The sequence below is a fragment of the Chryseobacterium sp. CS3K3.1 genome, assembly GCF_059515165.1.
Map to the genome: position 1 here is coordinate 57,672 of NZ_JCAKRV010000009.1, position 57,671 is coordinate 115,342.

At 36.3% G+C, this 57,671-nt stretch carries 57 protein-coding genes (2 of these 57 cut by a window edge); 26 read left to right on the forward strand and 31 right to left on the reverse strand.

Features of this window, described 5'->3' with window-relative positions:
* The 3 genes from AC5YGI_RS10330 to AC5YGI_RS10340 form a co-directional block, all read right to left on the reverse strand.
* Window positions 1-562: the beginning of a reprolysin-like metallopeptidase gene (locus tag AC5YGI_RS10330; RefSeq protein WP_330746625.1), read on the reverse strand. 2,399 nt of this gene lie to the left of the window's left edge; only the first 562 of its 2,961 coding nucleotides appear in the window; the start codon lies at window positions 560-562; the stop codon falls past the left edge of the window.
* 227 nt (window positions 563-789) lie between these two features.
* Entirely contained in the window at window positions 790-1,617 is an 828-nt protein-coding gene (tatC, locus tag AC5YGI_RS10335; RefSeq protein WP_330746624.1) for a twin-arginine translocase subunit TatC, read from the reverse strand.
* Between the two features lie 130 nt (window positions 1,618-1,747).
* Window positions 1,748-2,707, reverse strand: a complete 960-nt coding sequence (locus AC5YGI_RS10340; protein WP_330746623.1) for a KpsF/GutQ family sugar-phosphate isomerase — start codon at window positions 2,705-2,707, stop codon at window positions 1,748-1,750.
* A gap of 158 nt (window positions 2,708-2,865) precedes the next feature.
* Between AC5YGI_RS10340 and recQ the strand changes: the two genes are divergently transcribed.
* From recQ to lpdA, 6 genes are all read left to right on the forward strand, one after another.
* The gene (recQ, locus tag AC5YGI_RS10345) at window positions 2,866-5,070 is read left to right on the forward strand and encodes a DNA helicase RecQ (protein WP_496168234.1); all 2,205 of its coding nucleotides are present in this window, start codon (window positions 2,866-2,868) and stop codon (window positions 5,068-5,070) included.
* A 1-nt stretch (window position 5,071) separates the two neighbouring features.
* Complete coding sequence (locus tag AC5YGI_RS10350) at window positions 5,072-5,626, forward strand: hypothetical protein (RefSeq protein ID WP_330746622.1); 555 nt, start codon at window positions 5,072-5,074, stop codon at window positions 5,624-5,626.
* A 10-nt stretch (window positions 5,627-5,636) separates the two neighbouring features.
* Complete coding sequence (locus AC5YGI_RS10355; RefSeq protein WP_330746621.1) at window positions 5,637-6,719, forward strand: glycosyltransferase; 1,083 nt, start codon at window positions 5,637-5,639, stop codon at window positions 6,717-6,719.
* Between the two features lie 76 nt (window positions 6,720-6,795).
* On the forward strand, window positions 6,796-7,143 hold the full coding sequence (locus AC5YGI_RS10360) for a hypothetical protein (RefSeq protein ID WP_496168237.1): 348 nt from the start codon (window positions 6,796-6,798) through the stop codon (window positions 7,141-7,143).
* 64 nt (window positions 7,144-7,207) lie between these two features.
* Entirely contained in the window at window positions 7,208-7,534 is a 327-nt protein-coding gene (locus AC5YGI_RS10365; RefSeq protein ID WP_330746619.1) for a hypothetical protein, read from the forward strand.
* 121 nt (window positions 7,535-7,655) lie between these two features.
* On the forward strand, window positions 7,656-9,059 hold the full coding sequence (gene lpdA, locus AC5YGI_RS10370; protein ID WP_047429636.1) for a dihydrolipoyl dehydrogenase: 1,404 nt from the start codon (window positions 7,656-7,658) through the stop codon (window positions 9,057-9,059).
* Window positions 9,060-9,198: 139 nt separating this feature from the next.
* Here lpdA and AC5YGI_RS10375 read toward each other — a convergent pair whose 3' ends face one another.
* Window positions 9,199-9,645 (reverse strand): hypothetical protein, encoded by a 447-nt coding sequence (locus AC5YGI_RS10375; protein ID WP_330746618.1) that lies wholly within the window; start codon window positions 9,643-9,645, stop codon window positions 9,199-9,201.
* Between the two features lie 134 nt (window positions 9,646-9,779).
* Between AC5YGI_RS10375 and AC5YGI_RS10380 the strand changes: the two genes are divergently transcribed.
* Complete coding sequence (locus tag AC5YGI_RS10380) at window positions 9,780-10,604, forward strand: CvfB family protein (RefSeq protein ID WP_202838803.1); 825 nt, start codon at window positions 9,780-9,782, stop codon at window positions 10,602-10,604.
* A 32-nt stretch (window positions 10,605-10,636) separates the two neighbouring features.
* On the opposite strand, the gene AC5YGI_RS10385 is transcribed toward AC5YGI_RS10380, so the two are convergent.
* Window positions 10,637-11,029, reverse strand: a complete 393-nt coding sequence (locus AC5YGI_RS10385) for a helix-turn-helix domain-containing protein (protein ID WP_330746617.1) — start codon at window positions 11,027-11,029, stop codon at window positions 10,637-10,639.
* A gap of 145 nt (window positions 11,030-11,174) precedes the next feature.
* Here AC5YGI_RS10385 and AC5YGI_RS10390 point away from each other — a divergent pair, with 145 nt between their 5' ends.
* From AC5YGI_RS10390 to AC5YGI_RS10420, 7 genes are all read left to right on the forward strand, one after another.
* On the forward strand, window positions 11,175-11,459 hold the full coding sequence (locus AC5YGI_RS10390) for a hypothetical protein (RefSeq protein WP_330746616.1): 285 nt from the start codon (window positions 11,175-11,177) through the stop codon (window positions 11,457-11,459).
* Window positions 11,460-11,525: 66 nt separating this feature from the next.
* The gene (locus AC5YGI_RS10395) at window positions 11,526-12,254 is read left to right on the forward strand and encodes a GLPGLI family protein (RefSeq protein ID WP_330746615.1); all 729 of its coding nucleotides are present in this window, start codon (window positions 11,526-11,528) and stop codon (window positions 12,252-12,254) included.
* Window positions 12,255-12,277: 23 nt separating this feature from the next.
* Window positions 12,278-14,845, forward strand: a complete 2,568-nt coding sequence (locus AC5YGI_RS10400) for a hypothetical protein (protein ID WP_496168241.1) — start codon at window positions 12,278-12,280, stop codon at window positions 14,843-14,845.
* 367 nt (window positions 14,846-15,212) lie between these two features.
* Window positions 15,213-15,806: a TetR/AcrR family transcriptional regulator gene (locus AC5YGI_RS10405; protein ID WP_227943757.1), complete on the forward strand. Its 594-nt coding sequence runs from the start codon at window positions 15,213-15,215 to the stop codon at window positions 15,804-15,806.
* A gap of 89 nt (window positions 15,807-15,895) precedes the next feature.
* Window positions 15,896-17,248: a TolC family protein gene (locus tag AC5YGI_RS10410; RefSeq protein ID WP_137905618.1), complete on the forward strand. Its 1,353-nt coding sequence runs from the start codon at window positions 15,896-15,898 to the stop codon at window positions 17,246-17,248.
* Window positions 17,249-17,257: 9 nt separating this feature from the next.
* Window positions 17,258-18,319, forward strand: a complete 1,062-nt coding sequence (locus AC5YGI_RS10415) for an efflux RND transporter periplasmic adaptor subunit (protein WP_496168244.1) — start codon at window positions 17,258-17,260, stop codon at window positions 18,317-18,319.
* 7 nt (window positions 18,320-18,326) lie between these two features.
* Window positions 18,327-21,515, forward strand: a complete 3,189-nt coding sequence (locus AC5YGI_RS10420; RefSeq protein WP_496168246.1) for an efflux RND transporter permease subunit — start codon at window positions 18,327-18,329, stop codon at window positions 21,513-21,515.
* A gap of 300 nt (window positions 21,516-21,815) precedes the next feature.
* On the opposite strand, the gene AC5YGI_RS10425 is transcribed toward AC5YGI_RS10420, so the two are convergent.
* The 10 genes from AC5YGI_RS10425 to AC5YGI_RS10470 all read right to left on the reverse strand — a co-directional run bounded on the left by AC5YGI_RS10425 (window position 21,816) and on the right by AC5YGI_RS10470 (window position 28,973).
* Complete coding sequence (locus AC5YGI_RS10425; protein ID WP_089692357.1) at window positions 21,816-22,262, reverse strand: KTSC domain-containing protein; 447 nt, start codon at window positions 22,260-22,262, stop codon at window positions 21,816-21,818.
* A 250-nt stretch (window positions 22,263-22,512) separates the two neighbouring features.
* Window positions 22,513-23,277 (reverse strand): hypothetical protein, encoded by a 765-nt coding sequence (locus AC5YGI_RS10430; RefSeq protein ID WP_330746609.1) that lies wholly within the window; start codon window positions 23,275-23,277, stop codon window positions 22,513-22,515.
* A 549-nt stretch (window positions 23,278-23,826) separates the two neighbouring features.
* Window positions 23,827-24,510 carry a DUF2306 domain-containing protein gene (locus AC5YGI_RS10435; RefSeq protein ID WP_496168248.1) on the reverse strand — a complete coding sequence of 228 codons (684 nt, stop codon included), beginning with the start codon at window positions 24,508-24,510 and terminating at the stop codon, window positions 23,827-23,829.
* Between the two features lie 104 nt (window positions 24,511-24,614).
* Window positions 24,615-25,196 (reverse strand): GDP-mannose pyrophosphatase NudK, encoded by a 582-nt coding sequence (gene nudK, locus AC5YGI_RS10440; protein ID WP_496168249.1) that lies wholly within the window; start codon window positions 25,194-25,196, stop codon window positions 24,615-24,617.
* Entirely contained in the window at window positions 25,183-25,542 is a 360-nt protein-coding gene (locus AC5YGI_RS10445) for a DUF4406 domain-containing protein (RefSeq protein WP_202840771.1), read from the reverse strand. The genes nudK and AC5YGI_RS10445 overlap by 14 nt, the downstream gene beginning before the upstream one ends.
* A 52-nt stretch (window positions 25,543-25,594) precedes the next feature.
* Window positions 25,595-26,185, reverse strand: coding sequence for a Crp/Fnr family transcriptional regulator (locus tag AC5YGI_RS10450; RefSeq protein ID WP_330746606.1), 591 nt, complete (start codon window positions 26,183-26,185; stop codon window positions 25,595-25,597).
* Between the two features lie 4 nt (window positions 26,186-26,189).
* Window positions 26,190-27,098 (reverse strand): TIGR01777 family oxidoreductase, encoded by a 909-nt coding sequence (locus tag AC5YGI_RS10455; RefSeq protein ID WP_446105684.1) that lies wholly within the window; start codon window positions 27,096-27,098, stop codon window positions 26,190-26,192.
* A 25-nt stretch (window positions 27,099-27,123) separates the two neighbouring features.
* Window positions 27,124-27,468, reverse strand: a complete 345-nt coding sequence (locus tag AC5YGI_RS10460; RefSeq protein ID WP_110010942.1) for a hypothetical protein — start codon at window positions 27,466-27,468, stop codon at window positions 27,124-27,126.
* A 5-nt stretch (window positions 27,469-27,473) separates the two neighbouring features.
* Window positions 27,474-28,067 carry an HPP family protein gene (locus AC5YGI_RS10465; RefSeq protein WP_446105685.1) on the reverse strand — a complete coding sequence of 198 codons (594 nt, stop codon included), beginning with the start codon at window positions 28,065-28,067 and terminating at the stop codon, window positions 27,474-27,476.
* The gene (locus AC5YGI_RS10470; RefSeq protein ID WP_496168250.1) at window positions 28,068-28,973 is read right to left on the reverse strand and encodes an arginase family protein; all 906 of its coding nucleotides are present in this window, start codon (window positions 28,971-28,973) and stop codon (window positions 28,068-28,070) included.
* Between the two features lie 377 nt (window positions 28,974-29,350).
* Here AC5YGI_RS10470 and AC5YGI_RS10475 point away from each other — a divergent pair, with 377 nt between their 5' ends.
* Window positions 29,351-30,142 (forward strand): phage tail-like protein, encoded by a 792-nt coding sequence (locus AC5YGI_RS10475; protein ID WP_496168251.1) that lies wholly within the window; start codon window positions 29,351-29,353, stop codon window positions 30,140-30,142.
* A 106-nt stretch (window positions 30,143-30,248) separates the two neighbouring features.
* Complete coding sequence (locus tag AC5YGI_RS10480; RefSeq protein WP_496168252.1) at window positions 30,249-31,274, forward strand: methyltransferase; 1,026 nt, start codon at window positions 30,249-30,251, stop codon at window positions 31,272-31,274.
* Between the two features lie 184 nt (window positions 31,275-31,458).
* Here the strand turns inward: AC5YGI_RS10480 and AC5YGI_RS10485 are convergent, their stop codons facing one another.
* On the reverse strand, window positions 31,459-31,833 hold the full coding sequence (locus tag AC5YGI_RS10485; protein ID WP_454510413.1) for a helix-turn-helix domain-containing protein: 375 nt from the start codon (window positions 31,831-31,833) through the stop codon (window positions 31,459-31,461).
* Between the two features lie 351 nt (window positions 31,834-32,184).
* Between AC5YGI_RS10485 and AC5YGI_RS10490 the strand changes: the two genes are divergently transcribed.
* The 7 genes from AC5YGI_RS10490 to AC5YGI_RS10520 all read left to right on the forward strand — a co-directional run bounded on the left by AC5YGI_RS10490 (window position 32,185) and on the right by AC5YGI_RS10520 (window position 37,548).
* Window positions 32,185-32,517, forward strand: a complete 333-nt coding sequence (locus AC5YGI_RS10490) for a single-stranded DNA-binding protein (protein ID WP_047429680.1) — start codon at window positions 32,185-32,187, stop codon at window positions 32,515-32,517.
* A gap of 14 nt (window positions 32,518-32,531) precedes the next feature.
* Entirely contained in the window at window positions 32,532-32,987 is a 456-nt protein-coding gene (locus tag AC5YGI_RS10495; RefSeq protein WP_496168254.1) for an HRDC domain-containing protein, read from the forward strand.
* A 123-nt stretch (window positions 32,988-33,110) separates the two neighbouring features.
* Window positions 33,111-34,481, forward strand: a complete 1,371-nt coding sequence (gene hisS / locus AC5YGI_RS10500) for a histidine--tRNA ligase (RefSeq protein WP_330746599.1) — start codon at window positions 33,111-33,113, stop codon at window positions 34,479-34,481.
* 143 nt (window positions 34,482-34,624) lie between these two features.
* Window positions 34,625-35,431: a PH domain-containing protein gene (locus AC5YGI_RS10505; RefSeq protein ID WP_496168256.1), complete on the forward strand. Its 807-nt coding sequence runs from the start codon at window positions 34,625-34,627 to the stop codon at window positions 35,429-35,431.
* A gap of 17 nt (window positions 35,432-35,448) precedes the next feature.
* Complete coding sequence (locus AC5YGI_RS10510) at window positions 35,449-36,096, forward strand: GNAT family N-acetyltransferase (protein WP_496168258.1); 648 nt, start codon at window positions 35,449-35,451, stop codon at window positions 36,094-36,096.
* Window positions 36,097-36,160: 64 nt separating this feature from the next.
* Entirely contained in the window at window positions 36,161-36,697 is a 537-nt protein-coding gene (locus AC5YGI_RS10515) for a PH domain-containing protein (protein WP_454510418.1), read from the forward strand.
* 59 nt (window positions 36,698-36,756) lie between these two features.
* Window positions 36,757-37,548 (forward strand): class I SAM-dependent methyltransferase, encoded by a 792-nt coding sequence (locus tag AC5YGI_RS10520; protein WP_496168260.1) that lies wholly within the window; start codon window positions 36,757-36,759, stop codon window positions 37,546-37,548.
* A gap of 92 nt (window positions 37,549-37,640) precedes the next feature.
* Here AC5YGI_RS10520 and AC5YGI_RS10525 read toward each other — a convergent pair whose 3' ends face one another.
* The 3 genes from AC5YGI_RS10525 to AC5YGI_RS10535 form a co-directional block, all read right to left on the reverse strand.
* Window positions 37,641-37,877: a YtxH domain-containing protein gene (locus tag AC5YGI_RS10525; protein WP_110010931.1), complete on the reverse strand. Its 237-nt coding sequence runs from the start codon at window positions 37,875-37,877 to the stop codon at window positions 37,641-37,643.
* Window positions 37,878-37,976: 99 nt separating this feature from the next.
* A complete protein-coding gene (locus AC5YGI_RS10530; RefSeq protein ID WP_496168262.1) occupies window positions 37,977-38,819 on the reverse strand; it encodes an isoaspartyl peptidase/L-asparaginase in 843 nt (280 codons plus the stop codon).
* A 303-nt stretch (window positions 38,820-39,122) separates the two neighbouring features.
* Window positions 39,123-40,010 carry a cyanophycinase gene (locus AC5YGI_RS10535; protein WP_002979057.1) on the reverse strand — a complete coding sequence of 296 codons (888 nt, stop codon included), beginning with the start codon at window positions 40,008-40,010 and terminating at the stop codon, window positions 39,123-39,125.
* 201 nt (window positions 40,011-40,211) lie between these two features.
* Between AC5YGI_RS10535 and cphA the strand changes: the two genes are divergently transcribed.
* Entirely contained in the window at window positions 40,212-42,842 is a 2,631-nt protein-coding gene (cphA, locus tag AC5YGI_RS10540; protein ID WP_496168263.1) for a cyanophycin synthetase, read from the forward strand.
* Between the two features lie 62 nt (window positions 42,843-42,904).
* Here cphA and AC5YGI_RS10545 read toward each other — a convergent pair whose 3' ends face one another.
* Genes AC5YGI_RS10545 through AC5YGI_RS10555 form a run of 3 tightly spaced genes read right to left on the reverse strand, consistent with a single transcriptional unit; the run spans window position 42,905 to window position 44,759 of the window.
* The gene (locus AC5YGI_RS10545; protein WP_496168265.1) at window positions 42,905-43,357 is read right to left on the reverse strand and encodes a hypothetical protein; all 453 of its coding nucleotides are present in this window, start codon (window positions 43,355-43,357) and stop codon (window positions 42,905-42,907) included.
* 3 nt (window positions 43,358-43,360) lie between these two features.
* On the reverse strand, window positions 43,361-44,299 hold the full coding sequence (locus AC5YGI_RS10550; RefSeq protein WP_330746591.1) for a 4Fe-4S dicluster domain-containing protein: 939 nt from the start codon (window positions 44,297-44,299) through the stop codon (window positions 43,361-43,363).
* Between the two features lies 1 nt (window position 44,300).
* Complete coding sequence (locus tag AC5YGI_RS10555) at window positions 44,301-44,759, reverse strand: hypothetical protein (RefSeq protein WP_330746590.1); 459 nt, start codon at window positions 44,757-44,759, stop codon at window positions 44,301-44,303.
* Between the two features lie 573 nt (window positions 44,760-45,332).
* Between AC5YGI_RS10555 and AC5YGI_RS10560 the strand changes: the two genes are divergently transcribed.
* Entirely contained in the window at window positions 45,333-45,743 is a 411-nt protein-coding gene (locus AC5YGI_RS10560; RefSeq protein ID WP_330746589.1) for an N-acetylmuramoyl-L-alanine amidase, read from the forward strand.
* A 240-nt stretch (window positions 45,744-45,983) separates the two neighbouring features.
* Here AC5YGI_RS10560 and AC5YGI_RS10565 read toward each other — a convergent pair whose 3' ends face one another.
* From AC5YGI_RS10565 to AC5YGI_RS10605, 9 genes are all read right to left on the reverse strand, one after another.
* On the reverse strand, window positions 45,984-46,442 hold the full coding sequence (locus AC5YGI_RS10565; RefSeq protein ID WP_330746588.1) for a hypothetical protein: 459 nt from the start codon (window positions 46,440-46,442) through the stop codon (window positions 45,984-45,986).
* 23 nt (window positions 46,443-46,465) lie between these two features.
* A complete protein-coding gene (locus tag AC5YGI_RS10570; RefSeq protein ID WP_446105699.1) occupies window positions 46,466-47,644 on the reverse strand; it encodes a hypothetical protein in 1,179 nt (392 codons plus the stop codon).
* Between the two features lie 225 nt (window positions 47,645-47,869).
* Window positions 47,870-48,703: a type 1 glutamine amidotransferase gene (locus AC5YGI_RS10575; RefSeq protein WP_496168266.1), complete on the reverse strand. Its 834-nt coding sequence runs from the start codon at window positions 48,701-48,703 to the stop codon at window positions 47,870-47,872.
* 33 nt (window positions 48,704-48,736) lie between these two features.
* Window positions 48,737-49,858: a carboxylate-amine ligase gene (locus AC5YGI_RS10580; protein WP_202840733.1), complete on the reverse strand. Its 1,122-nt coding sequence runs from the start codon at window positions 49,856-49,858 to the stop codon at window positions 48,737-48,739.
* Window positions 49,859-49,889: 31 nt separating this feature from the next.
* Window positions 49,890-50,843: an ATP-grasp domain-containing protein gene (locus AC5YGI_RS10585; RefSeq protein WP_496168267.1), complete on the reverse strand. Its 954-nt coding sequence runs from the start codon at window positions 50,841-50,843 to the stop codon at window positions 49,890-49,892.
* A 52-nt stretch (window positions 50,844-50,895) separates the two neighbouring features.
* The gene (locus tag AC5YGI_RS10590) at window positions 50,896-51,609 is read right to left on the reverse strand and encodes an alpha/beta hydrolase-fold protein (protein ID WP_110010303.1); all 714 of its coding nucleotides are present in this window, start codon (window positions 51,607-51,609) and stop codon (window positions 50,896-50,898) included.
* A 111-nt stretch (window positions 51,610-51,720) separates the two neighbouring features.
* Window positions 51,721-52,935, reverse strand: coding sequence for an ATP-grasp domain-containing protein (locus tag AC5YGI_RS10595; RefSeq protein WP_496168268.1), 1,215 nt, complete (start codon window positions 52,933-52,935; stop codon window positions 51,721-51,723).
* A 141-nt stretch (window positions 52,936-53,076) separates the two neighbouring features.
* Window positions 53,077-54,492 carry a M17 family metallopeptidase gene (locus AC5YGI_RS10600; protein ID WP_330746583.1) on the reverse strand — a complete coding sequence of 472 codons (1,416 nt, stop codon included), beginning with the start codon at window positions 54,490-54,492 and terminating at the stop codon, window positions 53,077-53,079.
* 90 nt (window positions 54,493-54,582) lie between these two features.
* Window positions 54,583-55,704: an alpha/beta hydrolase gene (locus AC5YGI_RS10605; protein WP_496168300.1), complete on the reverse strand. Its 1,122-nt coding sequence runs from the start codon at window positions 55,702-55,704 to the stop codon at window positions 54,583-54,585.
* A 199-nt stretch (window positions 55,705-55,903) separates the two neighbouring features.
* On the opposite strand from AC5YGI_RS10605, the gene glgB reads away from it, so the two are divergent.
* Window positions 55,904-57,671 carry the 5' portion of a 1,4-alpha-glucan branching protein GlgB gene (glgB, locus tag AC5YGI_RS10610; protein ID WP_496168269.1) on the forward strand. The gene runs 179 nt beyond the window's last position, so 1,768 of the gene's 1,947 nt are visible here — the first part of the coding sequence; the start codon lies at window positions 55,904-55,906; its stop codon lies beyond the right edge, outside the window.

The window sequence follows — 57,671 nt, forward strand, 5'->3', positions numbered from 1 at the left end:
CCTTTAAAACGTTTTTTGTTTTAAGCAGCTTATTCATTTCTTTCTTTGCCTTCTCAGGCTCAGCAGTTCTGCATTCGAAAGGGTCTTCATGGGATTTGTTGGATTTGAAAAAGACTCCGTATACATCCTTTTCTTTATTAATAGGTTCTATGAATTCGTATTTTCCTGAATCAGTATCGAATGTCATAGATTGGAAATCATTAGGTGCTGTACTGAACCGGATTTGTTTATGTGGATTATCTAACCCGATACCGGCATATGCTCCCAATTCGTATCGGTCTGCCATAGATTTTTCAACTACGGGTGAACTGTAAACCGAAAACCTTTCAATTCTTCCATCTGCTGTAGGGATAGAAACGATTACAGCGTTTCCACCTTTTCCTGCTTCAGGAGCATCCTTTAGTTGATTTCTTAATGCAGAAAGGTCAAATTTGTAGGCATATTCTACCTTTACTTCCTTTCTTATCGGGGTAATTTTTTCCGAGACAGGTTCCCAGCGTTGTGCCTGCAAACCGCCCAGACTTAAAGCCAGTGCACAGACGAAAATAATTTTCTTTTTCATATTTTTATTGATTGTTGTTAAAGTTTTTAAAGATAGCGTATTTTTTTAAAAGAAATGTTGATATAACTGTGTTAATTATTCCAAACTTTATATTGTTGGTTGAATTTTATTGTTGTTTTTAATTAAATTAAGAATAAATCTAATTAAGATTAATATTTTTATCTAAAATAAGCGCTACTATTCAACTGAATAGTAGCGCTTATGCTTTTATGAGTAAAAAACACTGTTTATTTCTGTACTGCAGGAAGATTTGCGTTGTTTTTCTGTACTTTTTTATAAGTGAACGTACACATCATGATGCTGAATTCATATAAAATCAACAGCGGGAATGCAGCCATCAGCATACTTAAAACGTCTGCCGGAGTAATGATTGCAGCTACTACCATAATTAAAACAATAGCGTGGCGACGGTAAGTTTTCATGAACGTAGGCGTAAGAATTCCGATGCTGGTAAGGAAATAGATCAGAATCGGGAAAAGGAAAATAACACCCATACCCAAAACCACCTGTAAAAATAATGTGGTATAATCACTTAAATCATAAAGGGGAACAATAATATCTGAGATTTTAAAAATAACCCCGAAATTGACTGCAAACGGAAGGATTAAAAAATAACCGCATAAAACTCCGGTCATAAAAAGCATCCATACCGCATTAATAATATAAATAGAATTTTTTTTCTCTCTCGGATGTAAAGCCGGACTGATAAAACGCCACAGTTCCCATACAATATAAGGAAATGCCGCTACCATCCCGCCAAAAATTGAAACAGCCATCATGACATTAAACTGCTGATACAATCTTTGTACGCGAACAGGAAAGTCCTTTGGAAGATGAATACTGTCTTCACCTAAAATCATTCTTGAAAAATGATTAACAAGTCTGAAGGTAGGGAAATCATTTCTGGTAGGCCCAAAAAAGATATGGTCCATAATCCAGTTGATGTTAAAGCCTACCACAAAAGCGGCAACTATGATAGCAATAATCGATCGGATCAGGTGCCCTCTTAATTCTCCTATATGCCCAAGAAAGGACATGTCTTTACCTTCACTCACAGAATAAAATTTTAAAGCGCAAATTTATAAAAAAAATGACAGAAGCAAGAGTCTGTGAATGATTAGTTAGATTTTACTTGTAATCTGCAAAATCATCCCTCAGTTTAACATCTGCTCTGATTTATAAGTTCTAATTAATCCCTTCGTCTAACAGTTTATGCAGATCGATAATTCCGAAATACTTCCCGTTTTCTGTAACAACAAGCTGACCAATGTTATTTTCTTTCAGAATTTTCATGGCTTCTTTGGCCAAAGCACCTTTTTCAATTGTTCTCGGACGGGCAGACATGATATCTTTAGCTGACACCTTACCAATATCTTCTCCTTTCATCAGCATTCTTCTTAAATCTCCGTCTGTAATAACGCCAATAATCTGGTCTCCATTCGTTACCACCGTGATTCCGTGGCTTGAAGCACTGATGGAAATAATGACATCTCTTATTGAAGAATCTTCCGTAACCTGAGGCTTTTGGGAAGAAAGGAACTGTTCTACTTTTGATGTCAGGTTTTTTCCTAAACTTCCTCCCGGGTGGAATTTGGCAAAATCATTCGCTTTGAAATCATTCAGTTCCATTAAAGCAACAGCCAGCGCATCGCCCAATGCCATTTGTATTGTAGTAGAGCTGGTGGGAGCCAGCTTATTCGGGCAGGCTTCGATATCAACATGAGTATCCAGAATAACTTCGGAAAATTCTGCCAGTTTACTGGATCTGTTTCCGGTCATTCCAATTAAAGAAGAAGAGTAATCTTTTAAATAAGGAACCAGATTGGCAATTTCCGGAGAATTTCCTGAATTCGAGATACACAAAACCACGTCCTGTTTCTGAATAACTCCAAGATCACCATGAATCGCTTCCGAAGCATGTAAAAACTGTGAAGGCGTACCTGTTGAGTTTAATGTAGCAACAATTTTGTTACCCACATGTGCCGATTTTCCGATTCCTACAACAATGAGCTTCCCTTTTGCTGAATGAATGATCTCTACTGCACGGGCAAATTCGTCATCAATTCTGTTTTTTAATTTTTCAAGTTCAGAAATTTCTATTTCTAAAGTGCTTTTTGCAATTGATATAATGTTGGTTCTATCCATTTTACGATGATAAGGTATACAAAAAAGTTCCTAAAAAATGTTATATTTTAAAAAGAATATTTAATATAAATTTTATTTTTTATAAATTCGTTCGCTTTTATTTTAAGCAGAATTTTTATAACTTTGGGTGAGATGCAAATTTAGCAATAGAAAATTAGATGAGCGCAAAAAAAGCCAATTTATCAGGCGAATTGAAAAAGTATTTTGGGTTTTCTACATTTAAGGGCCAGCAGGAACAGATTATAGATAACCTATTGAATGGGAAGGATATATTTGTTTTAATGCCTACAGGTGGCGGAAAATCATTATGTTACCAGCTTCCGGCTCTTATTTCGGAAGGAACGGCAATAGTAGTTTCGCCCCTGATAGCGTTGATGAAAAATCAGGTAGATGCCGTGAACGGCCTTTCATCTGATGATGGGGTAGCACATGTACTGAATTCATCATTAAACAAAACGCAGACCAAACAGGTTTTTGACGATATCAAAAGCGGCAAAACCAAGCTTCTGTATGTAGCTCCTGAATCATTAATTAAAGATGATTACCTGGATTTTTTGAAAGAAGTGAAAATTTCTTTCTTTGCTATCGACGAGGCTCACTGTATTTCAGAGTGGGGACATGATTTCAGACCGGAATACAGAAATCTGAAACAGATTATAGACAAAATCGCCAATGTACCGGTGATTGCTTTAACGGCTACTGCTACTCCTAAGGTTCAGGATGATATCCAGAAAACTTTAGGAATGACCAATGCATTGGTGTTTAAAGAAAGCTTTAACCGTCCTAATCTCTATTACGAAGTATGTCCTAAAATCAATGTAGATAAGGAAATCGTAAAATTTATCAATCAGCATAAAGGAAAATCAGGAATTGTATACTGCCTGAGCCGTAGAAAAGTGGAAGAATTTGCCCAGCTCCTGCAGGTGAACGGAATCAACGCTCTGCCTTATCATGCCGGTCTTGACCAAAAAGTGAGAGTAGCGAATCAGGATAAATTCCTGATGGAAGAGGTAGATGTTATTGTAGCCACCATTGCCTTCGGGATGGGAATTGATAAACCGGATGTACGTTTTGTGATCCATTACGACTTCCCGAAATCACTGGAAAGTTATTACCAGGAAACAGGAAGAGCTGGAAGAGACGGAGGAGAAGGCCACTGCCTGGCATTCTATGATCCGAAGGATATCGAAAAACTGGAAAAATTCCTGGCTCAGAAGCCCGTTTCTGAAAGAGAAATCGGATTACAGCTTCTGAATGAAGTGGTAGGCTATGCCGAAACTTCCATGAGCAGAAGACAATATATCCTGTATTATTTTGGAGAAAGTTTCGATCCTGTGAACGGAGACGGAGCAAAGATGTGTGACAACTCATCCAATCCACCAAAATTGAAAGATGCTACTGGCGATTTAAAAAAGGCGTTGGAGCTGATTAAAGACACAGGCGAGAAGTTCAAATCAAAAGATCTGATATCCGTCATTGTAGGAAAAGAAAATGCAGTGACGAAATCCTATAAGCTTGAACAAAGTTCTCACTTTGGCTTTGGAAAGGATGAAAAAGATAACTACTGGAAAACAATTTTAAGACAGGCGACTGTTCAGAATTTTTTACAGAAAGATATTGAAACCTATGGGGTTTTAAAAATTACAGAGAAAGGGAAAAGTGTTCTGAATGGCAAATCTAAAGATACTTTTTTAATTGCTGAAGACAGAGAATTTGATCTTACCCAGGCGAAAGCTGAGAGTGATCAGGTACAGCAGCAGGCCGGAGGTGGTCTGGATCAGAATCTTTTTAACCTGTTGAAAGAATTAAGAAAGAAAGTAGCCAAAAAACATGGAATTCCACCATACACCGTATTTATGGACCCAAGTTTGGAGGATATGACGGTTCAGTATCCGATTACAGTAGATGAGATCACCAAAATCTATGGTGTAGGAGAAGGAAAAGCCAAAAAATACGGTAAAGAATTCGCAGACTACATCAAAACATACGTAGAAGATAACAATATCGAACGTACTCAGGATATGGTATTGAAGCAGGTGGCCAATAAATCCAGCCATAAAGTTTTCATTATCCAGAGCACTGATAAAAAGATTGATCTTGAAGATATAGCAAGAGCTAAGAACCTTTCTATGGATGAACTCCTGAAAGAGATGGAAAGGATCGTTTACCAGGGAACCAAACTCAATATCGATTATTATATTGAAGACAACTTTGATGAAGACATTGTAGACGGATTCATGGAATTCATGAACGAATCTGAAAGCGACAGCATGAAAGTTTTGCTGGACGAATTCGGGGATGAGCTGTCTGATGAAGAAGTGCGAATGTTGAGAATTAAATTCATCAGTGACGTAGCGAACTAAAATGATTCTAAACAATAACGAAATAATTTTAAAAGAAATTCTTCCTAAGAAGAGTTTCTTTTTTAATATGACAGAAAAGTTGAGGATAGCTTTTTCTATATTCTACCTTGCAATAGGTATGTTTTTCATTACAAGTAGTTTAAATTCCAGCTTTTGGCTTTTTTCAATAATAGGATTTGGTGTTTTTTGTAATGCTTTATATGTTGCTTTTTTCAGATGGATTGTAAAGTATTGGAGACTGAAAAACAATTATTATGTCATTACAAATCAAAGAATAGCTATTGTTGAAAAGGCAAATGGGAAGATTGTAAAGTATAAGGAATTGAATGAAATAAAGGAAGTAAATGCCGAAATGAATACTAAACATTTTGGTAATATTATTTTTGGTGAACCTGAGACTTTTTTGGGTAAAGATGATGAGAGTTTTTCTTTTTTTAAAAGAAGAGGTGTTAATTTTACTGAAGATAAATATGCCTTTCTAAGTGTTGAAAATATTAACGAAATTATTCCTTTATTTAACGAAATGGGATTAAAGGTTAACAAAACTTTTTACTAACTTTACATTGATGAAAAAAATATCTGTCATATTTATTCTGCCGGACTTAGAAACCGGGGGTGCAGAAAGGATTGTTACCACAATTGCGAATCATCTTTCCAGAGATCGGTTTGAGCCTAAGATTTTGCTGTTACGTAAACAAGGCGGATATTTGAATTTTCTGAAAAAAGATGTCGAAATTATCGATATCAATACTGAAAGAATAAGACATTCATTAAGGCCTATTTTAGGAGAGATCTACAGAAGAAAACCGGATATTGTCTTTTCAGGTTTTGGTGAGGTAAATGCTTATTTATCCCTGTTTATAAAACTGTTTCCAAGAACGAAATTTATTGCGAGGGAAACTAATGTTGTCACCCAGCATGTAACCCGCAAAGAGATTAAGTTTTTCTATAATTTTTACAACAACTATCAGAAAATCATTGCTCAAAGTGATGATATGATGAAAGATCTTGTCGATAACTTTAATATTAAAAAGAAAAAAATTGTCAAGATCAATAATCCTGTAGACTTTGATTTCATTGAAGATAAAATGGCCTTGTCTTTAAAACCCGAATGCTTCAAATACAATTATAAAAATGTAGTGGCCATTGGGAATCTGTCTTCCAGAAAAGGATTTGATAACCTGCTGAAGGTTTTTTCAAGGCTTAAAAATGAAAACATCATGCTTCATATTTTAGGTGATGGAAAAGATAAAGATCTGCTGCTACAGACCAAGGAACTCTTAGGATTAAAAAAAGTAATCTTTCACGGCAGACAGGAAAATCCCTACCAGTATCTGAAATATGCGGATTTATTTGTGCTTTCTTCAAGATACGAAGGCTTCCCGAATGTTCTCCTGGAAGCTGGTGCGTGCGGAACCTATTCTTTAGCCAACAACTGTCCCGGTGGAATCAACGAGATTATCCAGCATAATATAAACGGAGAGATTGCAGATATTGAGAACCATGACAGGTTTGCCCAGGAGATTGTAAGGATACTTCAGGGCAATTATAATCGGGATGCTGTAAAAAATTCCATTAAATCAAGGTTCTCAAAAAATATTATTCTGGATAAATATGAAAAGGTCTTATTGGATCTGATCAAACCCTGATGACTCCATTTGCTTTATAGACTGTTAATTTCTTACTTTTGGGGCTGTCAATTTTATCTGAAAACCCATTTTATTCATGAATAAAATCCAAAAATTAGGATGTGCCTGTGAGAAACCTGATTTCCATTATACGGAGTTCAGGAGTTCAGAATTAGGGATCGATCATACCAACGGAAGATATGGAGAAGTGTCTATCCAACAGTGCAAATTGTGCCAGAGAATCTGGATTCATTATTTTGTGGAATATGAGCATTATTCCAAATCAGGAAGATGGTACAAAGGCATTGTTTCGAAAAAAGACCGCCCTCACATTACTCCTGAAAACGCAGTGGAATATTTGGAAAGCCTTGAATGGTATGTCTATGGAGGCTCATTTTTTGACAGTACGGGAACCATTGGACAAGGAAGTCTGAGGTTGGATTAGCAGCTCTTTACAAAATATGTAGAAAAAAATAGAAATTTACTTTACCAATTAACCATATTTAACCATGAATGACGAATTAAAAAGAGAAATATTTAATAAATATAATAGCTACGTAGCCGAAAATTATAGTGAAAAATATATTTATCGGTTAATTCTTCAGGAAGGCTACAACCAACAAGTTGTAGATGAAGTAATGAAAGGTATCCATACTGATAAGCAGGAGATGTTAAAGAAAAAAAATAAATATCGTTCTGTTATCAGTATCATGTTATATATAGCAGGAATCATAGTTATTTTTTCAGGGATAATAATGATGGTTTTGGGAGGAATTAAAATGGGGATGATTCTAATTTTTTTGGCGGTGATTATCTGGATAAAAGCCAATAGATAAAAGTTATTTTTTAAAATATGAAATTCAATAAAATTGATAAAACTCACTTTGGTGCTTGGTAATTTATATGTAAATTTGTGAGAATTAAGATAGATAATAATAAACAAATTCATACAATAACATGAGTCAATTCGATGTTACCGTAATAGGTTCCGGTCCCGGTGGTTATGTTGCTGCAATCCGTGCAGCACAGTTAGGTTTCAAAACAGCAATTATTGAAAAATATTCAACTTTAGGCGGAACTTGTCTTAACGTTGGATGTATTCCGTCAAAAGCACTTCTTGACAGCTCTGAGCATTTCGAAAATGCAAAACACAATTTTGCAGGTCACGGAATCATCATCAACGAGCCGCAAGCGGATATTGCCAGAATGATCGAACGTAAAAACGAAGTGATCAAGCAGAATACTGACGGAATCAGCTACCTGATGAACAAAAATCAGATTACTGTTTTTGAAGGAGTAGGAAGCTTCGAATCTGCTACTCAGATTAAAGTGACTAAAAACGACGGTTCTTCAGAAACGATCGAGTCTAAATATACCATTATTGCAACAGGTTCTAAACCATCTACACTGCCTTTCATCTCTTTAGACAAAGAAAGAGTGATTACTTCTACGGAAGCTTTAAACCTTAAAGAAATTCCTAAGCATTTAGTTGTAATCGGAGGTGGAGTTATTGGTCTTGAACTAGGTTCTGTATACCTAAGATTGGGAGCTCAGGTAACGGTTGTTGAATTTATGGATAAAATCATCCCTGGAATGGATGGAGCTTTAAGCAAAGAATTGACTAAAGTTCTTAAAAAACAAGGAATGAAGTTTATGCTTTCTACTGCGGTTTCTGCAGTTGAAAGAAACGGAGATACTGTAAAGATCACGGCTAAAGATAAAAAAGGTGAAGAAGTAGTTGTAGAAGGAGATTACTGTTTGGTTTCTGTAGGTAGAAAACCTTACACAGACGGTCTTGGTCTTGAAAAGGCAGGTGTAGAGCTTGACGAAAGAGGAAGAGTAAAAGTAAACGATCACCTGCAGACTAATGTTGCTAATATCTATGCGATCGGTGACGTTATCAAAGGGGCTATGCTTGCTCACAAAGCTGAAGAAGAAGGAGTTTTCGTTGCTGAAACATTGGCAGGACAAAAACCTCACATCAACTATAACCTGATTCCTGGTGTTGTGTACACATGGCCGGAAGTTGCTGGAGTTGGTAAAACTGAAGAGCAGCTAAAAGAAGAAGGTGTTGCTTACAAAGTAGGATCTTTCCCGATGAGAGCTTTAGGTAGAAGCCGTGCAAGTGGTGATATCGACGGTCTTGTGAAGATTATTGCAGACGAAAAAACTGATGAGGTTTTAGGAATGCACATCGTAGGAGCAAGAGCTGCTGACCTTATTGCAGAAGGAGTAATTGCTATGGAGTTCCGTGCAAGCGCTGAAGACATCGCAAGAAGTTCTCACGCTCACCCAACCTATGCAGAAGCTATCAAAGAAGCTGCATTGGATGCTACAGCAAAAAGACCTATTCATATGTAATATCTGATTAAAAGATTTAATCATTTAAATATTTAAAATTAAAGGCTGTTTCTTTTGGAGACAGCCTTTTTTATAGATTTTTGCTGTAAAGAACGAAACCTGGTTTGGAAAAAAAAATCATCTATAAGCCAATAACTGTTTACATCATTTTCAGATGGTCATAAAACTTAGAATCTTTTGGTGCAATGTTGAACTGGATCCCAAAGGTTATCCCTTTAAAATATTTTTCTTTATGAATGGGAAAAGCATATCCTGTATTGAGAAATACCGCATTAAATAAGGAAAAACCTATTCTCGGTTCCAATGAATAGGGATTAGCAGAGACTCCGATCAAAAGCCCGGCACGAAGAATATTGACATTGATCTCAGGAATAAATTTATCTTTATCATTAACATGGGTATAAAGTAAAGAAGGGCCAAGGATAATAGAACCTACATAATTATTTCCTAATCTGTATTCCAATCCTGCCTGAAGAACATTTCTTCCGGTATAACGATAGGAAATACCCAATGCTGTTTTTTCCAGCAGCTGAGCATTTGAAAAAAACGTTAAAAAAATAAGAGGTAGTATTATCAATTTTCTCATGATTATTTTTGTTCAAATATAAAGGTTTCAGAGGCTTTACAAAAGATGAAGATGGACCTTTAAAGAATTATAATAGCATTGACTAGGTTAGCATCTTCAAATTTCCGTACCTTTGTCAGCTAATTTTATCATCAATGCAACTCGGAAAAACTCAAACTTTAACAATTTCAGAAAAAATTAATTCAGGATGGATCCTCGTAGATGAATCCGGTGAGAAGGCTTTTCTGCCTAAAATCTTTATTCAGGAAGAAAAAGAAACAGGTGAAGAAGTTGAAGTTTTTGTATATCAGGATGACGATAAATTAAAAGCAACCACTGAAATTCCTTTGGCTGAAGTAGGTGAATTTGCAGTAATGAGCTGTGTACAAAGCCTTCCTAGCGGAGCTTTTATGGATTGGGGAATCATTAAAGATTTATTTATTCCTTACAAACAGCAGAAAACCAAAATCATTGAAGGAAAAAGATATCTGGTATATATCTATGTAGATGAAGATATGGAACTGATTACAGGTACTACAAAATTCAAAAGAAATCCTCAGTATGATGATCTTCCGTTCAAAAAAGGAGACAAAGTAGATCTGATTATGATGAACGAAAGTGAACTGGGCTGGAATGTGATCATCAACAAAAAATACATTGGTTTGATCTATGCTTCCGATGTTTTCAAAAAGCTGTATCCATTGTCAGAAGAAACAGGATACATCAAAGCGATCCGTGAAGACGGTAAAATAGATGTTTCTTTACAGCCGGAAGGTTTTGAAAATATTGATGAGTTCAAACAAAAGATTCTGAACAAACTGGAAGAAAATTACGGACTTTTGTATGTATCCGATAAATCTTCTCCTGAAGAGATTAAAGATGAGCTTCAGATGAGTAAGAAAAACTTCAAGAAAGCAATCGGAGGACTTTATAAAGATAAGATCATCGATATCTCAGACGATAAAATCAAATTATTATAAAACAAAAAACGGGCAGAAATTTCTGTCCGTTTTTATTTTTTTTCTTTCAAAAATGAAATTTGTTCTTTTAGCATGACTATCTGGTCGTCTTTTGACTGGATGAGTTTGTCATAGGCTTCTTTAATATCTTTAATTATCTCTTTGTAGTCATTATTAATAGCTTCAGCATAACCACAACTACTGTTGCCTTCATTAGTCAGACTATGGGTTGTATTTCTATTGACATTTAGAAAGTTAAATAAGTCTTCTTCAAGAATTTTAGAAATTTTTATTAATCTTTCTACACTTAGTTTGGTTTCGCCTGTCTCTATTTTACGGTAAGCTGCTGGAGTTATGTCTAACTCATCAGCCATGTTTTCAAAAGTATAGCCTTTTTTACTCCTTTGTTGGGCAATTTTCTCAATAATTTTTTCAATTTCCATCATTTGTATTTATTTTTCTCAAAAGTATAGATTTTTCACTAAAAGTATTTCTCTGCATTGAGCAATATGTTTAGTTTAGATTATGAAAAACACAAGTGCACAAATGTTTTTTTAGTGTATTAAATTATTACAAATTAAAATTCATTTTATGAAAAAAAAATTATTTACTGCGTTATTATTCACAGGAGCGACTTTAGGCTTCGCCAAAGATAATGTGCAAAAAAATGAAGTAAAAACTACAACAGCAAAAGAAGTAAAGCAAGTTGTAAAAGCTCATCAAATCAATTCTATTGAAGAAGATTTATTAAAAGCAACTTGTACGGATATTCATGCTTTTTTTGATGAAGTTGATGGAGAATTAGAGTATCAAGGGTCAATGGAGATAAGTTATGAATGTGACAATGCTGAAGTTAGCCTCTATATTTGGTACTAATTAGTACTATACTTAATTTGATAAGAGGCTTATTTAAGTCTCTTATCTTTCTAAATTTATTTTGAAATGTATAAATCTTTTATATTCTTTTTATTCTTTTTTTCAATATTTATCCATTCACAGGAAAAATTAAAAGTAAACTACGAAGTTATTCATCAAACTAATGTTTCCTGGGGAGGCGCAAAGTTATCTGATGAAATGAAAGATCAAATGCTGAAAAAAATAGAACAGCTAAAAAAGCGCCCCGAGTTTTGTATTCTCTACTATTATGAGGGAAATTCTTATTTTACAGAACTAGTATCGGATGAAAAAAACATAAATAAAAAACAAAAAAAGGAATACTTTAAATTTAAAAACCAAAACAGTTATTATCAGTTAAACGATTACAGAGTTGAGGAATTCTATGGATATTATCCAGACAGCAGCTCTGAGATTGAATATAAGGATGAAAATCTGACTATTGAAAATTATCTCTGTAAACTAGCAATTGTCAAAACAGGTAATACTATCAGTAAAGTATGGTATACTGAGGAAATTCCAGTGTCTGCAGGACCCTATAATTTTAACAGCCTGCCAGGTTTGGTTTTGAAAGTTGAAAATTCTAAATATTTGTGTTATGCCACTCATATTTCCAAAGATTGTAAAGAACACGAAATAAAAAAAATGGACTCCAAGCTTTCTGTCTATAAAGGACTAGAATTGGAGACAAAAATAAAAGAAGGCAGGGATAAAATGAGAAAGAATGGAAGAGAAAATTTAGATGCATTTAAACAAAAAATGCAAAATTCTAAGTAGAATTAAATTGAATATTAAAAAGTATGAAAGATGTTGTTACATTGTTATTTCTTTTTTTATTCGGTGTGTACTTTTCACAAAATATTTTGATAAAGGTTGTTGACCAGCAAGGAAAACAACTTGATAACATCAATGTCCAACTTCAACAAAATGGACGAACATTGCAATTCAAAAAAACTGATTTACAAGGAATTTGTAATATTAATATCTCGACAAAAGGAGTTTATACTTTAAAATTTACTTCATTACTCTACAAAACAAAATTTGTAGAAATTAATATATCGGAAAAGTCAGATTTTGAAATTACGTTGGAGCAACAGATCACAGAGATAAAAGAGGTAGAAATAAAATCACGGCCCAAGATTGCAACTGCAAAGGGTGATACTATTTCGTACAATATTAAGGCAATTAAAGATGGAACTGAAAGAACCGTAGAAGATCTGATCAAAAAATTACCAGGATTAGAGATCAATGAAAATGGAAAAGTAACCCATAATGGAGATATTGTAGGACAAGTTTTGATTGATGGAAACGAACTTTTTGGAAGAAATCATACAATGTCTACACAAAATATTTCTGCTGATATGATTGAGGGCATTGATTTTTGGCAGAACTATACAACAGTTAGTGGAAATCAATCTACCGCATTGAACTTAAAACTTAAAGATGAATATAAAGAAAGAATTACAGGGAACATTGAAGCCAATTATGGAAATAAAAATAGTTATCTTGCTCATGCCAATCTATTCAAATTTAGTAAGGTTGGAAATTTTGCTTTAATTACAGATGTCAATTCCATTGCAAAAGATCCCATAGGAATAATGGATTTTTATGACATGAATAAACAGGAAGAAGCAGTTAATATAGATGGAGGAACAGGTATAGATACTCCTACTTTTTTGAATAATGATGGAAAAGTTAAATCAAAAGATAATCAATTTGGAGCTTTGCAATACTCAAAATCTGGAAAGAAAGTATCTGTAACTGCATTTTCAATTTTTGATCGCTCAAAATTAGAGAAACTCTCAACAATTAATAGGACAGCATTTCCAGAGCAACCAACAAACTATAATTTCTATGAAAGTCGTTTGGAAAAAAATAATGGATATTTTGGAACAACTCAAATCAAAGTAAAAAAAACTTTTTCAGACAGCAGTTTTTTTTATTACAGTTTTGGATATAATCCATCGGAAGATAACTTCGACCAAGATATAAATAGAAATACATTTCTTAAAAACAGTATTTTTGATATTGAAAATACTGTTAGAGGTACAACATTTGGGAATTTTCTTTCTTGGAACAAAAAAATTAATAGTTCTAAAATAATCCTTGCTTTTTTACAACAACAAAATAATTATAAATCAACATTAGATATAAATTCCATAGAAAATATTTTTCAAAATTCATTTAATAAATTAGCACAGATTTTAGACACAGATTCTAAAAAGTATGCTTTGGACTTTTTTCTGAAAAATGATTTCAAATTTATTACGGTTAATTTTCGTTCAGGATATTCTAATAAAAATGAAAATGCGTTATTATTAGAAGCTTTTACCAATAAATCAGAAGCGAGGAAACTTAAAACTTATCATTTTTTAAATGAAATTTTTACTCAAAAAAATTTGGGCAGCTTTGATTTTTTTGGAGCAATTAGTTCTCATTTTCTCAATTTTAATCAGAGTGAGAAACACTACTTTGAAAAAAAAATAAAGATAAAATTTCAGCCAAAGTCAAATACAAAGACAGCTTTAACGCTCGAATATTTTAATAAGTATAAATCTCCCGAATTTACCCAATTATTATATGATGAAAATTATAATCGTGATTTATCATATATGCGTAATGTTTCCTTGTTTCCAGAAACTTTGATTAATACTGAAACATTCAAATTCAATTTTATTCGTTTCAATTTGAAAAAAGGAAATTATTTGTTTGCAATGTTGATGTATGAAAAAGCAAATTCTAATTTTACATCAGATGTATCTAACTATGGGATGTTTTCGGAAACTTTGAATGTTCTGGGCAGTTTAAATGACCGTTGGTTCTTACTTGTTTCTGATGATAGAAGATTAGGGGATTTTCTCTCGCTCAAATCTAAATTTACAGGATCATATAGTCGTACTAATAATTTTATTAACCATCAAACTAATCAGACTAATTTGAAAAATTTTCAATTAGGACAAAAGCTCTTAACGAATTTTAAGGAAATACCTATACAATTTGATTTTGGATATACATATACCAAATCATTTTTTAATCAAAGTCTTTTTAATACTACTTCAAGTCAACAGAATTTAAAATTATCTCTAGGAATTCGAACAAATATAAAAAATGAATGGATTGGAAGTTTTCTGGGAGAATACCTCATTCAAAAAACGCAACAAAATATAATAAAGAATTTTCTATTAGGAGGACAAATTTCATACAGGAAAGAAAATTCTGTCTTAGAATATAATTTGGCTATGAATAATATATTGAATCTGAACTCATTTAATTATATAAATAGCTCTGTTTCACTTTTAGGAAGGGATGAAACTTCAACTATAGCATTACACGGATATATTATGGGTGGATTTAAATATAATTTCTGATTTATTTTTTATTATATAAATATAAGCAAATCCCTTATATCATCTATCTTATCCTTTTTATTACAACTATTAAAGTAAATCAGCCGTATTCACTCCTTTTGAAGCTTCTCTACTACGCTTGACAGTATCAATGAAGCTACAAGTATCTGGTTTCTTGCAAGTATAATAGTATCCGACGTTTGTAGATTCTTCGATAAGAGAAGCTAGTATCATTATGTCTAAAAAGAAAATTCTTTTTAGACATTTTTATTTCGCTTTTTATTTGAAGGCATGATGGATGTCATGACATTTTTGTTTAATTTTTATGTTTAACAATTTTGTCAAAAATAATTTTTAGTATAAATTTGCACAAATTTGTTTAACAAAAATGTCAAATCAAGCAAAAAAAGACCAAACACAGGAATTGATCAAGGAGACAGCGAAGAATTTATTCTTTGTGAAAGGAAAGTTTGATGCTACTACGCAGGAGATTGCAGATGAAGCAGGAGTGAACAGAACCCTTATTAATTATTATTTCCGTTCAAGAGATAAGCTAATCCAGATCATCTTTGATGAAGCACAAAGAGTAGAACAGGAAAAGTCGAAGATTATTCAGAATTCAGCTCTTCCTTTTAAAGAGAAGATCAGCAAATTCATAGAAAGCAGTCTTTCCACAAGCCTTCAATATCCGTATCTGGAAACGTATATTGTGTCACAGATCAATAAAGGAACCTGCCATCACAGAGAGATTGAAGAGGATATCCTGAACGACATGTACAAGGATATTGAAAAAGAAATGGAATTGGGAAATATTGAGAAAATGGCACCGGTTCAGTTTATTCTGAATATGGTTTCGCTGTTGGTATTCCCAAGCGCTATAAGACCATTATTCATGGAGAATTTATTAATTAATGATGAAGAATATGATAAAATTATTTCTGAAAGAAGAGAGATTATTATCAATATGTTGTTCAAAAACTAAAAAAAACTAAAGTATTTCTGAAAATGATTCGTCAAATAGAAATAAATAATGAATGAAAATTAAATAAAAAATAAACGAAGTATAAAATTATGAATAGAAAACGTATAACTGCTACAAAGCTAAAAATTGGGATAGCTTCAGCATTTATGATTTTCGGCTCAACACTGATGTCTGCCCAGCAGCAGGTTTCCCTGCAGGAAGCAATTAAACAGGCACTTCAAAATAAAGCAGAAGCTAAAAAAGCTGCTTTACAGGTGAAAAAAGCCGAATACAAGATTGATGAAGCCAGAGCCGGTGCCCTTCCTCAGGTCACTGCGACGGCAGGTTTAACCTATAATCCGATTATTCAGGAATCTTTGCTGGAATTTGGAGGAGAGAAGATCAGAGCTCAGTTTGGGCAGCCGTGGGGTTCAACAGCTTCTGTACAGCTTCAGCAGGCGATTTTTGATCAGAGAGTATTTACAGGATTGAAAGCTGCAAAGTCAACAAGAGAGTTTTATGTACTGAATGCTCAGTTAACCAATGAACAGATTATTGAAAATGTTGCAACAGCTTATTATCAGGTGTTCGTACAGGAGGAAAACCTTAAAACGGTAACAGCTAGCTATGCCAACACTGAAAAAGTAAGAAATGTTATTAAAAGTCTGGTTGATAACGGTCTGGCAAAAGCAATCGATTTGGACAGAACCAATGTTCAGCTTACCAATATCGGTTCCAACAAGCAGGCTTTAATCAATTCTGTGGAGCTTTCAAAAAATGCCCTTAAGTTTTATATGGGAATCCCGATTTCTACAGACATCGAGCTTGAAGAAAAAGAAATCGAACCAAAACCTGAATTGATTGCGAGCAACGTAAATCTTAATGATCGTACGGAGCTTAAAGTTTTAAATAAAAACAGGGAACTTTTGGTTTTCAATAAAAAAGCGACTGAAGCTTATCTTTATCCATCAGTAAATCTAACAGCGAACTACGGATGGGGAGCCAACGGAGCCAAATTCCCATTGACCAATGGCCTTAGTAAAGGTGTTCTCTGGAGCGATTTTTCAGCAATTGGTTTAAATGTCAATATTCCTATTTTCACAGGTGGGGCTACCAAAGCGAAGATCAACCAGGCAGAAATAGATATTCAGGATCTTGATGTTGATATTGAAAACACTCAGCTGAGCTTAAGTTTAGATTATAAAAATGCCGTTACCAATATGGAAAATGCATTGATCAATCTCGAAAGCATGAAAGATAATGTAGGATTGGCGGAAAGAGTTCAGAAAAATACCCAGTCAAACTATCAGTATGGACTGGCAACACTTACGGAAGTGCTGGATTCTGAAAATGCTCTTACGCAGGCAAAACAGAACTATTCTAATGCATTGCTGGATTATAAACAGGCAGAGATCAAGCTGATAAAAGCTAAGGGTGAACTAAACACACTACAAAACTTATAATAAACTAAAATGAAAAAAACTTTAATATATATCATCGTAGCAGCTGTACTGGTAGGTTTAGCCGCTTACAAGATTGCGGGTAACAAAGAAAAGCAGACGCAGGAAGTAAAAGAAGTTGCCAAGCAGGTAGATAAGATCAATGTTAATATTGTAACTGTTACAAGAGAAAATATTGATACAGACTACTCAGCCAACGGAACTTTTATTCCTAAGCAGGAAATGAACCAGTCTTCTGAAATATCAGGACGTATTGTAAGCGTTTTGGTAAAAGAAGGTTCAAGGGTAGGAGCAGGACAGGTTTTGGCAACTATTAAAAAAGATGCTATCGAAGTAGATGTTACCCAGGCTCAGAATAATCTGCAGAATGCTATTATTGATAACCAACGCTATGAGAACGCATATAAAACTGGCGGAGTTACAAAACAACAGCTTGACAACTCAAGACTACAGCTGAAAAATGCTCAGGCTGCAGTAAGAGCACAGGGTGTAAAAGTAAATGATACAAGCATCCGTGCAGGAATCAGCGGTACGATCAACAAGAAAATGGTTGAGCCCGGAACGGTGGTTTCTCCTGGAACATCGATGTTTGAAATCGTTAATATCAACAGTTTGAAACTTTCTGTTTTGGTAGATGAAAGCCAGATCGGAAAAATCCAGTTAGGTCAGGAAGTTCCGATTAAAGTAAATGTTCTTCCGGAAGATTCTTTCGCAGGTAGAATTACTTTCATCGCTCCTAAAAGTGATGCTTCTCTGAATTTCCCTGTTGAAATCGAAGTACAAAACAAAGGAAACCTTAAGGCTGGTATGTATGCAACAGCTAAATTCAGTACAAACAACGGTGCAGAAACTCAGAATATGCTTACCGTTCCTGCAGAAGCGTTTGTAAATGGAGTAAGCTCAGGACAATTATTCATTGTTCAGAATGGTGTTGCTAAATTGATCAAAGTAACCATCGGAAAAGTTTACGGAGATAAAGTTCAGATTTTAAGTGGATTGAATGGAGGAGAGCAGGTGGTAACCAGCGGACAGATCAACCTGGACAACGGATCTAAAGTGAACATTGTAAAGTAGCAGATCTATGAAGTTAGCAGAAATATCGATCAAAAGACCCTCGCTGGTAATTGTATTATTTACAATTCTGACGTTGGGAGGTATCCTGAGTTATACACTCATGGGATACGAATTGATTCCGAAGTTTGAAACCAATATGGTAACCATTTCTACGGTATATCCGGGGGCTTCGCCTGCAGAGGTGGAAACCTCCGTGACCCGAAAGATTGAAGATGCCGTAGGTTCTTTGGAAAACGTTAAAAAAGTAGAATCTTCTTCATATGAAAGCTTATCCGTAATCATGGTTCAGCTGAATGATGGGGCCGATGTAGATTACGCTTTAAATGATGCGCAGAGAAAAGTAAATGCTATTCTGGCAGACCTTCCGGAAGATGTAAAAGCACCATCTCTGAATAAATTCTCCTTAGATGATTTACCGATTATCACCATGAGTATTTCATCGGATAAACTGAATAGTAAGGACCTTTATGACTTATTGGATAAAAAGATTGAACCTATTTTCTCCCGTGTAAACGGTGTAGCTCAGGTTGACCTTGTAGGTGGACAGGAGAGAGAGATTCAGGTAAATCTTGATGAGAAAAAATTACAGGGGTACGGACTTTCAATTGGAGACGTACAACAGGCCATTCTTTCATCAAACTTAGATTTCCCTACAGGAAGTTTGAAGACGAGAACTACAAAATCTACGATCAGACTTTCAGGAAAGTATAAGTCTACTGAGGAAATGAATAACCTTGTCGTTTCCAATAAAAACGGAGCTCAGGTACGTTTATCTGATATCGCAACCGTTTTCGACTCTCAGAAAGATGTTGAGAAAGTAGCGAGATTCAATCAGTTCCCTACGATTTTGATGCAGGTTAAAAAACAATCTGATGCCAATGCGGTAGCAGTATCTGAAAGTGTTCAGAAGACCATCAAAACAGTAGAAGAAGCCTATAAAGTTCAGGGAGTAAAAGTAAAAATCGTAAACGATACGACAGAATTTACCCTTGAATCAGCCAACCACGTTATTTTCGACTTATTCTTAGCGATTATCCTCGTGGCAATTGTAATGTTACTATTCCTTCACAGTATCAGAAACGCATTCATCGTAATGGTTTCTATCCCGGCTTCATTGGTGGCGGCGTTCATCGGAATGAACTTAATGGGATATACTTTGAACTTAATGAGTTTACTGGGGCTATCCCTTGTGGTAGGGATCCTGGTGGATGACGCGATTGTAGTACTGGAAAACATTTACCGTCACATGGAGATGGGTAAAAGTAAGATCAGAGCGGCATATGACGGAGCTTCAGAGATCGGATTCACCGTTGCGGCAATTACCCTGGTAATTGTGGTGGTATTCTTACCGATCGCGATGAGTTCAGGTCTTGTAGCCAACATCCTTGCACAGTTCTGCGTCACGGTAGTTATTGCCACCTTGTTATCATTATTGGCTTCATTTACCATTATTCCTTGGTTATCATCAAGATTCGGTAAACTGGAACATTTAACAGGGAAAAACTGGTTCGAGAAATTCATTCTTTGGTTTGAAGGATTAATTGACAAGTTTACACACTGGATCACTGATATCCTTGAATGGTGTCTGAAAACGACGTTAAGAAGAATTTCAACAGTGGTGATCACATTTATTGTTTTAATCAGTTCATTCATGCTGGTAGCATTCGGATTCATCGGAGGTGAGTTCTTCCCGCCAATCGACCGTGGCCAGTTCCTGGTACAAATGGAATTGTCAAAAGATGCAACCGTTGAAAAGACAAACCAATTAACATTAGATGTTGAGAAATTCTTAAGAAATGATAAAGATGTTGTAGACCTTATCACAACAGTCGGACAGCAATCTACTGGTTTTGGTGGTGCTCAGGCAACTACTTACCAATCTGAGGTTCAGGTGAACTTAACTGATAAGTCTGAACGTTCTGAAAGTACCAACATCAAAGCTGCAAAAATAAAAAGACAGCTGGAAGAGAAATTCACAGGAGTTGAGTTTAAAACTGCTCCAATCGGTATCATGGGTGCGGAAAATGCTCCTATTGAAATGGTAGTAACCGCTCCGGATAACGCTAAAGCAGTGAAAGAAGCAACAAGAATCCTTGAACTGCTGAAAAAAGTTCCCGGAGCAGTAGACGCCGAATTATCAACCGATACTGGTAGCCCTGAAGTTCAGGTAAGTATCGACAGAGATAAAATGGCAGCTTTAGGCCTGAATCTTTCAAGTGTAGGACAGACGATGCAGACTGCATTCAACGGAAATACAGACGGAAAATTCAGAGCGGGAGAATATGAATATGACATCAATATCCGTTTCGGAGATGTGAACAGACAATCTATTGATGACGTTAAAAACCTTATGTTTACAAACCCTCAGGGTCAGCAGGTTCGTTTAAGTCAGTTTGCTAATGTGGAAATGGGTTCAGGACCGAGTTTGCTTGAACGTAGAGATAAATCTCCATCTGTAAAAGTAAGAGCGAAAGCTGTTGGTAGACCGGTAGGGGACGTAGCTAATGAATGGGCAAACCAATTCATGAACAGCGATAAAAAACCTGTAGGTGTAGATTACATCTGGAGTGGAGATATGGAAAACCAGCAGGAAGGTTTCGGAACATTGGGAATTGCATTATTGGCCGCTATCGTATTGGTATACCTGGTAATGGTTTCACTGTATGACAGTTTTGTATATCCTTTCGTAGTATTGTTCTCAATCCCGTTGGCGATGATCGGGGTAATGGTAATCCTTGCCTTAACGGCCAACTCGCTGAACATTTTCACCATGTTGGGTATGATCATGTTGATTGGTCTGGTAGCGAAGAATGCGATCCTTATCGTTGACTTTACGAATGCAAGAAAAGCAGCAGGTGCCAATACTCACGATGCCTTGGTACAGGCGAACCACGCACGTCTTCGTCCGATCCTGATGACCACCATTGCGATGATCTTCGGTATGTTACCGATCGCATTGGCAACAGGTGCCGGAGCAGAGATGAACAAAGGTCTTGCATGGGTAGTAATCGGTGGTCTGACATCGTCACTATTCCTTACCCTGATCATTGTACCGGTAGTATATTCATTATTTGACTCTCTTTTAAGAAGAATGGGACAACATAAGAAAGTAGACTACGAAGCTGAAATGAAAGCAGATTACGTACACAGAGAATTGAATGAAGACGGATTTACTCCGAAGCATTTAGATAAATAAATTAAACCTTTAATTAACCGAAAGCGCCTCAGATTTCCTGAGGCGCTTTTTGTTGGTAAATAATATTCAGGATTTGGGTTATATAGGTTTTGGCTCCTAAAGCCGTTGGATTATTTTTATTATTGTAAATGGGCTTTAGCCCATTTCTATTGATAATTAATTACGCAATCAGAAAATATTCAATAGGAGCGGGCTTTAGCCCGCTTAATTCTATAACGTTCATTATTCGGCTTTAGCCAAACCATAAAACAAAGAGCTTCCAGCAAAACTGGAAGCTCTAAAATATTGTAATGGAAAAAATTAATCTGCCATAGCCTCTCCGGACTTTCTGTAAACGAAGTTTCCGTAGATATGTCTTCTTGCAAAACGGCTTGGTGAATCAGCATTGATCATTTTGATATACGTATTTTTTGGAACGCCCATATATTCATACATATTCCCGTTCAGATGCTGAACCGTTAAAATTGATTTCTCCAAATAAAAATCCTGAATATTGGATTTTGTAATGGTTTCAGTATATTCTTCCTTATATTTTTCCTGCGTTTCCGGATTGATACTTACCAAAAAGTGGTAGGCTTCAATCACAGATTTGCTTTTTTCTTCAGCTTCCTGCTTTCCTGCTTCATCATTAATGAATTTATCAGGATGGGTATCTTTCATCACATTTCTGTAAATCGTCTTTAATTCTTTTAAAGTAACGTTTTTATCGACTCCAAGAAGTGTTCTGTGCTCACCAATTTTTTTCATATCTCTAATCCTTATTTTCGGGGTGCAAAATTACGGATTTAAATCTGATAAACCATAACTTATTCATTATTAATTTATTTAGCTGTTTTTAAAGCATTAAATCAGAATGATTAACTGCTGTAGAATCTGTATCGTTAACTTTCACAGCCGATTAAACTTTGATCGTAATTTTTATTCAATCTGGGAATACAAAAAAACAGCACCCAATCTGAGTGCTGCTATATTTAATCTTTCAGGTTTTACATCAATCCTAAGGTTCATCACAAGTTTTCTTCAGCTTGGTAAAAATCTTATCAAAATCCTTGTAAGAAGTTCCCTCGTCATTACGTTTCTGTCTGAAACTGCTGTTGGCACAGTTGTGAAAACCAAGTCCTATCATGTCGATCAAAGCGTAGTCTTCTCTCTGCGGATCATTCATTTTGGCATCAAATCTTGCCATTACACCCTTTGGATCAGCATTATTTTTACTTTTAAGTTCAGTATATGCTCTCCATGCCGCAAACATCTTTTCTCTGTCGGGAGACGATATGGCGTCAATCTGTTCTCTGCAGGTGTTGTAATATTTACTGTTTCTCAGTGTGGTAGGATCAGAATAGGCAAGGATTTCTTCTTTATTAAGCTGGTATTCATTTTCAAAAGAATCGATGGTTTCTTCCATTAATTTTTTCCATTTTGGAAGATCAATTACTTTAAGGCTGTACAATTCTTTTTTCTTTTCTTCATACTGCTTTTCCAGTTCCTGCAAATAGGTTTCTCTGTTTTTACGGATTTCTTCAAGCTGGGTAAGTTTAAAAACAGGCTGGGTATCAAATACAACCCCATTAAACTGATACAAAAGTTTATTGACGCCGTCTATTTCTTCTTTTTTATATTTAGCCGGGTCAAAATACCCTTTATTGTCACAGTTAAAAGTCTGATAGCTGTAAGGGGTCAGACTGTTTGCTTTTGCAGGAGTTTTTTGCCCCCAAATAGTAATGGATAAGGCCAAAGCAAGCCCGATCATCATTTTTTTCATGTACATAACCTGTTGAAAGAATCCGAATTTTCTGAATTTCAGTGCAAAATTAAGGCTTTAAATTCGAAATATAAAGGATTAAATAGATTTTCTCAATTGATTTTGCAAATTTTATATCGATTTTATACTTTCGTTTTTGTATTTTCAGAATTCAGGGGTGTCAAATCCTAAAAAATAGATAGTAATAAACTGATACAGAGGTTTTTTTGTTAATGATAATTGCTTACTCCAATAAGACTGTAATCCGGGTTATGGAAACAAAAGGATTTGATTTTTCCTTACACATCCGGTTATAATTTTAACCTTGCCTGAATTGTGGATTTTGCCTCAAGTAAAGTTAGTGGAGATCAGTTCCTCAGTTTGGTTGTTTTTCTAAATTTAAAATAATAGATTTACAACAATTAACACAAAACCATGATCTATTATTTTTTTCTTCTTTTTATTATCGCAGTTTTTGGAGGCATTTCTTACCTCATCATGCGCTTTTTCGGTAAATGGACCAGGCAAAGCAAATATGAACTGATTTTTAACACCTTTATATTTATTGCGTCATTTTTTCTGATGTCGTTCCTCAGTCTGTATATTTTCTTTTCTACCCTTGATTTCTCCCGTTAACCAGGAGTTTTTTCTAAGAATTAAATAAGCAAGGAAAAGGTTGATAAAAAGGGCAGCCCAGACATTCAAACCATAAAAAAGACTGTAGTCATGATAAGCTTCGTTATACAACAGATTTTTAACAATTCTGAAAGTAATCGCTGTAGTGGTGACGGCATAGCTGAAGACCATATACATTCTGTGTCTGTTCACATTTCCTTTTTTGATAAAAAATACGGCAGCAAAAGTGAAATAAGCCCAAAGTACATCCTGTACAAGAAATCCTGTAATTCCGATAAGCCCGCCATTTGAAAAAAGTCCCAGTACAAAACACGCGGGAACATTGATGATCAGAATATTGTACACATATATTTTCCCGATAAGCTTGTGAAGGTTTCTGTTTTCCGCTAAAAACCGGTTCGAAAACTGTGTCAGACCAGCGAGCAGACAAAGTGTTATTGAAAAAATATGAATGTAGAAAAAAGCCATCCAGTATGGATTTCCGACTACTTCTTGTTTGAAAGCCAGAAATCCGGTATTTTGATCCAAAGAAGTATATTGCGAAATTACTTTCAGCATCAGAATGCTGAAAAGAAGGACTAAAAATAAAGCGCCAGCTTTAATTATCTGTATTCCCAAAGACTTCATATCGTATAAACTACCGGAGTTAAGGTATTGCTTTTATTCAAATAAGCGGTTTTCTGTGTCAATTATCATTAATCAATCATCACTCATATTCTATTTTACAAGATTCCTTTAATTCTCAGATGCTGCAGAAGCATAATGGTTTTTGCATCTTTGATTTCTCCTGTTTCGATCATTTTCAGACTTTCTTCAAAAGATAATTCAAGAACTTCTATATTTTCCCCTTCTTCTTCCAGTCCGCCTCCATCATTGATTTTCATTTCATGAGAATATTCTGCAATAAAGAAATAAAGAATTTCCATCACAGATCCGGGCGACATATAGGCTTCAAAAACCTTTTCAACCTTGGAAATTTTATATCCGGTTTCTTCTTCTGTTTCTCTTTTGATGCAGTCTTCCGGATTATCATTATCCAAAAGTCCGGCACAGGCTTCAATGAGCATGCCTGTAGAATTTCCGTTGATATAAGTAGGTAATCTGAATTGTCTGGTAAGAATAACGGTGTTTGAATCTGTATTGTAAAGAAGGATTACGGCTCCGTTTCCGCGGTCATAAGCTTCTCTGCTCTGGGTTTCTGTAGTTCCGTCCTTTTTTAAAACAGAGTAGGTAACTTTGTTTAAAGTATACCAGTTATCTGAAAGGATTTCTGTCTGAAGGATAGTTATATCAGGATTTTGCATAAGGAATATCTTCTAGGTTATAATAAATGGTAAGACCTCTTTCTTTAGCTATTCTTACATCTTCATCAGCTCCCTTTGATGCTCCTTCTATACGTAGTACTGCATCACATTTTTCAAGTAGGGCATGAGCTACGGGATACTGTATTTCCTGCCATGCTTCATCACCTATTTGAGCAGAACCGGCAAGGTTGATCAATGGTAATGCAACCCATTCTCCGATAATTGGGATATGTCCCTTTCTGAAAATAGGAAGAGCAACAGATTCAAGATTGTGAAGATTCTGCTGAATAAGCAGCGGATCATCATTCGTTCCACTACGGTAAGGGCCTGCAATAAGTATAAACATAATTTTTTTGAGTAAAATAACAGAACTTTCAGAATAAAAAAAATAATATAGCTTAAGAGAAACTGTTTTTTTGTTTGGACTTTATAAGGCTTAAAAATTCAGGAGTAATACCTAAATAAGAAGCAATTTGTTTTTGCCTGATCCGTTTTACCGCTTCAGGATATTTCTTTAGAAAGTTATAATAACGTACCTCTGCCGGTAGAGAAAGATTTTCAATCGTTCTGAGCTGTTCTCTGATGTAAGCATTCTGCATCATAATCCGGAAAAAGCGTTCAAATTTTGGAACTTTGTGATAAAGCGCATCCAGATGATCTTTTTGAAGCTGCAAAATACAACTTTCTTCTAATGCTTCAATATTCAGCATGGCAGGTTTCTGATTGATGAAACAATACATATCAGTGATCCACCAGTCGGGAACAGCAAACATGATGGTGGATTCTTTTCCCGTAGTATCCATATGAAAAGCTCTTAAAATTCCTGTCTGAACAAAATTAATCTCTTTACACGCTTGTTGCTGCTGTAAAATCAATTCTTTTTTGGCAACCTTTTTTTCTTTTAATAGAGAGATAAAATAAGATTTCTCCTGATTGGTAAGTGAAATATGCCTGGAAATGTTTTTTAGGATTAAAAGTTCTTCCTCCATTCTGTTATTGCTTTTGTAAGAGATTTTCCAAAGCCTTATTCAAGTCCGGAAATTTAAAACGGAAACCTTCATCCTGAAGTTTCTTTGAGGAAGCTCTGGAACCTTCCAGAATAGCATTTGCCAGTTCTCCGAATAGCAGTTTCAGAACAAATCCTGGAATATTGGGCATCAGCAAAGGTCTTCCAAGTACTTTGGCAATCTTTTTTGTCAGATCTTTATTGGTGGCATGTTGCGGAGAAACTGCATTATAAGCACCATCCATTGTCGGATTTTTTAATGCAAATTCGTAAATAGAACAGATATCCTCAATATGAACCCATGGCATATATTGTTGGCCGCTTCCCAGCGGAGAACCGATATAATATTGGATAGGAGGGATCATTTTCTTTAAAGCTCCGTCTTTTTCAGAAAGAACTACGGCAGTTCTTATTTTGACAACCCTTTCTGCCAGATCCTGTTCCTTGAAATCATCAGCAGCTCTTTCCCATAAAACCACCACTTCACTTAGAAAATCATTACCCGGAGGATCGTTTTCTGTGTAAATCTTTTCTGAGGTTTTTGTACCGTAAAAATTAATTCCTGAAGCTGAAATAAAAGACTTTAGCTTAATCCTGTTTTTTCTTAAAGTGGTTCGGAGTAATTCTGCGGAATCTACACGGCTGGAAATCAATTCTCTTTTTCTTTCCGGAGTCCAGCGCTTTTCTGAAATATTGGCACCTGCAAGGTGAATGATGTGTGAAACATTGTTAAAGGCTGTTTCATCTATACTTCCTTTTTTGATGTCCCATTCATACTCATAATCATGTTTTTTTTTCCGGGTCAGAAATCTGATCTCGTATTCATTCCCTATTTTTTTTGCCAGTTCTTTAGCGATCATGCCGCTGGCGCCGGTGATCAGGACAACTTCTTTCATAATTCTATATTTGTGGTGGGTGGGTTTATGCCTGATTTTTTACAATCAGTACAAAATCATCTTCCAGAAGTTTATAACCGTAATCATAAATGAACTTATATTCAGAACCATTTTTATAAACTTTCAGGTTGGTAAAATAATCGAAATCAAAACCCAAGCCATCCAGTCTGGATCTGGGGACTTTTGTTTTGCCATCGGTATTGATTTCCATCAGAATGCGGTAGTTTTTACGGAGTTTGTTATTAACATTCCGCATCAGATTGTTAGAATCCTTATTCTGCTTATTATTATAGGCGTTCCGGCAGGCATCGTTGCAGAATTTTTTATCAGACCTTCCGATGATTTTCTCGCCGCATTCCAGACAATTCATAATTTTTATTTTAAGTGATGGTGGTGTCTTTTTTTCAACAGCTTTTTGAACATGCTGTGAGAAGGATAGCTTCTGTTGGGTGTAATATTATTAAAAAACAGAGCAACAATCAAAAGAATAATGCATCCGGAAAGAACAGGGGAGAGAACATACCAATATCCCAGTTCAGGAATTTTTCCTGTAGAACTTACTGCGATCAGCGCTGTAGCGCCACCTGGTGGATGTAATGTTTTCGTATACTGCATCAATACAATGGAAAATGCTACTGCCAAAGGTGCCGAAAGCCAGATGATATCCGGAACAAACTGATATACCGTAACCCCTACCAATGCCGACAGCACATGTCCGCCTATAAGATTCCGGGGTTGGGCCAGAGGACTCTGAATAGCTCCATAAATAAGAACACTCGATGCCCCAAAAGAACCGATCAGGAATATATTCTCAGTTTCTGCCAGTGAATGGGACTGGATAAAGGCAATAATCCCGATTCCAAAAAATGCGCCCAAAAATGACCAGAAATGTTCCTTGTAATCTACAAGTGTTTCTTTATAGATCACATATTTTGAAACCCTGAATGTTCTTTTGAATGTCTTCTTCATTTACTCTTCTTTATTTTTTATAATTTGAATTAAATTGTCTACAAACGGATGGGTGTACGTTCCATTTTTATCATAATCGGGATCTAAAATGGTAATCTCTATTCCAAAGCACAGGGAATTTCCGATCAAAGGTTCCAGCATTTCCCTGAGATTATCATAACTGATCCCATCCTCCATTCTGCTGTCTACGGCAGGCATAATCTCATCTTTCAGAATATCTACGTCAAAATGAATGAAAAATCCGTCCAGCCCTTTTTCTTCAACCATTTTCAGAAAGTCATCTGCTGTTCTTCTGAAACCATTTTCTCTTAGCTGATAAAGGTCAAAATAATGAATACCGGAATTGATAATCTGATCAACATATTCCTTATCATCAATTTCTCCATTTCCACAGCAAAAGATGTTTTCTTCAGCGAAATAAGGTTTTAAACCATTAATATCAGTCAGTTTTTGGTGTCCGGTACCGGTAATGATGGCGAGATCCATTCCTGCAGCACCTCCGGTTTCAGAAAGTTCAGGAGAAATAAAGTCTGTATGGCCATCAAGATAAAAAAGGCCAAAATTTCCCAGTTTTTTCAGGGCCATGGCATTTCCTATGAGAATACTGCAGTCACCTCCAAGAATAATATTGAATGTGTTCTTTTGGTAATGGTGGAGAATACAGTCAGCCTGTTTTTTAGCATATTCAATAATCTGATCTGCATTTCTGACCTTTGATTCTCTGTCAAAATCCATAGAATATTCCGGAGCTTCCAGTCTGAAAACGTTGGCAGGATCAATTCTGCTATGAAAACCAAATTTTCTGAGCCAGTCCGGAAGTTTTCGTACTCCTGGTTCTGTCTCATGCTCCTTTTTTGTAAGTCCCAAATTCAGAGGGAATTCAAAAATATTGATATTCCTTTTCATAGAAGAATTTTCACAAAGATACAGAATTATCCGTTTGCAAATGGATAACCGCTGGGTTGAAAAAAGAAGGTGAGATAAACTCGCCTGCAGGATTATTATTTTTTAAGAGTTGAAATATTGTAGTTGCTGTACCTGTGTTGGATAGTTGTGTCAGGGTAAAGAATATATTCACTAAAGCTATTTTTTTGGAAAGAGTATATCTTTTATGTAATTCACTCTATTTTGAAAAACTTAGAATTTATCGGTGTTTTAAATGAATTTTTTATAAATAAATGTTTATTGTTATGCGCAACAGTCTTATTTTCAATAAATAATTTTAATTTTTATTTCACTGTATTGTGTTTTTTTGTAATTTTAATGCATCAAAAAAACAAACCATGAAAAAATCCAATTTATTACTCAGCGTTTTATGCTCTTCGCTTATTTTTGGACAGGTAGGGATTAACACGACGTCTCCACAAGGGGTTCTGGATGTTACTTCTGCAAATTCTGCAGTTATACTTTCCCGAAATGCCAATCCTCCGGCCAATGTAACAACACCTACAGCAGGAATGATTATCTACGATACCACCAATAAAACCTTAAGGTATTATAATGGAACCCAGTGGAGTACCGTAATTTCTTCCCTGACATTAACAACCGCTAATGAAGGAGTTGTTAAGCTCAATAGCGGGGCAGGAGTAAAACCCACATTTGCATTCAGATCTTCCGGAGGAGTTCCTTTAATGACGTACCAAAACATAGTCTATCAAACTCCAATGAATATTGTGACAGACTTTGCATCATCTCCTACAACCACATGGCCGGAAAATATTATCAACCCCGTACCCGGAGATATATATGATCCGGCAACGGGACGGTTTTTAGAAAACCCTATTGCCGGACAGGTTCATATGTGGAGGGTTATTGTAAGTTATGCCAACAAGAATAATGGTTCTGTAGCCTTCGTGACGGTAAACCTTTCCAATCCTGTTCCGCCTTCAACATTCTCCATAGATCAAACCGCTGTTGCACCCAATGGGGTAACCTCCGGAGATCTTGTTTTTTACCTGGTGAGTGTTGCCGATCCTTTGTCTATAGGCAGCGGATATCTTATCAAAATAAAATCTGATACCGCATTGGATGCTACAATCAGTAGTGTAACAAGGATTTCCCAGGCAAAAGACTAATCTCATTATTTAAAGCTTAATTTCAAATTTGACACATGTCAGACAAGAACAAACTCATCAGTTTGTTCTTGTTTTCACACGCAGTAGATGACAATCCAATATGATTATGGAAAAACAACTCATTAAACCGGAGTTTACTTTTAAAATGTTTGAAATGCTAGGTGGTTTATGGCTCACCGGATGTATAAAAACAGCTGCTGAGCTCAGTATTGCTGATTGGCTGGCCTCTGGTCCGAAAACTATTTCTTTCCTTGCAGAACAAACACAATCGCATGAAGACCAGCTGTACCGGGTAATGAGAGCATTATGTGGTGCCGGAATATTTGAAGAATCAGAAAACAAAACTTTTATTTTGAATGATTTCGGAGCTGCCCTGCAAACCGATGTTCCCGGAACAGCAAAAAATTTTGTTCTGACCATTATGAATGAACATTTTCCGGGTTATGGAGAGCTGACCTATGCTGTTCAGACAGGCAAAATTCCTTTTGAAAGAATTCATGGAAAAGATCTTTGGGGCTTTTATAAAGAATTTCCCGAAACAGGTGAAAACTTTGGAAAGGGAATGACAGGAATGTCCGGCATGGAACTAAAAGGGATTATAGAAAACTACGATTTTAAACCTTATAAAAAAATTGTTGATATAGGAGGCAGTAATGGGGTCATGATCCATACCATTCTGAACAATGCTCCGCAAAGCTCCGGGATTATTTTTGATGAAGCCAATGTCATTGAAAAAACGATCACAATGATTCCTGAAAATCTTAATGAAAGATGTTCTACAGCAATAGGAAGCTTTTTTGATGAAGTACCGCAAGGTGCAGATTTATATACCATGAAATGGATCCTGCATGACTGGAATGATGATAAATGTGTACAAATTCTTAAAAACTGCTATGATGCAATGGCTAAAGGGGCAAAACTATTAATTATAGACGCAGTTATCCCGGACGATTCTTTAAATAAGCCCCATATCGCCAAACTTCTGGACATTGTTATGCTGGCCTGCCTTACGGGAAAAGAAAGAACTTTAAGTGAGTTTAAAATGCTTATTGAAAAAGCAGGATTACACTTTACTCAGATTATTCACATCGGAACAGATGCAAAAAGCATTATTGAATGTGAAAAAATATAAGTTTCAATTTTTATTTTTAGTTGCATGATTAAGTAGGAGGCGCTCAACAATTTTGTTGAGTGCCTTTTTTATCTTGTTTATTGTAAAAAAAGTGGTTGATGTTTGTTTTAAAAAAAACTATCGCTGAAAAAATAAATTTATATTTTTTCAGCGATAGCTTCTACTCGTAATAACTTTTATACTGTTACTTTTTCAATCTGTTGATTTCTTCTTTCAGCAGACCAATGTATTCCTGCATCGTTTTGATGATTTCTATGCTTAATTCATTTGTAATTTGTCCCATATTGTTAGCTGAAAAACCACTATTGCCAACATTTGAGCCCGGACTGTCGTTAAAAACAGGATTTTCAATAACAATTTTAGCTTCCTCTTCTTCGTAAATCTCTTCGATAGGAACTTCTAAAAACTGGGCAAGTTTGTTCCATTCTGTCTGCGTTATAGATACAGTACCGCTTTCTTTTCTGCTATAGTTGGAGACGTCGGTAGGGATCACTTCAGCCATTTGCTGTTGAGTGAAACCTTTCATCTTTCTTACTGTACGGAGTTTTTCTTTTTGCATATCAGACATTTTTACAAATTTGCAAAAAAAAATTAAATTAAAAAGAAAAAAAATCCTTGTCATACATCTATTTTTCAATGTTTTTTAAAAGAAGAATTTTATTTTGGGATAAGGCTTTTCATTGTTTAATTTTTACTTTAAAAGTGAAGATTATTGCTTTTTAAGCTTGATAAATATTGTTTTACATAGAATTCTATTTATTTTCTTATTCGTTTACAAACGACTACAAACGGATTTAAATAGTTTATAACCGACTGTCTTACCGGAACATCGCAATCTTTGCAACAGAGATTTGAGAAAAACAGTGAACGTCTCTTATCTGAATTTATTAATCTTTAAAATCTAAAAGTTATGTCACTAAGAAACAAAGTAACATTAATTGGTTACACAGGAAAAGAAGTTGAAATGGTAAACTTCGATAATGGAAACGTAAAAGCAAGTGTATCTTTAGCTACCAGCGATCACTACACGAATGCGAAAGGAGAAAAAGTAGAAGAGACACAATGGCACAATCTGATTGCTTTTGGGAAAACAGCAGAAATCTTTGAAAAGTATGTATCGAAAGGGAAAGAAATTGCCATAGAAGGCAAAATCACCTACAGATCCTATGATGATAAAGATGGGGTAAAACGGTATATCACAGAAATTCGGGTAGACGAGATTCTTTTATTAGGAGGTAAATAATTCTAAAAACACAAATGATGAAAGTAAAAGTTTTTAAAATCAGACTTCCGGAAGAATTTCTCTACAAAGATCAGAAAATGCTGGATGATTTCCTGGACGCCAATGAGATTATGAAAGTAGAAACAGCTTTTGTAAACGAAGAACGTTATTGGTCTGTTATATTGTATTTTGAAGAATTAAAGCCCACAAAAAGTACAGTAAAAGAACCAAAGGCAGTAAAATACTCTGCAGATACTGATCTTTTGAATACCGATAAAGAAAAAATTCTGGATGCTCTCAAATTCTGGAGATCGGAAAAAGCCAGAGAACAGAACCTGCCCACTTACTTCATCGCGAGCAACAAAGAACTGATATCTGTAGCCAAGTATAAACCTGCTAAGAAGGAAGAATTGCTTGAAATCAAAGGGTTTGGAAAGCATAAGATTGAAAATTATGGTGAAGAGATTCTTGAGATTCTTGAAAGCGTATGATTTTTTGGAATAATTGATAATAGTAAAGGAAAAGCTGGAGGAAACACTTTCTTCAGCTTTTTATACTGTGTAAAATTCCTTTCAATTCCTTACTTTTGCATTTATCAAAATGACATACAACAAATGAAGCCAAGTTTAGCAAAAGGGACGAGAGATTTTACGGCACAGGAAGTTTCCAGAAGAAAATATATCATCAATATTTTACAGAATAATTTTGAATTATTCGGGTTTCAGCCTTTGGAAACGCCTAGTTTTGAAAATCTTTCTACGTTGACAGGAAAATACGGAGAAGAAGGTGACCGCTTGATTTTTAAAATTTTAAATTCAAGCATCAACGAAGCGAAAGAAGAGAAAAAAACTCAGATGCTTCATGACTTTCAAAAAGCATTGGAAAAACCATTCAGTGCAGAGAGCCTTACGGATAAAGCTCTTCGTTATGACCTTACTGTACCTTTTGCAAGATTCGTAGCGATGAATCATGGTAAACTGACGTTTCCGTTCAAACGTTCTCAGATCCAGCCGGTTTGGAGAGCAGACAGACCTCAGAAAGGAAGATTCAGAGAATTTTATCAGTGTGATGCCGATGTAGTAGGAAGTGAGAGTTTATTACAGGAAGTGGAGCTGGTTCAGCTGTATCTGAAGTCTTTTGCTGATCTGCGAGTTCCTGTAACCATTCATATGAATAACAGAAAGATTCTGTCCGGATTGGCAGAATATGCAGGAATCACAGATAAACTGATTGATTTCACTGTTGCTCTTGATAAACTGGATAAAATTGGGAAAGATGGAGTTGTAAAAGAACTTTTGGAAAGAGAAATTTCTCAGGAATCTATTGATAAGTTGGATTTCCTGTTCAGCCAGTCGGACGATGCTCTGGAAAATCTTCTTCAGTTAAAAGAAAAATTTGCAGGGAACGAAATCGGACTAAAAGGAGTAGAAGAGCTGGAATTTGTTCTTACCCAATCTCTGAACCTTGGTGTGGATATTCAAAACCTGGTCTTCAATATTACCCTGGCAAGAGGACTGGACTATTATACGGGTGCTATTTTCGAAGTGAAAGCGGATGAAGTTGCTATGGGATCCATCGGAGGTGGCGGTAGATACGACAATCTTACTGAAGTTTTTGGTGTTAAAAATATTCCAGGAATAGGAATCTCATTCGGATTAGACAGAATTTATCTGGTCATGGAAGAACTCAACCTTTTCCCTGAAGAAGCATCAGCCAAAATAGAATATCTGTTTGCTAACTTTGGAGGTGAAGGAATCACAGATGCATTAAAGCTGATCATGAAGCTAAGAGCTAAAGGGATTTCTGCAGAACTATACCCTGAAAATGCAAAGATCAACAAGCAGTTTACGTATGCGGAAAAGAAAGGCATAAAGAATCTGGTTTTCCTGGGTGAAGAAGAAATTAAAAATAATACGGTTACTTTTAAAGATCTTGAAGCAGGAGTACAGAAAACGGTTTCTTTAGAAGAGTTCTTAGGAGAATAATTTTTTTAATTATATAAAAACAGAACAACTGCAAAATTACTTTTGTGGTTGTTTTTTTTTGATGGATGTTGAGAATTTAAATACTTTTGAATAAAAAAGGAATGACTAATAATTGTGCATTGTGTAATACAGAATTAACATCCATGGACACGCTTCTGGGAGCGAATTCGCTTTCGGATGGTAATGTTTTATGCAACAAATGTTTGAATAAAGTGAGCGATATTAATGAAGAATTGCTTTACAATCTTAATAAATTCAGCATTAAGGATATCAATAAAATGCTGAGTGCAGAAAAAGCTGAAGACGTTCAGGCTGTGATGACTACAGAGCAGAATCTTCCTGCAACGATACTCTATGATTCTCATCAAATCTCAAAAGAAGTTTATAAGCGAAGACATCAGAAAATAAAGAACGAACTGGAAATGCTTCATGCTAATCTGTCCATGTTTACCAAAGGAGAAATCAAAGAGCTTCCTTATCTGATTTCAGAAGATGAACAGATCACAGCGATTACCGATGCTCAGTTTGTCAATACATTGGATGCCGGAGTATTGGTAGCAACACCCAAAAGGATGATTTCTGTATCAAAAGGAATGTTTGGTGCCGCAAAGATTACTATTTACCCTAATGAAAACATACAGTCGGTGAGCTTTGTAACCCATCCGAGATCTCCGATTATTAAACTGCATCTGGAAGAAAGAATAGTGGAGTTTGAATGCTATATGGATAAGGAAGATGCAGAGAAGTTCTATGATACGATAAAAACCATTTATAATAATTCTAAGGATCAATCTCCAAAACAAATGGGTACAGCAGGCAAAAGTATTGCAGTCTCATCAGACGAAATTTTAAATCAGCTTGAAAAACTGGGTAAGCTGAGGGAGAACGGAATTTTAACCGATGCCGAATTTGCAGAGCAAAAAAAGAAACTGCTGGAGCAATTACCATAAAAATTTTATACCCAATCATGAAAGATAAAGTATCTGCAAAAATAGTAGAAAGCTGGCTTAAAGGCTGGTGCTTATCAAGAGAAGTACCTTTTGCCGTTTCCTATAAATCCGGATTTCATGTCCATGTTGGAGATGAAAAACAAAAAGAACGTTTTGTATTTCCTGAGCTTAATGACGATTTTTTTCAGCTTGCCAATTCAATTACCGAGCCCTGGATTTATCTGAAAGCATCTGTTCCCCCCGATCAAATTACAGATCAAATTCCTGAAAGGTGGAAACTACAGCCACAGGGATATATGATGACGTGTTTTCATCCGATGAATTTTCCGGACACAAGTCTTGCAGAAGGATACCATCTGGAATTTTCTGAGTACAATACAACCTTTGTTATCACGATTGTGGCGGAGAATGGTGAGCAGGCTTCTATAGGACGTATCTCTCTTATAGATGATGTTGCTGTGTATGACAGGATTATTACCGAAAAAAATCATCAAAGGAAAGGGCTCGCCCGTTTTTTATTGAAAGAACTGGAGAAGATCGCTTTATCCAAAGGTTTTTACAAGAATATTTTAGTGGCAACGGAAGAAGGAAAGCTGTTGTATGAAACCTTAGGCTGGAAGCTATACTGTTTGCATACTTCCATTGTGATACCATCAGGAGACTAATATTTTTATTGAATTAAATTTTTATTACTTATAAAGAGTAATTTAGACCCAAAAAACTAACGCTATGAGTGAAAAATCAAGACTTGACGAAATAAGAGAAGAGCTTAAAAAACTGGATATCAGCCCTACCATATTTGCCCGGAAAGAAATTCGTGAATTACCGGATATCCTTTCACCGGACGAAAGAATTGTCTATCTCGTAGAAGGCAGAAATAAACTGAACAATCATCATATCATCCTGGTAGCCACCGACAGAAGACTGATTTTTGTGGATAAGGAGTTCATGTACGGATTGAAAGTAGAAGACTTTTCTTACAGCAAAATAAGTTCCATCCAATATGAAAAGGAATTCCTACTCGCCTCTATAGATATTCAGGTTAGTGATGATGTTGTAGAGATTGACGGAGTAGGAAAGTACCATGCTGAGCTGTTTTGTGAAAAAGTAAGAGATTTCATGTCCCGTCCGGAACAACATTTTCAGAGTAAATCCGAACCTAGTATTTTAGATCAGCTGGAACAATTGGGAAGATTAAAGGAATCCGGAGTTCTAAGTGAGGAAGAATTTCTGGAGCAAAAGAAAAAATTGATGGAGAAATTGTAATCATTGTGTTGAATAATGAAATTACTTGATGGGTGGAACTCCCATTTTAAACTAAAACAATGGAAAATTACTTAGAAATCAATAAAAAATCCTGGAATGCCAAAGTAGAACCTCATCTGAAATCGGATTTTTACTTTGTAGATGAGTTCTTAAAAGGCAGAACTTCGTTGAACTCCATAGAGCTGGAGCTTCTTGGAGATATAAAAGGAAAAAGTATTCTGCATTTGCAGTGCCATTTCGGACAGGATTCTATTTCCCTGTCAAGAATGGGAGCAAAAGTGACCGGAATTGACCTTTCTGATAAAGCTATTGATACCGCCAGAGAACTTGCACAGCAATGCGGTACAGACACAGAATTTATCTGTTCAGATGTATATGAGCTGCCTAATGTTCTGGATCATAAGTTTGACATCGTTTATACAAGTTACGGTACCATTGGCTGGCTTCCCGATCTTGAGAAATGGGCGGAAATTATCAATCATTTTCTGAAGCCGGGAGGGCAGTTTATTATGGCAGAGTTTCATCCTGTTGTCTGGATGTTTGATGATGATTTTACAAAAGTTGCTTACCATTATTTCAATGCAAAACCGATTGTGGAAACTTATGAAGGAACGTATGCAGATCCGTCTGCACCTATTGTACAGGAGTATGTCATGTGGAACCACTCCTTAGCAGAAGTGCTGGACAATTTAATGAAAAAAGGTTTGAAACTGGAGACTTTTCAGGAATTTGACTGGTCACCTTATCCGTGCTTCAGGCATGTAGATGAATTTGAAAAAGGAAAATGGAGAATTCCACAGTTCGGAAATAAAATACCGTTGGTGTTCGCTTTGATTGCAGAGAAAATATAAGATTATTTTAATCCTAATAAAAAGTCATCGCAATTACTATTACGATGACTTTTTCCTATATATGAATGTTAAAAAAAACTGCTCTGTGTTGGTTAGCTCAGGGAGTCCTCAGCCTTTGTTTTTGCTTCGTCCACTTTATTCTGAACCTGGGAAGCAACATCATTGGCTTTGCTCTTAAGGTCATTTCCCCATTTGTTAAGATTATCTTTAGCTGTATTGATCTTATCTTTTACCGCTTGTTGATCTTCAGGGCTTGAATTCTTATATTTCCAGTAAGCTAATGCACCTAATCCTAGTAAAGCTAATAAGCCTTTTGTCTTGTTTCCCATGATTTCTATTTTTTTAAGTATTAATATTAAAATTTGTTGTTATGAATAATGTAAAATACGTGCCAAAAAAATAAATGGACTTATAAATAAATGTTAAATTTAGGAAAAGACTTCAAGTTTTTCACCATCAAAACTGGCAAAAACCATAGTAGGATATGAATCCTGATGATGTACATTTCCATCTTTATCAATAGCGATAGCACCTGCAAACCCATCAATGGTTTTAAGCTCCTCAAATGTTTTATTGAAAGCCTGCTGAAGGCTCATTCCATCCGTAACTCTTGTTACAATTTTTGCAGCAGTAGCATTGCTTACAATGTCTTCACCAACCCCTGTACAACTTACCGCACAGAAAGCATTGGCATAATTTCCGGCCACTGTGGCAGAATCTGAAATTCTTCCGGGAATCTCGAAACCTTTACCTCCGGTAGACGTAGCAACAGCCAGTTTCCCTTCATGATCAATTGCAACACAGCCTACAGTTCCTTTACCTCCGTTGGCTAGCTTAGCTTCATATTCTTTTCTTCTTTGAGGAATTTCTGTAGAAAAATTTTCAAAACCATTTTCCGTAGCATAGATTTTGGCACCATTTCCCCCTAAAACTCTGTCATCTTCATTGATCAAATCTTTGGCGACAAAAATGGGATTCTGCACATTTTCAATATTAATTACGCCGCTTAGCTTCTGGGTATTTCCATTCATAATGGCAGCACTCATACGGATAACACCATCACTCTGGATTTGAGAACCTATTCCGGCATTGTATAACGGATCATCTTCCAGCAAGGAAACAGCATAAGCAACAGTATCAAAAGCCGAATGGGTCTTAAGATAATCGAATGCCTTTTGAGCAATTTGTTTTAACGACTCCTGTTTTGCTGTTTTTACTTCATGGCTTTGGTCGCTTTCAGAGAAAAAACCGCCGTGGATGATTACTTTCATAAAATTATAGATGATGGTTGATAAATGATTTCTTTTACGAAGTTAATTAATAAAAGATAAAAGATAAAAGATAAAAGATAAAAGATAAAAGATAAAAGATAAAAGATAAAAGATGTTGTTTTTAAGCAACTATTATGCCTCTGGATATCAACATCAATAGAGGTGGGCTATAATTCTGAGCGGAGACGAAGAAAGCCCGCCTTATAATAAACGTTTTAAATCCATCGGCTTTAGCCCAACTTAAAATGAATGTTAAATAAAAAACGGAACCGAGGTCCCGTTTGTATAGCTGTATTTGTTGTTCTATTTATCCTGTGGAATAGGGTTAAACTGCGAATTCTCAATCGTCAGCGTTTTTGTCGTAAGATCATAATGATCATTCATAGACATCACGTGTACTGTTAAATTATCAATAGAAATCGGCTCTCCAAGGTTGATATTGGTAAGGTTGGTATCTTTGATAAACCTTCCGTCTACCAGAATAACAAGACCTGAACCTACAGCAGTCATTACATCATTATGAATGAAAAGTCCTGTATCTTCACCCAATCCGATCCCCAGTGTTCTCGGATTGTTCACTACCGCCTGGAAAAGACGCCCGATTCTTCCCCGCTGTACAAAGTGAGTATCAATAATAACATTATCAATTAACCCTAAGCCCTGTGTGGTTTTGATTTCTCCTTTCAATAAAGCTTCAGAACTGCTTCCCTGATAGATCATATTTTCAGAAGCTGCTGCAGCACCCGCAGAAGTTCCGGAGTAAATAAAATCCTGTTCCTGGTATTTTAATAAAACCGTATCATGAAATCTTGTTCCTCCAAGAATAGAGGTCAGTCTCAGCTGATCTCCTCCGGTAAACATCATCACATCGGCAGCGTTGGCCCTTGCGACCATTGCATCAGAATTGGCTTCCTCACGGTTGTGGATGTCCAGAACATTTACATTTTTAGCTCCAAGAAATTCGAATGCTTTTTTGTACTCGGAACCTACGATCTGAGGGATTTGAGAGGCAGTGGTAACAATTTCAATGACAGAATTTTCCTTTAGTTTTGATTCGTTGATGATCTTTCGCAGGATCCCACGCTCAAAAAAATTAAGATTCTTTTCTATATTCTGATCATAATCGGTTTCAGCAAAACTTCCTTTGTTTACAGCGCCTCCGATAACTATTAATTTTCCAACAGGTTTCATCATTGTGCAAAATTAAAAAATAATTCACATTCTTTGGCCAATTTCATGCCATCTTTAGTTGATTTTTAATGTTTTAGGAATGTTAATTAAAATTAATTTTTTTTTAATGAATCTTTAAATGTGGTATAGTTTCGTTTAGGGTTTTACATTATCTTTGGCTATGAAAGGAGTTATTGTTAACTGTTAAAATGCCAATAGACTATGAAAATCGAAAAGATTCAGGCACTAAGAGGTCCTAACATCTGGAGCATCAGAAGAAAGAAGCTGATACAGATGAGGTTGGATTTAGAAGAAATGGAGAATTATCCTACCAATAAAATTGAAGGATTCCGGGAAAGGATTGAAAAATTAATCCCATCATTGATGACGCACCGATGTTCGGAAGGAGTGGAGGGAGGTTTTTTCCATAGAGTGGAAACAGGAACCTGGATGGGACATGTCATTGAGCATATCGCTTTGGAAATACAAACCCTGGCAGGAATGGATGTAGGGTTTGGAAGAACCCGTGAAACAAAAACTCCCGGAGTGTATAACGTGGTATTCAATTATATCGAAGAAAATGCAGGGATCTTTGCGGCAGAAGAATCTGTAAAAATTGCAGAAGCACTGATTGAAGGCAAAGACTATGATTTGAATGCTTGTATCCATAGATTAAAAGAAATCAGAGAGCGCGTCCGTTTAGGACCTTCCACAGGAAGTATTGTAGAAGAAGCGGCATCCAGAAGAATTCCTTGGATCAGACTGGGGACAAACTCATTGGTACAGCTTGGTTATGGCGTGAACCAGCAAAGATTTCAGGCTACCATTACCGGGAACACAAGTTCTATTGCTGTTGATATCGCATGTAATAAAGAATTAACAAAGAGAATGCTTCATGATGCAGCTATTCCCGTACCGATTGGAGATTTGGTAACAGATGAAGAAGATTTAAATGCAGTCATCAGAAAAATTGGGTATCCCATTGTTTTAAAACCTTTGGATGGAAACCATGGAAAAGGTTCTTCCATTAATGTCAACGATTGGGATGCTGCTAAGATAGGTCTTGAACATGCTCAGAAATATTCAAGAAAAGTAATTGTTGAGAAATATATCACAGGCTACGACTTCCGTATACTGGTGATCAATAATAAAATGGTGGCTGCAGCCAGAAGAGTTCCAGCCCATGTTGTGGGAGACGGAGAACTGAATCTTCAGCAGCTTATTGAAAAAGAAAATAAAGACCTGAGAAGAGGCTATGGCCATGAAAATGTCCTTACTGAAATTGAAGTGGATAAAGACACTTTAGAATTACTGGATAAACTTCAGTACACGCTGGAGACTATTCCTCAAAGGGGAGAAGTGGTGTACCTGAAATCAACAGCCAATCTTTCAACCGGAGGAACTTCCATCGATGTAACAGATATGGTACACCCGGAAAATATCACAATGGCTGAAAGAATTTCTAAAATTATCGGGTTGGATGTCTGCGGGATTGACGTGATGGCAGAAAACCTTACCCAGCCTTTAAAGGAAAGTGGCGGCGCCATTATTGAAGTCAATGCAGCACCAGGGTTCAGAATGCATCTTGCACCAAGTGAAGGACTGCCGAGAAACGTGGCTGCTCCGGTGGTTGATATGCTCTATCCTCAGGGGAAACCTTTTACCATTCCCATCATTGCAGTAACAGGAACCAATGGAAAAACAACCACAACAAGACTTATTTCCCATATTGTAAAAAGTAATGGCTACAGAGTAGGATTTACGACTTCGGATGGAATTTATATTCAAAATACCATGCTGTCAAAAGGAGATACTACAGGGCCGCTTTCTGCGGAATTTATCTTAAAAGATCCTACCGTAGAATTTGCAGTGCTGGAAACCGCAAGAGGGGGTATTTTACGTTCGGGGCTTGGTTTTTCACAATGCGATATCGGAGTTTTGACTAATATCGAGGAAGATCACCTGGGAATGAACGATATTCACAGTTTAAAAGATCTTACCAAAGTAAAACGTGTGGTACTGGATAGTGTGAAAAAAAGCGGCTGGAGTGTGTTGAATGCCGATAATGAATACTCCATGAAGATTGTGAATGATCTCGATTCCAATGTGGCTATTTTCAGTATGGATGAAAACAATTCTCATATTGTAAAATTTGCTAAAGAAGGAAAGATCACCTGCGTGTATGAAGAAGGTTTTGTAACCATCAAAAAAGGAGACTGGAAAATCAGAATAGGAAAAGCCAAAGACTTCCCGATTACGATGGAAGGAAAGGCCAGGTTCATGATTGAAAACGTATTGGCAGCCAGTTTGGCGAGTTATCTTTACGGATTCGGAATTGAGGATATTTCCAATTCTTTGAGAACGTTTATTCCAAGTGCCCAGCTTACTCCAGGAAGACTGAATGTCTTTAAGTTTAAAAACTTTAAGGTACTGATCGACTTTGCCCACAATCCTTCAGGATACGAAGCCATAGAAGATTATCTTAGAAATGTAGAATCTACCAAAAAGATCGGGATTATTTCCGGTGTTGGAGACCGTAGAGACAACGATATCAGAGAATGCGGAAAAATTGCCGGAAGAATGTTTGATTATATTATCATCCGAAACGAAAAACACCTTCGCGGAAGAACCGAAGAGGAAATCAACGGATTGATTATCGACGGTATTAATTCTGCAGGAAGAGATGTCAGTTATGAGATCATTCCTAAAGAAATTGAAGCTTTAAAGCATGCGATAGGAATGGCAGAAGAAGGAACATTTATCACGGCTCTAAGTGATGTTATTTCCAATGCTATTGATCTGGTTCAGGAATATCAGGCCAAGGAATTGCTGGAAGACGATAAGAATTTATGATAAAAGAATCGGCTGAACCAAAGGTTCAGCCGATTCTTTTTGTTGCAGATTGAAAGGATCAATTATTTTTTTTCAGAGTTAGCATAAATTTCTATTATAGTTAGATTTTCATATCCTATTAACATATCTTCATTGGTTTTATATTTTACAGGATCTCTTTTAATTCTTTTTTTGACACCTGAAGTACTTTGGAATAACTTGTTGGTGGCACTGTCATGTTCTTTAATGAAAAGTGTGATTTTTGCCGACTTTGCATTTTTATCAGAATTTCTTACATCATCAATAAACCTTAGGGTGATAAAGTTATTAGCTTCAGGTGAGCCTCCTCCAAAAGTAACCAGTTGAATATCCAATTTTAAATCTTTTAATAGGTCCTTGACTTTTTTTCCTGTATAATTATTTTTTTTATCCTCAAATCTTCCGATGGTTTGCTTTGAGGATACTTTTTCCTGTGCATTCATTTTATAAAAAAAGCTTAGAGCTATCAGTAAGGTGAAAGTAAGTATATTTTTCATGACTTAAGGGCAGGTTGTTTGAGTGTTTGTAATAGTTCCGTCTGGATTTTTTTTGTAATCAATGTTTATTTTTTTAAAATTCCCCTGATGATCTCTTTTTAATAAAGCCATTCCTGCATCATATTTATCCAGAATATGGGATAGTGACATTTCCCAACTTCCATCAAAATCATTCCATTCATCAAATAATGGTGGTGGGAAATTGGGGGCATATCCCGGGATTTGTGTGTAAGGATGGTTTTGTAAGAATTGGTTCATAGCAGCAGGGTCGGTTACTACCAGAGCATAAACTGTACCATCGGGATTCATTACATAATAGGTACTATAAGTATTATTCCCGTTATAAGCGTTAATGAGAGAATATACATCTCCTACAGAGGGTGGAGAATCGTTGGCAGGGTGAATATGTATGCTCCCTACCGGATTTTCAAAATTGTGATTTAAAGTCATGTTATTCGGACCTCCATGTTGTATGTCAGTAGAAACAATAGCTCCATTTTGGCTTCCGAGTACATATCCATGCTCTTTTCCGTCATTCATTCCTCCAATTGTATTGAATGCATTATTAAATGCGTCAGTTTGAGATAGCTGTGTTGCGTGAGCCGATGGTTTGGCAGCTTTTAAACAAGGATCTTTATCCTGCCCATCCTCATCGGGTTGATTACCACCAGTGGTACCTCCTCCATTATTATTGCCACCAGAATTAGGTTGATTTAAGTAAGAAAATACTGAAGTAGGACATACTGGAATACAATCACCACAACCGGTACACTTTTCTACATTTATAGATATGGTTACCCCTTTAAGAGATACATATCCTCCTACATCCAAATACATTTCAGTATCATCTATAGCCTGTTCCGGACACTCCGGAACGCACATAGTACATTCTATACAATGTTCCCCCTGTACGAGGATTTTTTCACCAATAATAAAAGCCATCTTAAAATATTATTTCTTTTTTTGTAAAGTTTTCGCTAAGCTCATTGTAATGTATATATTGAAACTTAAGTTTTGTAAAGGTATTGGGCAAGCTTATTTGAATTGGTTCCTTGAAAAGAACACATGAAAACTCATCATTCAACTTCATTATTTTTAAATTCTTATTGGTTTTATTAGTTTCACTGATAGACTCATTTAAGGTAATATATCCCAGACTTACAAATTCCATAAGGATAATCTTTCTCCTGTCAAAATTTACTGATTTTGATTTTCTACCTTTGATATCAGAGCCCTCATTAATTATATAAATTGGTTTAAATCTTTTCTTTAATTCATCATCATTGTTGAATCTATTAATCTCATCATTAAAATTATCTTGTACACAGGATAGTAAAGTAGTGCTTAACCCAGCATATAAAATTCCATGAAAAGATTTTTGAATAAATGTTTTTCTGTTCATTCTAATAGTTAAATTTTAGCTTTTGTAAAAAAAACTTTAGAACTTCTTATCCTGTTGAATCATCTTGTTAAAATCTACATTAACCCATCCCAATTTTGATTTTTAATTAAGAATTTCCAAATAGGATAGGAGGCTCACATCATTTTTTTCTGCAGCAAAGATACAATAAACATAAAATAAATCACTGCTAATAGAGCCTTTAAACCCTTTATGAAAGGGGATATATGATGATTAATGCTAAATAGATGAACGCATCATGAAAGAGAATTAGAATATATGAAAAAATACAAACCTCCGAAATTTTGGAGGTTTGTTTCTATAAGCTTCTCCAGGTTTTCTTTATATGCTACATTTTTAAGATAAAATACAAGGGAATGAGTTCTCATTGGACTGTAAAGCTGATTGTTTGAGTGACAAACAAGATAATGACCATCATCATAAGACCAATAGCAATTCCTATGACCGCATCAGCTACTCAAGCATCCTGCCTGTCAATTTAAATAGGGTGTTTTTCCCTCATTATTTTGGGAGTTACAGATTTAATTTTGCTCAACCATAAATAAAATGAAATCCATGAGAACAATCAATTACATCGTTATACATTGTACAGCAACACAGCCAGATGTTACAATAGAGAGCATTAAAAGGTATTGGAAGGAAAACCTGAAATGGAAAAATACAGGGTATCACTATATGATAAAAGCTGATGGAAAAATAGTAAACACTTTGCCAATTGATCAGGTATCCAATGGCGTTGCAGGATGGAATTCCCAAATTATCAATATATCATACATTGGAGGCATTGATAAAAACAACCATCCAAAAGATACAAGAACGGAAGACCAAAAAAGATCTATGGTAAAGCTGTTAAGAGAATTAAAATCAACATTTCCTAAAGCTACAATTCAGGGGCATAGAGATTTTCCAAATGTCTATAAAGCTTGCCCTAGCTTTGATGCGAAGAAAGAATATGCTGGGTTATGATAAGGGGAAGGACTGTAAGACGGTTTTTAAATAGCTTTAAAGAAAATATAACATATAAATAATTGAAAATCAAATTTTAATGTTTCCGTAGAGTATGCCAATAGTCTATCCGTATATTTACAATGTTTGTGAAAACACAGCATACATGTCAATTTTATCCTCCTTTTTAGGGGGATTTTTATTATTGGAGAGGACTTAAGGAGTAAAAAATAAAACCTCCGGAATTCCGGAGGTTTGTTTCTATAAATTTTCCCAGGTTGTTTTGATGCTCTGCATTTTTTTAAGATAAAAATACAAAGGAATAAGTTCTAACCTGAGGGTAAAGCTGATTGATGGGTACATAAACGGAATAATGGCCATCATAATAAGGCAGACAGTAATCCCGATAATGGCATCTGCTATGGCAGCCTGTGGTGCCCATTTTTGTTCAAACCAAAGTCCGTAGGCTACAATCCCTTTAAATAAAAACAAGACACAGATCAAAAGTCCGGTCATTGAATACGGATGATTGGCATTCATTCCGTATAATGATAAAGAGACATGAGTCATCAGAGAGCCTGCCAGTAAAAAGATAGCAGCCAGTGCTCCTCCGATTAAAAAGATCCATAGGAAAATTTTAATCCAGACAGGTAACAGATCTCTTCTCCGTGTTAAAGTGTGGTTTTCAAATTCTGCAAAAGCGGTTGGCTTTTCTTCCATGTTGTATTAGTTTTATAAGTTTTTTATCCGAAAAAAGCATTCGAACTACCAATCCAGATGGCGTCTTTTTTATTGAAGTCTACATTCACCATGGCGGCTTTAGTCATTCTTCCCAGATTTTCCAATAGGATAGGGCGTTCGTCATTTTCCCGCCAAATATACAACAAACGGATCTCTGCTTTTGAAAAATCTCCGTTGATATCTTCAAAAATGGGTTCATAATAGACTTTTCTCTGCAAAATATAGTTTTCCTTATCCTGAATAGAGTCTGTAACTTCTTTTGTCGGATTCAGATTAACTCCGCTTCCTGCAAATGAAAATAATGGTTTCAATACAAAATCTTCAAGGTTTTCATTTTCCGGAAATTCATGCAGAAAATAACTTTTCGGAACAAACTGATGTTGTAATAAAGGCAAAAGGAATTTTGATATTTTAAAGAACCAGTTTGGGTGGGTAATCCATTTTACATCCACTTCCTCGCGGAAATCGAATTCTGTATGCAGATCCGGAATATTGTCCAGTTCATCAAATATAACCCGGTTGTAGATTCTTTTAATTTCGGTAAGCTTACCATTATTTTCATAATACAGTTTTCGGCCCTGTTTTTTTACTTTTGTCAGGCATACTGTTTTGATGCCTAGCAATTTCTCGGTCAAAGCAAAATCAATCGCCGTTTTTTGTTTTTCCGGAAAGATTTCAAGCAGAATTACATTTTCAGGATGTTCATCACCTACAATCAGTTCCTTCAAATAGTTTTTAAAGGTTTCATGGGGCATAGGATTTCTGATCTCCGAAAGAAAAGGGTAGACTTCACAATACGTTTCCTCATATACTTTCTGGAAAGCATACAAAGAAGGAAATGCCTGAAGTTCTATCAGCTGAGGTTCTATTGCTCCGTCTTCGCTTTTGCAGACTCCAAAATCTATGGTGAAAAAATGAGGTTGATGGGTATCATTGGGAACCCTGCAGTTTTCAGGAATGGCTTTTTGAAGGAGTTCTGCCGGCATTGCTTTAATCTGGCTGATGATACTTTCACTGGCGTCTATCAGTTTTTTCTCAAACTCTTTAGTCAAAAAAATAGGACTTTCTGAAACTCTGAAACCAGGTGCTGTTCCTCCTTTTTCAGTCAGTATATTTTTGAGTTGATGGTATTTTTCATATGAAAACTCCTGATTGAACTGTTTTCTGTATTCTGGGATCATATTTTTTTTCTTTTGTGGTGTTAAAAAATCGGACGTTTCTGCCCGATTTGATTTTACCACAAAAGGCACAAGAGTTTTAGAATATAAAAGTTTATAATACACTTTTATAAAATACCTATTTAATTGGGAAATCTTTGATTTTCAAGAAAGCTTATGTGCTCTTCTCAACAGCTTTTATGATTGTAATACCCCAATCCCTTTTGTGACTTTTGTGGTTTGTATTGATTAAGCCAAAGTCTCAGCTTCTTTCAAAATGTTTTTTTTTGCAAACTGAAGGAATCTCGGAAGGATCTGATGTCTGGTCAGAACGATTTTATCTTCATCGTCTATTCTGTCTATCGTTTCAAGATATTTTTCCATCCCGAAATTTTCAATCATGGCTTCCTTGTTTTTTTCATCCTTCAGGTTTTCGATCAGAGATTCAGGATTGGCTTCAGGGTGAAACTGTGTTCCGAATATCTCCTCCGAAAAACGAACGGCCATTACCGCTCTTTCCAGGTTGATATGAGGACGGAATTTTTCAATCGCCATGATGGTCATTCCCAATTCTTGAAAACGGTCGTGATCCGGTTCGATAAACTGATAAGCTCTGGAATCTACCGCATAAAAAGGATCCTGAAGATTTTTGAATAAAAATTCCTCCTGCCCTTCCTCTGTTTTATGAACAGGCATTACTCCGAAGGAATAAGATTTTCTTTTGCAGATATTCCCCAGGTTCCAGTGGATACTTGCCAGCTGAAATGAATGGCAGATCAGGAAAAGGTACTTTTTATCTTCATGGTATTGATTATGCTCAAAAACAGCATCTAAGAAATCAGCAAATTTGTCTTCCCAGGCCAGACCTTCCCGGTGTGGATTGCCAGGCCCGCCTGAAGAAATGAAAATATCAAAGTCACCTATTTCAGGCATTTCATCTTTATACCTTACATCAAACGTTTTGATCACCACATGTTCTTCAGAGTTCTGCTGAAAAGTTTCGGAAATTTCTTTAATGTTTCTAAAACCTTGATTCACATGATTGTTGTTCATGTCCAGCAGAGCAATTCGAATATCTTTCATTACATCATATTTTTTGTAAAGTTACCAAAAAAATTATGAAGCAGGTTCACCATGGGTGATGCCATACTCCGTTTCAGAGATCATATAATCAACCACTTTCGTCAGATCACCTGTTTCCTTGAAGATCTGAAGCTGCCGGTCTGCACCGGTTCCGTTTTCAAGGATTTTCCAGGCATATTCCACTTCCTGGCGGCATCCCAGATCATCTACCACATCATCAATAAACTCTAAAAGTTCTTTCAACAAATGAGGATAAGGTACGGATTCTTCTTTTCCAAAATCGATGAGATGGGCTTCAATACCACTTTTCGAGGCACGCCATTTATTTTCGTTCAGCAGTAATCTTCTATAGCTTCTGAAGCTGAGATTTTGCTGGTGCAGTTTATATATTTTGGCAACAAGACTCTGCATTATGGCCGCAAGACAAACGGTTTCGTCAATTCTTAACGGCATGTCACAGATTCTGAATTCGATAGTTGGATAAAACGGATGTACCCGTAAATCCCACCAGATTTTCTTGGCATTGTCGATGGTTCCTGTTTTTACCAGAAGATCCACATAACTGTCGAATTCTGCCAGAGAGTTGAAGTAACTCGGAATACCGGTTCTTGGGAATTTGACGAAGATTTCCTGTCTGTACGATTTAAAACCTGTATATCTTCCGATCCAGAAAGGGGAGTTGGTAGAAAGGGCATAGACGTGAGGAAGGAAATATCTCATCACATTCTGAATTCTTACACCTTCTTCACGATTAGGAATTCCAATATGAACATGCAGTCCGAAAATAAGATTTTCACGGGCCACATCTCCCATATCATCTACGATTTTAATATATCTTTCTCCCTGGGTAATATTGTTTTCAGACCAGTGAGAAAAAGGATGGGTTCCTCCTCCGGAAACACGCAGTCCCTGCTCATGGGCGATATTGATAAGATGGCGCCTTAAATTCGTTAATTCAGCTCTGGCTTCCTGAATATTCTGGCAGATTCCCGTTTCCATTTCAATCATGGATTCGTGCATTTCATGTTTTAAATTTTCGCTTAAAACCGCTTTGCCGCCTTCAATGATTTTTGAAACGTGAGAAACCAGATCCCTGCTTTCAACATCGATGATCTGATATTCTTCTTCAATTCCAATAGTAAACTGATGATGCATTTATTTTGTGTTTTTTAATTCTTTTTCAATATTATTTTATGGAATTTTTCACGAAGGTTCCCCAGGCAATATTAGGTTTCCCCGGAACATACTGCTTGGCTTTTTCTATAGCCAGTTTGGCAGCATGCTCTATGATCCATGCAAAGTTTTCTTCCCCTACAGAATTGCGGTCTGCGTCAGGAGCCGGGTTGCAGAAATCAATCGCATAAGGAATACCGTCTCTTACCGCAAATTCCACGGTGTTGAAATCGTATCCTAAAGCTTGATTCATTTTAATCGTATAATCATGAATAGTCTTCAGTAATTTTTCAAGCTCTTCACCTTGTGTCTGATGGGTGGTGGCATATCTCAGGTGAGGTGCATTTCTTGGCTCATATGGCATGATGTGGACATATTTTTGGCCCAGACAATACACTCTGTAATAATCATCAAAGATAATTTCCTCCTGTACCATCATTACCAGTTGTTCCGTTTCTCCGAGTTTGTTCCAAAGGTCATCAGGATTCTCTACCCTGTAAACATTCTTCCAGCCGCCACCATCATGAGGCTTCATGTAAGCAGGAAACCCTACATAATTGAAGATATATTCCCAGTCATGAGGAAATTTCAGGTTCCTGAATGAAGTTTCTGAAGTATTATCCGGTCTTTGGTGCGACGGAAGCAGAACCGTTTTAGGAAGCGGAATTCCCAGTTTGGACATCAGGGCATTGTTGAAAAACTTCTCATCAGCACTCCACCAGAATGGATTGTTGATGACATAAGTGCCGTTAAGGGCAGCATTTTTTAAATAAGCTCTGTAAAAGGGAACGTCCTGTGAAATTCTGTCGATGATCACTGCATAACCATAATCTGCACCCTGTTCCAGTTTATCAATAGTAACGGGTTCAGCAATGATATCTCCACCTCCCATTTCATTTACTTTGTCTATAAATGCCCAGGGAAACGTGTCTTCCATACCGAAAAGAATTCCTACTTTTTTTGTCATAATTTTTGTTTTTAAGGTGGGTATATTTTTTTCTATTTGTCTTTTCATTGTTTTAAGAGAAAAATGCTCCTATGAAGGTAGGGAAGACCATTCTCCATAGCGGCCAGTCGTGGCCTATCCATTTTCTTTCATCGTACCAGAAATCTATGCCTTTTATCCTGAGGATTTCAGCCATTTCAACATTTTTATCCCTGCAGATATCCTGATCGGAAGTGCTCAGTACAATATGCATGTGTTTATATTTCCAGGCTTCATCATTCCGTACAAACTCTCTCGGACAGTTGAAGTATACCAGATCATCAGAATAGCCATCCATAAAATTCCTTATACTGAAGGCGCCGGAAAGGCAGAACAGATGAGAAACCAAATCCGGAAATCTGAAAGCAAAATTAGCGGCATGATATCCCCCGAAACTGGCTCCGGCCACTGCTACACGATGTGTTTTATGAAGCTTTTGGATATAAGGCACGAATTCCTGAAGCAGGAACTGTACATACCGTTCATAATTTCTTATTCTTTGCTGAGGAGAGATTTTTTCATCGTAAAAACTCCAGCTGTCGATGGTCTGTACATTGTAAAGCTTTACTTTTCCCTGTTCTATGAACCAGTTGATGCTTCCGTTGAGATGAAAATCATGATTTTGGGTATACTGTCCCTGGGAAGTTGGAAACATAATGATAGGATGGCCGTAATGTCCGGTCACTTCTACTTTGAGACTTGTTCCCAATATATTTGAATAATACTCTGTATGTTCTATGTGAGGCATTTTCCTTATTTGGTTTTATCTTTTCTAAATTACATTTTAGTAGGGAATCTTGGAGCGGATTGTATATTATGAATTCAATAACATTTTGAATGTCAATGTCACTCTTCATTTTCAAAAACTTAATTTGTTGCTTTTGGGAGGGAGGATATTCAGCATATCAGTATGGATGATTTCCGCTGCAGAATCCAGTCTGTCCTGTACAACAGAGGCATCTCCGGATTTGTAAACAATTCCGACATGATAGTCTATAGGAAGAAATTTGACAACCTCTTCACATTCAAAGCTGCTGTAATCCGGTTCTTTATCTTTAATCAGAGCTACAATCAGGCCTGAATAATAGCCTGTAGGCGGAGAAACGCTGTAATCATGACCTCTCAGAAGAGCATCTTCAATTTTAGCCCACTCTCTCCAGATATTGATCCCGCTTGATGCTTCAACCAGATCCGGAATATGAGCGCCGCCAACCCTGGATGAGGTTTCAAGGAAGTACCATTTTCCGTCTTCTTTTCCACGGATAAATTCTGTATGGGTGGCTCCGTTGACAAGCCCGAAATTGGAAAGAACTCTGGCATTGATATCTTCCAGTGCCTTAAACTCTTCGGAATACCTTCCTAATGTTTTGGATCTGAAAACCCCGCCTTCGTGAGAAACCTGCATGGGAGGAGCAAGATATTTTGAGGCAGAAGTGAATACTGTTTTTTTGTTAAAAGTAAGACTGTCCACATGGTAAACATCTCCGGGTTTAAAACTTTCCAGTAAAAAAAGATGGCGTTCTTCTCCCAGTATTTCCAGGGCTTCAAGAAGCTGTTCTTTGGAGGTTATTTTCTTAATGCCCGAGGCGGATGCTTCAGAGCGCGGCTTTAATACCCATGGAGCAGGAACGCGGTCTGTAAATTCATCCACTTCGTTATCATTGAACACAGCGGTAAATTCAGGAACGCTGATCCCGGAATCCTTTGCTTTTTGCCTCATGGCAAGCTTATCTCTGAAATATCGGTGGGTTGTCTGTCCCATACCGGGAATACGGAATGTTTCTCTGATTAACGCTGCTTTTTCAACATCATAATCATCCAAAGCCACCACAGCATCTACTTTTCTGGTCTTCATCAGGTGGGAAAATCCCTGAATCAGGTGCTCCAGATTCCATACGGAAGGCTTTAGCTCGGGCATATAGAATGTTTCATCAATCGCATGCCAGGGCCAGTTTTTTTCTTTGAGGTTTTCGGAGGTTACAAGGATGATTTTATTGCCGAGCTTCTTCATTTCGTCCATAAAATCGTAGCCTTTGTAATAGCACGAAATACACACAATAGTTTTCTTCTCCATATAATGTTTTTTAAGATTTAGTGAATTTTCAAAAATAAAAGCATTTGTGTGTTATTTTATTAATATCAAAAAATAAAATATGATGCGTTTTTGAAAATCCACTAATCAATTATACAGAGTTTTTTTGTAAAAAACTAATTTTTAGTGATAATTTTCAATTAAATTCACGAGGAGTTGAACACCGAAACCTGTTGCTGCTTTTTCTTTCGCATAACCCACGCTTCCAAAGGCAACTCCGGCAATATCTAAATGTGCCCATTTTGGGTGGCTCTCAATGAAATGTTCTAAAAATTTTGCTGCAATAATACAGTCTCCCACAGGCTTTAGAGAGATGTTTTTGATATCCGCTACATCAGACTGGATATCATCTTTCCAGACATCCCATAAAGGAAGATTCCAAACCCTCTGATTGGTCTGGTCACCGGTTTTGATTAAGTTGTTTTTCAGTTCCTCGTTATTAGAGAACATAGCAGCACAGGTGTCTCCGAACATTCTCACCGAGCTTCCCGTTAATGTTGCCAGATCAATAAGGAAATCCGTTTTGTAGTTTTTAGCGAGATAAGATAAACCGTCTGCAAGAATTAATCTGCCTTCTGCGTCAGTATCAAGTACTTCAATCGTTTTTCCGTTGTAGGCTGTAATCACATCACTCGGAAGCAGAGCCTTTTCAGAGACCGCATTATCAGTAATAGGAAGAACAGCAACAATGTTTACCGGAAGTTGCATTTCTGCGGCGTAGATTAACGTTCCCAAAACAGCGGTAGCTCCGCCCATGTCAGATTTCATATAATGCAGGTTGGCAGAGCTTTTTATTGATATTCCTCCGGTGTCAAACAGAATACATTTTCCTACTAATCCGAAAGTCTTGGCATTTTTCGCTGTCGTTTTATACTCTAAAATAGTGAAGGCTGCATCATAAGCACTTCCCTGGTTCACAGAAAGATAAGCGCCTAATCCAAGCTCTTCACATTTCTTTCTGTTAAAAGCAGTATATTTTAAGTCATATTTTTTAGCCAGATTTTTAAGGTATGCGCTTAAGATATCCGGTTTTTTAAGATTGGCTGGTTTGTTGAGCCAGTCCTGGCAGGCAGTCTGTCCGTTAACCAATGCTTCTGCTTTCTGGCTGATATGATCTAATTTTTTCTGGCTTAAATTTTCAAAGTGCAATTCAAATTTCGTATTCCAGAAAGCGTGTTTTTTATCAAAAGGGTAGTTGTAAGTTCCTGTTAAAAGTCCTTTTACAAACTCTTCGAACTGCTTTTCATTCAGGAAGTCAGCAAGGGCTAATGTAGGTACGGCCAGCAGTTTGTCTTTCTGTGTCTGTGAAAATTTAGCTGCCACCTGCTGGATCTCGAAATTTTGTAAAACAGATTTTCCTAATCCAATGAAATACGTAATTCCTTCTTCATGAGCATTGACAAAAACTTCGTATTTCTTTCCGGTGAAAAAATTGGAAATGTTTTTGTTGAAATTTTTACTGGTTTTCGTCCATTCTTCCTCCGTAAACAGTTGGAAAACCTGAGTGTAATTTTTGTTTTTTTTATTGATTAGTTTCATAAATAGATGTTATAATTTCTAAATTCATAAAGAGTGCGCCTTCATTTTGTTCCTGGCCGGCTTACATTTTCTGCGGCAGTTTTTATGCATTTAGTTCCTGATGCTTTTTTGTTGTGGTTTTACTTCTACAGGATTTTCTGTGTTATCATAGAACAGCCATTCTATAGCCCTTGGGAACTCCTGAGACCAGTAAAACTCATTGTGGGTGCCTTCAGGATTGATATTGGTTTTGAATTCAAAATCAAAAAGCTTTTTCTCTTCCCATCTTTTCAGATATTCTTCAAAAATATGAATTCTTTTGACCATTTTAGAACCTTCCTGACCTCCGCCGTAAAGATAGATCTTCGTTTTAAACGGAACCCGGAAATTCATCATCGGAAAGTTGTTATTGGGTTCTACCCATAGAGAAGGTGAGAATATCAGTAGTTTAGAATACACTTCAGGATAAAGAAATCCGCTGTATATACTGATCAATGCTCCCAATGAACTGCCCCCGATTCCGGTGTTGTCGCGGTCTTTTTTAGTTCTGTAATTTTCGTCCACATAAGGTTTTAAAGTATCGGCAATAAAGCGGATGTACTTTTTTCCTTCGGAACCGTTGGCTACATGATCATTATCAAAAATATATTCTTTGATTCTTTCCTCGCTGCCATGTTCTATCGCTATGATGATAAGATCACCACGTCCGTATTCTGCAAGGATAGACAGTTTTTTATCGATTTCCCAATTTCCGAAACCGCTTCCTTCATTGAAAAGATTTTGTGCATCCTGAAGGTATAAAACAGGATATTGTTTATCTGTCTTGTGATAATCATAAGGAAGGAGTGCCCAAATCTTGCGGTAACGGTCAAGCTGCGGAATGTAAAAATTTTCGGAAATAACTTCTGCTATAGGATAATATTCTTCTTTAAACGGTCCCCAGTTCAATCTCCATTTTTCTACGGAATCGGACGTTTTACCTGCAGATTTTTTCGCTTTCCGGTTGGGTGTGATATTTCCATATTGATCCAGTTCTACATTTTCCCAGCCTCCTTTTGTGAACTTGTATTCAATATCATCAGGAAGGAGCTGATCTTCGATTTCTATAAAATAACCGGAAGGATCAATTTGTTTAAGCTGGAAATGGTAATCTTTGGGATTCCAGCTATTGAAATTTCCGGTGATAAATACCGGCCTGTCATCTATTTCTGCTGTATAAAGTTCAAACCTCATCATAGGTGTTTAATAATATTGATGTTAAATTTATAAAAAAAGATTGTTTTGAAATCATAAAAAATGTGAGTTAAAAAATGATATATTTGATAGATAGACAAAACATGAAATGATGTTGATAATTATTTGATGAATAATTCATCGCTATTGTCAGTATTTTTCGTAGTTTCAGGGAAAATATAAATATAAACTGATCTTGATGAATTCTGTTAAGACCTACACGCTTTTCACCGATCATGAAGTGTATCTTTTTAAAGAAGGTAGGCACTATAAGCTGTATGGTAAATTTGGAGCACATTCTGCAGAAAAAGAGGGCGTAAAAGGCGTATATTTTTCCGTTTGGGCTCCTAACGCAAAGAAAGTTTCTGTGATCGGAAATTTTAACAACTGGAATCATAAAGATCATATTTTGTTTCCACGATGGGATGAATCCGGGATTTGGGAAGGATTTATTGAAGGATTAACCTGGGGAACATTATATAAATATGCTATTGAAACCCAAGGAGGCGAAATTCTTGAAAAAAGTGATCCTTATGCATTGAGCTGGGAACAGAATATTCAGGCAGCTTCTCTGGTTTCTACAACCTGGTACGAATGGAATGATCAGGAGTGGATGGATAACCGCTGGAAAAAAAACAGGCTGGAAGCTCCGCTATCGGTATATGAATTACATCTGGGTTCCTGGGTAAGGGAAGAAGATCAGCCTCAACGTTTTTTAAACTATAGGGATATTGCGAAAAAGCTGGTTCCTTATATCAAAGAAATGGGGTTTACCCATGTAGAATTCATGCCTGTGATGGAATACCCTTACGAGCCGAGCTGGGGATACCAGATTACCGGGTTTTATGCAGCAACTTCACGTTTTGGTTCACCACAGGATCTGATGTTTCTTATTGATGAACTTCACAATAATGACATAGGCGTTATTCTGGATTGGGTTCCGTCCCATTTTCCGGGAGATGCCAATGGGCTTCACCGTTTTGATGGATCCTATCTGTATGAGCACGAAGATCCGAGAAAAGGCTTTCATCCGGATTGGAAATCGCATATTTTCAATTACGGAAGAAATGAAGTGAAATCCTTCCTGATTTCAAATGCCATGTTCTGGCTGGATCGTTATCATGCTGACGGATTGCGTGTGGATGCCGTGACTTCAATGCTTCATCTGGATTATTCAAGAAATGAAGGGGAGTGGGAGCCTAATATATATGGAACCAATGTGAACCTGGAGGCGAAAGCCTTTCTACAGGAATTTAATACAGCTGTCTACAAAGAATTTGGAGATAATATCATCACCATCGCAGAAGAAAGTTCAGATTTTCCCATGCTTACAAAACCTGTTCATGACGGCGGTGTAGGATTCGGAATGAAATGGATGATGGGATGGATGCATGATACGCTGGATTATTTCAAAGAAGATTTTATTAACCGTAAATTTCATCATCATAAACTGACCTTCGCTTCCATGTATATGTATAATGAAAATTATATGATGCCTTTGTCACACGATGAAGTCGTACATGGAAAAGCAAGTCTTATTTATAAAATGAAAGGGGATGAATGGCAGAAATTTGCCAATCTCCGTACCTTATATGTTTATATGTATACCCATCCCGGAGCCAAGCTGCTTTTTATGGGCGATGAATTCGGGCAGACCAGTGAATGGAATTTTACCAGAAGCCTCGACTGGCATTTGCTAAAATACCCTGTTCATAAAGGGTTGCAGGAAATGGTGAAGGAACTGAACCATTTGTACCGGTCAGAAACTGCCTTTTATGAAAATCAGTTTGATAGAAATGGTTTTGAATGGGTGGAAGCAGATGATCTGGAAAACTCAGTATATGTATATCTCAGAAAAGGAAAAAAGAAAGATGATGTCCTGATGGTGGCTTTAAACCTGGCACCCAACGTATTGGATTATAAGATAGGAATTCCTGCTGGCACCCACTGGGAAGTTGTTTTGAATT

Excerpts from the sequence above, each read along its gene's own strand:
- AC5YGI_RS10475 (WP_496168251.1), top strand. The coding sequence starts at position 29,351 with ATGAAAAAATCCAATTTATTACTCAGCGTTTTATGCTCTTCGCTTATT.
- AC5YGI_RS10430 (WP_330746609.1), bottom strand. The coding sequence starts at position 23,277 with ATGAAAAAAATGATGATCGGGCTTGCTTTGGCCTTATCCATTACTATT.
- AC5YGI_RS10410 (WP_137905618.1), top strand. The coding sequence starts at position 15,896 with ATGAATAGAAAACGTATAACTGCTACAAAGCTAAAAATTGGGATAGCT.
- AC5YGI_RS10605 (WP_496168300.1), bottom strand. The coding sequence starts at position 55,704 with ATGAGGTTTGAACTTTATACAGCAGAAATAGATGACAGGCCGGTATTT.
- AC5YGI_RS10600 (WP_330746583.1), bottom strand. The coding sequence starts at position 54,492 with ATGAAACTAATCAATAAAAAAAACAAAAATTACACTCAGGTTTTCCAA.
- AC5YGI_RS10570 (WP_446105699.1), bottom strand. The coding sequence starts at position 47,644 with ATGATCCCAGAATACAGAAAACAGTTCAATCAGGAGTTTTCATATGAA.
- AC5YGI_RS10455 (WP_446105684.1), bottom strand. The coding sequence starts at position 27,098 with ATGAAAGAAGTTGTCCTGATCACCGGCGCCAGCGGCATGATCGCTAAA.
- AC5YGI_RS10515 (WP_454510418.1), top strand. The coding sequence starts at position 36,161 with ATGAGTGAAAAATCAAGACTTGACGAAATAAGAGAAGAGCTTAAAAAA.
- recQ (WP_496168234.1), top strand. The coding sequence starts at position 2,866 with ATGAGCGCAAAAAAAGCCAATTTATCAGGCGAATTGAAAAAGTATTTT.
- AC5YGI_RS10365 (WP_330746619.1), top strand. The coding sequence starts at position 7,208 with ATGAATGACGAATTAAAAAGAGAAATATTTAATAAATATAATAGCTAC.
- AC5YGI_RS10525 (WP_110010931.1), bottom strand. The coding sequence starts at position 37,877 with ATGGGAAACAAGACAAAAGGCTTATTAGCTTTACTAGGATTAGGTGCA.
- lpdA (WP_047429636.1), top strand. The coding sequence starts at position 7,656 with ATGAGTCAATTCGATGTTACCGTAATAGGTTCCGGTCCCGGTGGTTAT.
- nudK (WP_496168249.1), bottom strand. The coding sequence starts at position 25,196 with ATGCAAAATCCTGATATAACTATCCTTCAGACAGAAATCCTTTCAGAT.
- AC5YGI_RS10350 (WP_330746622.1), top strand. The coding sequence starts at position 5,072 with ATGATTCTAAACAATAACGAAATAATTTTAAAAGAAATTCTTCCTAAG.
- AC5YGI_RS10415 (WP_496168244.1), top strand. The coding sequence starts at position 17,258 with ATGAAAAAAACTTTAATATATATCATCGTAGCAGCTGTACTGGTAGGT.
- AC5YGI_RS10420 (WP_496168246.1), top strand. The coding sequence starts at position 18,327 with ATGAAGTTAGCAGAAATATCGATCAAAAGACCCTCGCTGGTAATTGTA.
- AC5YGI_RS10565 (WP_330746588.1), bottom strand. The coding sequence starts at position 46,442 with ATGGAAGAAAAGCCAACCGCTTTTGCAGAATTTGAAAACCACACTTTA.
- AC5YGI_RS10535 (WP_002979057.1), bottom strand. The coding sequence starts at position 40,010 with ATGAAACCTGTTGGAAAATTAATAGTTATCGGAGGCGCTGTAAACAAA.
- AC5YGI_RS10580 (WP_202840733.1), bottom strand. The coding sequence starts at position 49,858 with ATGCATCATCAGTTTACTATTGGAATTGAAGAAGAATATCAGATCATC.
- AC5YGI_RS10545 (WP_496168265.1), bottom strand. The coding sequence starts at position 43,357 with ATGAAAAATATACTTACTTTCACCTTACTGATAGCTCTAAGCTTTTTT.
- AC5YGI_RS10550 (WP_330746591.1), bottom strand. The coding sequence starts at position 44,299 with ATGGCTTTTATTATTGGTGAAAAAATCCTCGTACAGGGGGAACATTGT.
- AC5YGI_RS10360 (WP_496168237.1), top strand. The coding sequence starts at position 6,796 with ATGAATAAAATCCAAAAATTAGGATGTGCCTGTGAGAAACCTGATTTC.
- AC5YGI_RS10510 (WP_496168258.1), top strand. The coding sequence starts at position 35,449 with ATGAAAGATAAAGTATCTGCAAAAATAGTAGAAAGCTGGCTTAAAGGC.
- AC5YGI_RS10400 (WP_496168241.1), top strand. The coding sequence starts at position 12,278 with ATGAAAGATGTTGTTACATTGTTATTTCTTTTTTTATTCGGTGTGTAC.
- hisS (WP_330746599.1), top strand. The coding sequence starts at position 33,111 with ATGAAGCCAAGTTTAGCAAAAGGGACGAGAGATTTTACGGCACAGGAA.
- AC5YGI_RS10375 (WP_330746618.1), bottom strand. The coding sequence starts at position 9,645 with ATGAGAAAATTGATAATACTACCTCTTATTTTTTTAACGTTTTTTTCA.
- AC5YGI_RS10445 (WP_202840771.1), bottom strand. The coding sequence starts at position 25,542 with ATGTTTATACTTATTGCAGGCCCTTACCGTAGTGGAACGAATGATGAT.
- AC5YGI_RS10380 (WP_202838803.1), top strand. The coding sequence starts at position 9,780 with ATGCAACTCGGAAAAACTCAAACTTTAACAATTTCAGAAAAAATTAAT.
- AC5YGI_RS10405 (WP_227943757.1), top strand. The coding sequence starts at position 15,213 with ATGTCAAATCAAGCAAAAAAAGACCAAACACAGGAATTGATCAAGGAG.
- AC5YGI_RS10520 (WP_496168260.1), top strand. The coding sequence starts at position 36,757 with ATGGAAAATTACTTAGAAATCAATAAAAAATCCTGGAATGCCAAAGTA.
- AC5YGI_RS10505 (WP_496168256.1), top strand. The coding sequence starts at position 34,625 with ATGGACACGCTTCTGGGAGCGAATTCGCTTTCGGATGGTAATGTTTTA.
- AC5YGI_RS10560 (WP_330746589.1), top strand. The coding sequence starts at position 45,333 with ATGAGAACAATCAATTACATCGTTATACATTGTACAGCAACACAGCCA.
- AC5YGI_RS10555 (WP_330746590.1), bottom strand. The coding sequence starts at position 44,759 with ATGAACAGAAAAACATTTATTCAAAAATCTTTTCATGGAATTTTATAT.
- AC5YGI_RS10575 (WP_496168266.1), bottom strand. The coding sequence starts at position 48,703 with ATGAAAGATATTCGAATTGCTCTGCTGGACATGAACAACAATCATGTG.
- AC5YGI_RS10490 (WP_047429680.1), top strand. The coding sequence starts at position 32,185 with ATGTCACTAAGAAACAAAGTAACATTAATTGGTTACACAGGAAAAGAA.
- AC5YGI_RS10470 (WP_496168250.1), bottom strand. The coding sequence starts at position 28,973 with ATGAAAAGGAATATCAATATTTTTGAATTCCCTCTGAATTTGGGACTT.
- AC5YGI_RS10355 (WP_330746621.1), top strand. The coding sequence starts at position 5,637 with ATGAAAAAAATATCTGTCATATTTATTCTGCCGGACTTAGAAACCGGG.
- cphA (WP_496168263.1), top strand. The coding sequence starts at position 40,212 with ATGAAAATCGAAAAGATTCAGGCACTAAGAGGTCCTAACATCTGGAGC.
- AC5YGI_RS10425 (WP_089692357.1), bottom strand. The coding sequence starts at position 22,262 with ATGAAAAAAATTGGTGAGCACAGAACACTTCTTGGAGTCGATAAAAAC.
- AC5YGI_RS10465 (WP_446105685.1), bottom strand. The coding sequence starts at position 28,067 with ATGAAGAAGACATTCAAAAGAACATTCAGGGTTTCAAAATATGTGATC.
- AC5YGI_RS10390 (WP_330746616.1), top strand. The coding sequence starts at position 11,175 with ATGAAAAAAAAATTATTTACTGCGTTATTATTCACAGGAGCGACTTTA.
- AC5YGI_RS10385 (WP_330746617.1), bottom strand. The coding sequence starts at position 11,029 with ATGATGGAAATTGAAAAAATTATTGAGAAAATTGCCCAACAAAGGAGT.
- AC5YGI_RS10450 (WP_330746606.1), bottom strand. The coding sequence starts at position 26,185 with ATGGAGGAAGAACTTTTAATCCTAAAAAACATTTCCAGGCATATTTCA.
- AC5YGI_RS10495 (WP_496168254.1), top strand. The coding sequence starts at position 32,532 with ATGATGAAAGTAAAAGTTTTTAAAATCAGACTTCCGGAAGAATTTCTC.
- AC5YGI_RS10530 (WP_496168262.1), bottom strand. The coding sequence starts at position 38,819 with ATGAAAGTAATCATCCACGGCGGTTTTTTCTCTGAAAGCGACCAAAGC.
- AC5YGI_RS10480 (WP_496168252.1), top strand. The coding sequence starts at position 30,249 with ATGGAAAAACAACTCATTAAACCGGAGTTTACTTTTAAAATGTTTGAA.
- AC5YGI_RS10595 (WP_496168268.1), bottom strand. The coding sequence starts at position 52,935 with ATGGAGAAGAAAACTATTGTGTGTATTTCGTGCTATTACAAAGGCTAC.
- AC5YGI_RS10590 (WP_110010303.1), bottom strand. The coding sequence starts at position 51,609 with ATGCCTCACATAGAACATACAGAGTATTATTCAAATATATTGGGAACA.
- AC5YGI_RS10395 (WP_330746615.1), top strand. The coding sequence starts at position 11,526 with ATGTATAAATCTTTTATATTCTTTTTATTCTTTTTTTCAATATTTATC.
- AC5YGI_RS10340 (WP_330746623.1), bottom strand. The coding sequence starts at position 2,707 with ATGGATAGAACCAACATTATATCAATTGCAAAAAGCACTTTAGAAATA.
- AC5YGI_RS10485 (WP_454510413.1), bottom strand. The coding sequence starts at position 31,833 with ATGCAAAAAGAAAAACTCCGTACAGTAAGAAAGATGAAAGGTTTCACT.
- AC5YGI_RS10460 (WP_110010942.1), bottom strand. The coding sequence starts at position 27,468 with ATGAATTGTCTGGAATGCGGCGAGAAAATCATCGGAAGGTCTGATAAA.
- AC5YGI_RS10585 (WP_496168267.1), bottom strand. The coding sequence starts at position 50,843 with ATGACAAAAAAAGTAGGAATTCTTTTCGGTATGGAAGACACGTTTCCC.